The sequence below is a fragment of the Streptomyces sp. NPDC030991 genome, from assembly GCF_055571235.1.
Window position 1 is genome coordinate 350,144 of sequence record NZ_JBVIFR010000002.1, and the last position, 57,671, is coordinate 407,814.

The window sequence follows — 57,671 nt, forward strand, 5'->3', positions numbered from 1 at the left end:
GGCGCGGTCCGGACTGTTCTCCGGGCCACGTCCATAAAGCTATGACCCCGCTGTGACGTCGGCAATGACGTCTAACATGCAGATACCGACATGCCTGATGTCGGCGTACCCGTGGAGGGGGAGGTCCGTGCCGGACACCGTCGGACGACTCATCGTGATCGTGCTCTTCGAGGGCGTCGATCTGCTCGACGTCACCGGGCCGCCGGAGGTGTTCTCACTGGCCCTGCGCGAGACCGAGGAGGCCGCGGGCTACCGGGTGCTGCTCACCGCCGCGACCCTGGACCCGGTCACCACCGGTGCGGGGGTGCGCATCCTGCCGGACATCACCTTCGCGCAGGCCGCCGCGGGCACCATCGACACGCTCATCGTGCCGGGGGCGGTGGAGATCGACGAGGAGCACCGCGTCCACCCGGTCGTCGAGCCCGCACTGGTCGAGTGGGTGCGCAGGCTCGCCGGGCGGGCGCACCGGATCACCTCGGTGTGTGTCGGGGCGCATCTGCTCGCGGCCGCCGGGCTGCTCGACGGCAAGCGCGCCACGACGCACTGGTCCACCGCGCAGCAACTGGCCGCCGCCCACCCGGCCGTCGAGGTCGACGCCGACCCGATCTTCATCCGTGAGGGCAACGTGTGGACGGGGGCCGGGATCAGCGCCTGTCTCGACCTCTCGCTCGCGCTCATCGCCGACGACCTGGGCGAGGCGGTCGCCCTGCGGGTCGCGCGGCAGCTGGTGATGTACCTGAAGCGGCCCAGCGGCCAGAGCCAGTTCAGCGTCCCGCTGGAGCAGGTGTCGACGACGCGGCGCATCGAGGACCTGCGCCACCACATCCTGCGCCACATCGGCGGACCGCTCACCGTCGTGGACCTCGCCGAGTACGCCCATGTCAGCGACCGGCACCTGACCCGCCTGTTCAAGACCGAGCTCGGGACGACCCCGCACGCCTACATCGAATCGGTGCGCGTGGAGAAGGCCCGCCATGAACTGGAGTCGTCCGACGCCACCCTGGACCGCGTCGCGACGCTGTGCGGGTTCGGTACGACGGACACGCTGGTACGGGCCTTCCGCCGGCGCCTGAACACGACACCGACCGAGTACCGGCGCCGGTTCCGGGTGTCGGCGGGGCTGTGACGGGTCCGGGTGCGGTGCCCGGCCGGGCGCGGGTGCTGTGCCGGGCGGCGGGGCCGTGACGGCGTGGCTCTCAGGTCGTGGCGAACTCCCTGATCGCCTCCGCCAGGGCGCGTGGCCGGTCCAGGGGGATGAGTGTGCCGCACTCGTCCAGCTCCACCAGCCGTCCCTGCGGCAGCAGTTCGGCCAGCCGGCGGCCGTGGGCGGGCGGCATCATCCGGTCCTGCCTGCCCCAGACGACGAGGGCCGGGCGGTCGTACGTGCGCAGGGCGTCGGCCGCCTCCAGCAGCTCCGACCTCACCGTCGCGCGGAGGTAGTGCCGCAGGACGGCGCGGGCCGCCGGGTCCTTGCGCAGGGGTTCGACCCAGCGGTCGATCAGGTCGTGCGGGACGGGGCGGTGGGACATCACCGCGTACCCGGTGCCCGGCACCCGGCGCAGGGCGCGTACGGAGAGGACCCGCGCGAGGGCCGCGAGGCCGCCCGGGACGCGGGACGCCACGTCGAGGAGCTTGCCGGCCGGGCCCGGCGGGTAGTTGTCGAAGGCCTCGCAGCCCGCGATGACCAGGCGTCCCACCCGGTCGGGCCGCTCGGCGACGAGCTGCTGGAGGCGGCCCCCGTCGTTCTCCACGAACACGGTGTCGTCGCCCAGTTCCAGGGTGTCGGCGAACTCGCCGATGAGCAACGCCATGGTGCGGGGCGAGAGTTCGGCGCCGGGCCGCAGCGGGGTGCGGTGGCTGCCGTACGGGAGGGTCGGGACGACGCACCGTACGGATGTGCCCAGTTGGTCCACCACGTGCCGCCACACCGTGCCGTCCTGCGCGAGCCCGTGCAGCAGGACCACGGGCGGGCCGTCGCCGCCCGTGTCGTCGTACGCGATCGGCCCTACGGAGAGTTCCGCCTGTTGCGTCATGGGCCGAGACTATGCGGCCACTCCGGTCACGGCAGGACCGCTGTGCCGTCGAGTTCGACGAGGGCCTGTTCGTCCCAGAGGCGGACCACGCCGATCACCGCCATCGCCGGATAGTCGCGTCCGGCCAACTCGCGCCAGAGACGGCCGAGTTCACGGACGTGGGCGCGGTAGTCCGGCACGTCCGTCGTGTAGACGGTGACGCGCGCGAGGTCCGCCGGGCAGCCGCCCGCGTGCCGCAGGGCCGTCAGCAGATTGGTCAGGGCCCGCTCGAACTGCTCGGGCAGGGTCGTGCCGGTGATCTTGCCGTCGGCGTCCAGGGACGTCTGGCCGGCCAGCAGGACGAGGCGGCTGCCGGTGGCGACGACAGCGTGCGAGAAGCCGGTGGGCGGGGAGAGTTCGGGCGGATTCAACCGCTCGGGGCCCTGCCTCAGCTCGGAGCCCGCTCCCCCCACGGGGCCCTGCCCCACCTCGGAGCCCGCTCTCCCCTCGGGGCCAGGGGCGGCCCCCGCCCCGCGGCCCCCGCTCATCGGGAAGCCTCCCTCTCGCGCGACTGCTCCCGGTACAACTCCTTCGCGATGATGGCCCGTTGAACCTCCGACGCGCCCTCGTAGATGCGCGGCGCCCGCACCTCGCGGTACAGGTGCTCCAGGAGGTGGCCGCGGAGCAGCGCCCGCGCACCGTGCAACTGCACCGCTGTGTCGATGACTTGCTGGGCCGTCTCCGTCGCGAGGAGCTTGGCCATCGCCGACCGCCGGGGCACGCCGTCGGCGCCCTCGTCGTACGCCGCCGCGGCCGCGTAGACCATGAGGCGGGCCGACTCGACGCGCAGCGCCATGTCGGCGACCTGATGCGCGACGGTCTGGAGGTCCTTCAACGGGCCGCCGAAGGCGCGGCGTTGGGCCGTGTGGGCGAGGGTCGCGTCGAGGGCGGCCTGGGCCATGCCGACGGCGAACGCGCCGACGCTGGGCCGGAACAGGTCCAGGGTGCGCATGGCGACCCGGAACCCGCCGCCCACCTCGCCGAGCACATCGCCCTCCCCCACCGGTACGCCGTCGAAGGTGAGCGAGCCGATGGGGTGCGGGCAGAGCATGTCGAGGTGGTCGCCGGTCAGGCCCGGCCGGTCGGCGGGGACCAGGAACGCGGTGACGCCGCGGGCGCCCGTGTCCGGGCCCGTCCGGGCGAAGACGGTGTAGAGGTCGGCCTCGGGGGCGTTCGAGATCCAGTACTTCTCCCCGGTCAGGCGCCAGCCCGAGCCGCTCGCGCCCGCTCCTTCGGCGCGCAGGGCGAGCGCCGCCGCGTCGGACCCCGCGCCCGGCTCGCTCAGCGCGAACGCGGCGACCGCGCGCCCCGCGGCCACCTCGGGCAGCCAGCGCTCGCGCTGCTCCTTCGTGCCGTGGGCGTGCACGGGATGCGCCCCGAGCCCTTGCAGGGCGAGCGCCGTCTCGGCCTCGGAACAGACCTGGGCGAGGGATTCCCGCATCAGACACAGGTCGAGGGCGCCGGAGGTGAACAGGCGCTCCAGAAACCCGAGTTGGCCGAGCTCGGCGACGAGGGGACGGTTCACGGCGCCGGGTTCACCCTTCTCGGCGAGTGGGGCGAGGCGCCGCTCCGCCAGTTCGCGCAGCTCCGCGCACCAGGCGAGTTGGTCGGGTGCGAGCGAGAACGTGCCCATACGCGGGAGCTCCTCTCACGACGGCGGCCGGCCGGCCCCTCGATCCCGCACCGTATCGCGTGCCGTTGACTGTCGTCACCATCACGATACGCTCGATGCGCGACCACGCCACGGCAAGGGGGCGCCCCAGATGAGCCCGCAGTCCCTTCAGTCCCTGCACCCGTCCGCCCACACCGACACGTTCGCGCGCGACCACCTGCCCCCCGCGGAGCTGTGGCCCCGCCTCCTCCTCGACGGGCCGGGGCCGCGCTACCCGGAGCGGCTCAACTGCGGCGCCGAACTGCTGGACGCGACCGTGCGGCGGTACGGCGCGGACCGGCCCGCCTTCCTCTGCCCCGGCCGACCCCCGCTGTCGTACGGCGAGTTGCGGGAACAGGTCGACCGGATCGCGCGCGTGCTCACCGAGGACCTCGGGGTCGTGCCCGGCAACCGGGTGCTGCTGCGCGGCCCCACCACGCCCGACCTTGCGGCCTGCTGGCTCGCCGTGATGAAGGCGGGCGGCGTCGCGGTGACCGTGCTCGCGCAGGCGCGGCCCGCGGAGCTGGCCACGATGTGCGAGATGGCGCGGGTCCGGCACGCGCTGTGCGACGTACGGTCGGTGGACGATCTGACCAAGGCGGGCATACCGGGGCTGCGGGTCGTCACCTTCGGCGGCGCCGGGGCCGACGACCTGCGCCACCTGGCCGCGTCGAAACCGCCGGCCTACGAGGCCGTGCCGACCGCCGCCGACGATGTGGCCCTGATCGCCTTCACGTCGGGGACGACCGGGCGGCCCAAGGGGTGCATGCACTTCCACCGGGACGTGCTCGCCATCGCCGACACGTTCGCCCGGCACGTCCTGAAGGCGACGCCGGACGACGTGTTCGCGGGCAGCCCGCCGCTCGGCTTCACCTTCGGGCTCGGCGGGCTCGTCGTCTTCCCGCTGCGCGCCGGGGCCAGCGCGCTGCTGCTGGAACAGGCGGGCCCCCGGCAGCTGTTGCCCGCCATTGCCGCGCACCGGGTGTCGGTCCTGTTCACGGCGCCGACGGCGTACCGGGCGATCCTCGCCGAGCTGCCCTCGGAGGCGTACGACATCACCTCGCTGCGCCGTTGTGTCTCCGCCGGGGAGAACCTGCCCGCCGCCACCTGGCACGCCTGGCACGAGGCGACGGGGCTGCGTGTCATCAACGGCATCGGGGCGACCGAGCTGCTGCACATCTTCATCTCCGCCGCGGACGACGCGATACGGCCGGGCACCACCGGGCTCCCGGTACCGGGCTGGCAGGCGCGCGTCGTCGACGCCGACGGGTCCGAACTCCCGGACGGGGAACCGGGGTTGCTCGCCGTGCGCGGCCCGGTCGGCTGCCGCTACCTCGCCGGCGAACGGCAGACGACGTACGTGCGCCACGGCTGGAACATCACCGGGGACACCTACGTCCGCGACCCCGACGGCTACTTCCGGTACGTCGCCCGCGCCGACGACATGATCATCTCCGCCGGGTACAACATCGCAGGCCCGGAGGTCGAGGAGGCGCTCCTGCGGCACCCGGACGTGACCGAGGCCGCGGTCGTCGGCCACGCCGACGAGGCGCGCGGCCGGATCGTCGTCGCGTACGTGGTGCTGCGGCCCGGGGCGCGGCAGGCACCGGAGGCGCTGCGGGAGTTCGTGAGAGCGGAGCTGGTGCCGTACAAGTGCCCGCGCCGGATCGTCTTCCTGGACGCGCTGCCGCGCACCGCGACCGGGAAGCTCCAGCGGTTCCGGCTGCGCGAGCCCGGAACCGTACAGTGATCACGTGTCCGAGCAGCAGACCCCGCCCACCGGCCAGGCCCACACGCCGCGCTCCCTCATCGTCACGCTGTACGGCGCCTACGGGCGGGGTTTCCCCGGCCCCGTGCCGGTCGCCGAGCTGATCCGGCTGCTCGGTGCCGCCGGGGTCGACGCGCCCTCGGTCCGCTCGGCCGTGTCGCGGCTGAAGCGGCGCGGGCTGCTGGTGCCCGCGCGCAGCGCGTCGGGGGCCGCCGGGTACGCGCTGTCCGACGCCGCGCGCCAGCTCCTCGCCGACGGCGACCGCCGGGTCTACGGGACCTTCGCGCAGGACACGGAGCCGGAGGGCGGCTGGGTGCTCGCCGTGTTCTCCGTCCCGGAGTCGCAGCGGGCCAAGCGGCATGTGCTCCGCTCCACGCTGGCCGGTCTCGGCTTCGGCACCGCCGCGCCCGGCGTGTGGCTCGCCCCCGCGAAGCTGTACGACGAGGCGCGGCACACGCTGGAGCGCATCGGCTGCGCCGGGTACGTCGACCTGTTCCGCGGCGAGCACCTGGGGTTCGACGCGACGACCGACGCGGTGGCCCGCTGGTGGGACCTGGCCGCCCTGGCCAAGCTGCACGAGGCGTTCCTCGACGAGCACGCGCCGGTGCTGCGGGCCTGGGAGGCGCGCGCCGACACCCCGCCGCAGGCGGCCTACCGCGACCATCTGCTGGCCCTGGACTCGTGGCGGCACCTGCCCTACGCGGATCCGGGGCTGCCGGCTCGGCTGCTGCCGGACGGCTGGCCGGGACTGCGTTCCGCGCAGGTCTTCCGGGCGCTGCACGAGCGGCTGCACGAGGCGGGCGGCCGGTTCGTGCACGGTGCCTGAAGAGGTGCCTGAAGAGGTGCGTGAAGAGGTGCGTGCCAGGACCTGAGGGGCGCCCGCGCAGAACACCCGAGGGGACGACCACGGAGGGCCCACGGTGATCCCCGCCACACGCGGGGCCGTCATCAAGCCCCTGGGTAAAGCTGCCGAGTTGGCGGCGAACGATCTGGGCCGCGTGGAGCTGCGCACGGCCGAGCCGGTGGTCGTCGACGACTACGCGGAGATCCGGTGGACCGGCGCGTTCCTGCTGGTCGACCCGGAGGACGGGACGACGCTGACAGCGGGGATGGCGGAGCTGCCCCGGTGACGCGGCCCCGCCGGTGAGCCCGGTTGCCCGCAGGCGGTCGCGTCACCCCGGCAGGACGAGGCGCGGCTTCGGGGCGTCCGGGCGCCCGGCCCGGGGGCGGCGGCTTCCCGCCCGGTACGGTTCGGGCCACGTCACCCCGGGGCCCGCATAGCCCTGCTCGGCGGCGGCGTGCAGGGTCCAGTTCGGGTCGTACAGGTGCGGGCGGGCCAGTGCGCACAGGTCCGTACGGCCCGCCAGGACCAGGGAGTTGACGTCGTCCCAGGAGGAGATCGCGCCGACCGAGATCACCGGGACGCCGGTCTCGGCCCGGATCCGGTCGGCGTAGGGCGCCTGGTAGGAGCGCCCGTACACGGGCCGCTCCCCGGCCACGACCTGACCGGTGGAGACATCGATCGCGTCGGCCCCGTGCGCGGCGAACGCCCGTGCCGTCGCCACCGCGTCCTCGGCGCTCGTGCCCCCTTCGGCCCAGTCCGTGGCGGAGATCCGTACCGTCATGGGGCGGTCCTCGGGCCACACCTCACGCACGGCGTCGAAGACCTCCAGGGGGAACCGCAACCGCCCCTCCAGGTCTCCGCCGTACGCGTCCGTGCGCCGGTTCGTCAGCGGCGACAGGAACCCGGACAGCAGGTAACCGTGCGCACAGTGCAGCTCCAGCAGGTCGAACCCGGCCCGGGCCGCCCGCCGCGCCGCCGACACGAACTGCTCACGGAGGTCGGGGAGTTCACGGGTTGTCAGGGCGTGCGGGGTCTGGCTGCCCGGCTTGTAGGGGAGCGCGGACGCCGCCACCAGCGGCCAGTTGTCCTCCGGCACGGGCAGCGGTTCGTCGATCCCCTCCCACATGAGCCGGGTGGAGCCCTTGCGGCCCGCGTGCCCGAGCTGGACGCCGATCGCCGTACCGGGCGCCCGCGTGTGCACGAACTCGGTGATCCGGCGCCAGGCACCGGCCTGTTCAGCGGTGTAGAGACCGGCGCAGCCCGGGGTGATGCGGCCCTCGGGGCTGACACACACCATCTCCGTCATGACCAGGCCCGCCCCGCCGAGCGCCCGCGCGCCGAGGTGGACGAGGTGGAAGTCGCCCGGGACGCCCTCGGCCGCGGAGTACATGTCCATCGGGGAGACGACGACCCGGTTGCGCAGCCGCAGCCCCCGCAGCTCGAACGGCGTGAACATCGGGGGTGTGTCCGGCGGGCAGCCGAACTCCTCCTCGACCGCCGCCGTGAAGCCGGCGTCCCGCAGCCGCAGATTGTCGTGGGTGACCCGCCGGCTGCGGGTGAGCAGGTCGAACGCGAACTGCCGTGGTGGGCGGCCGAGATGGCGCGGCAGGTCCTCGAACCACTCCAGGCTGGCCCGCGCGGCGCGCTGCGTGGAGGCGACGACGGGCCTGCGCTCGGCCTCGTACGCCGCCAACGCCGCCTCGATCGTGGGCTGTTCGTGGAGGCTCGCGGTGAGCGCGAGCGCGTCCTCGACGGCGAGCTTGGTGCCGGAGCCGATGGAGAAGTGCGCGGTGTGCGCCGCGTCCCCGATCAGGACGCAGTTCCCGTGCGACCAGCGTTCGTTGACGACGGTGCGGAAGGTGAGCCAGGACGAGTTGTCGGACTTCAGGGCGCGTCCGCCGAGCGCGTCGGCGAAGACCTTGGCGACCTGCTCGACGCTCTCGCGCACGTCCAGGTCGGCGAGGCCCGCCGCCCGCCACACCTCCTCCCGCATCTCGACGATGACCGTGGACTCCTGGCCGCTGTACGGGTAGCCGTGCAGCTGCATCACGCCGTGCCCGGTCTCCGCGATCTCGAAGCGGAACGCGTCGAGGGCGAAGTCGGCGGCGAGCCAGATGTACCGGTTGCGATGCTCCTCGACGCGCGGGCGGAACACGTCGGCGTACGCCTCGCGGGTCCGGCTGCGCACCCCGTCCGCGGCGACGACCAGGTCGTACGTGGCGCGGAGCTCGGCGACCGGCGGCGCCTGCGTACCGAAGCGCAGGTCGACGCCGAGCCGGCGGCAGCGGTCCTGGAGTATGGCCAGGAGCCGGTGCCGGCCGAGGGCCGCGAACCCGTGGCCGCCCGACCTCTGGCGCACGCCGCGGTGCACCACGTCGATGTCGTCCCAGCGCACGAACGCGTCCCGCAGAGCCGCGTACACGACCGGGTCGGCGTGCTCGATGCCGCCGAGGGTCTCGTCGGACAGGACGACGCCGAAACCGAACGTGTCGTGCGGCGCGTTCCGCTCCCAGAGGGTGATCTCGCGGTCCGGGGCGAGACGCTTGAGGAGTGCGGCCGCGTACAGGCCGCCCGGGCCGCCGCCGATGACGGCGACGCGCTGCGCGCGGGAGGTCACGCCGCGATCACCTCCCCCGCCACTTGGGTGGCCGCTTCTCGGTGAAGGCGGCGTGGAACTCGGCGTAGTCCTCGCCGTTCATGAGCAGCGCCTGCGTCGCGGCGTCCATCTCGACGGCCGCGGACAGGGGCATGTCGAGTTCGGCGGTGAGCAGGGCCTTCGTCTGCGCGTGGGCGAGGGCGGGTCCATCGGCGAGGCGCTGGGCGAGCGTGAGCGCCGCCTCGTCGGCGCGGCCCTCCTCGGTCAACTCGCTGATGAGGCCGATGCGTTCGGCCTCGGGGGCGCGGACGGCGTCGCCGAGCATGAGCAGCCGGGTGGCGTGGCCGAGGCCGACCACGCGGGGCAGCAGATAGGCCGCGCCCATGTCGCCGCCGGAGAGACCGACCTTGGTGAACAGGAACGCGAAGCGGGCGCTCGGGTCGGCGACCCGGAAGTCCGCGGCCAGGGCGAGCACGGCGCCGGCGCCCGCCGCGACCCCGTGCACGGCCGCGATCACCGGGAACGGCGCCTCTCTGACCGCCCGCACCACCTGGCCCGTCATCCGGTTGAAGTCGAGCAGCTGGGCGGTGTCCATGGAGAGGGTGACACCGATGATCTCGTCGACATCGCCGCCGGAGCAGAAGCCGCGCCCCCGCCCGGCGAGGACGAGGGCGCGCACCGTCCTCTCGCGGGACAGCTCGGCGAGCAGGTCGCGCAGGTCGGCGTAGGCGCCGAAGGTGAGGGCGTTGAGCTTCTCCGGCCGGGCGAGCGTGACGGTGGCGACGCCGCGCGCGTCCACGGCGTAGGTCAGATGGCGCCAGGTCCCGGTGGGCGGAGTGGAGCCGGTGAAGGGACTCATTCGCGTGCGGCCTCCTACTGGGGCGGGCGTGCGCGGCGGCTGTCCCTCGAAGTTATCACCGGTTCGTGACTGCCGTCATCAGGACGCGATAGCCGTTCCGCGCGTGACCCTAAGGCCCCGCATAAGCCTCACGTCAGGCGATAAGGCCCAATGTCCCGAGGAACACCACCCGGAGCCTCTATCGGTGCACGCCGTACCATTCATAAGGTTGAAAGCAGGACGGCGGCCCCGGTCGTCCTGCCAGCCCGTCCCCGAGCCGCCCCACTCAGGACTCGCCTTGCCCCTTCCTTCCGGCCCCCCGACGCCCACCTCCTGGCGTCTGGCCCTGCCGCACACGGCTGCCGCCGTACCGGTCGCCCGCGCCCTCGTCCGCACCGCCCTGGCCGAGATCGAGTCGCCGGTGACCGACGCGTACACCGCCGAGCTGCTCACGGCGGAGCTGGTGGCGAACGCGGTGGAGCACACGACGGGCGAGACCCCGATCGAGCTGGTCGTGGAGGTGCTGGAGACCGGCTGCCAGGTCGAGGTGCACGACCCGGACCCGTCGCCGCCCGCGGATCTCACCAACCCGGACGACGCCGAGATGCCCGACCCCTGGCAGGAGCACGGCCGCGGCCTGCTGCTCATCCGCACGCTCAGTTCGTCGTGCGGGCACCGCCCCACCGCGTCCGGCAAGGCGGTCTGGTTCACCCTTCCCGCAGTGCCGTGCCAGCGTCCGCCGTCGGAGTAGCGGCGGCGACGGCGAGGACCGGGCCGAGCGGATACCGGGGCGGAGGGGGCGGCCGCCGTGAGCGGCTCGCTACTTCTGGCCGAGCGTGGCGACCATGATGGCCTTGATGGTGTGCATCCTGTTCTCGGCCTCGTCGAAGACGACGGAGTGCGCCGACTCGAAGACCTCGTCGGTGACCTCCAGCGAGTCCAGCCCGTACTTCGCGTGGATCTCGCGCCCGACCTTGGTGCCCAGGTCGTGGAAGGCGGGCAGGCAGTGCAGGAACTTCACGTCCGCGTTGCCCGTGGCGCGCAGCACGTCCATGGTGACCGCGTACGGGGCGAGCGACGTGATGCGCTCGTCCCACACCTCCTCGGGCTCGCCCATCGAGACCCAGACGTCGGTGACGACGAAGTCCGCGCCCGCCACGCCCTCCTCGACGGTCTCGGTCAGGGTGATGCGGGCCCCGCTGCCGGCGGCGAGCTCGCGCGCCTTGGCGATGACCTCGTCCGCGGGCCAGTAGGCACGGGGCGCGACGATCCGCACGTCCATGCCGAGGAGGGCGCCGGTGACGAGGTAGGAGTTGCCCATGTTGAAGCGGGCGTCACCGAGGTACGCGAAGACGATGTCGGTCAGCGGCTTGTCACTGTGCTCGGTCATCGTCAGCACGTCGGCGAGCATCTGGGTGGGGTGCCAGTCGTCGGTCAGCCCGTTGTAGACGGGGACGCCCGCGTACGCGGCGAGCGTCTCGACGGTCTCCTGCGCGTCGCCGCGGAACTCGATGGCGTCGAACATCCGGCCGAGCACCCGGGCGGTGTCCTTGCTCGACTCCTTCTTGCCGATGTGCGAACCGGCGGGGTCGATGTACGTCGTGGAGGCGCCCTGGTCGGCGGCGGCCACCTCGAACGAGCAGCGGGTGCGCGTGGAGGACTTCTCGAAGATCAGGGCGACGTTCTTCCCGCGCAGGTACTGCGTCTCGGCGCCCGCCTTCTTGGTGGCCTTCAGCTCCGCGGCCAGGTCGACCAGACCGCGGAACTCCTCGGCGGTGAAGTCCACCTCCTTGAGGAAGTGGCGGCCGGTGAGGCCGGGACGCTGGTCAGTCGCCATGGGGGCGCTCCTGGGGTACGACGGGGCAGAACAAGAGAACGATGGAAGTCTATACGACCATCCACATTTCTATACGTCCGGCCTCGGCGCACCGGACCGGCCCGGCCTCGCCCCGGGACGTGCCGGGACGGCTCAGGTCACCGGGTCGCGCTCGACCGGACAGCTCATGCAGCGAGGCCCGCCCCGCCCCCGGCCCAGCTCACTGCCGGGGATCTCGATCACCTCGATGCCCTGCTTGCGCAGATACGTGTTGGTGGTCGCGTTCCGCTCGTACGCGACCACGACGCCGGGCTCCACGGCCAGCACGTTGCAGCCGTCGTCCCACTGCTCGCGCTCGGCGGCGTGCACGTCCTGGCTGGCGCTCAGCACGCGGACCCCGCTCAGCCCGAGCGCCGCGGCGATGGCCCGGTGCATGTGCTCGGGCGGATGGTCGGTGACCTTCAGCTCCCGGGCCGAAGCGCCCGGTTCGATGGTGTACGAGCGCAGCATGCCGAGCCCCGCGTACTGCGTGAAGGTGGCGCCGTCGACCATCGTCATCACGGTGTCCAGGTGCATGAAGGCCCGCCGCTTCGGCAGGTCGAGCGCGACGATGGTCCGCGCCGAGCCCGCCGCGAACAGCTTGTGGGCGAGCATCTCCACGGCCTGGGGCGTGGTGCGCTCGCTCATCCCGATCAGCACGGCACCCTGCCCGATCACGAGCACGTCCCCGCCCTCGATCGTGGACGGGTAGTCGGCCTGCCCCTCGGACCAGACGCGGAAGTCCTCGTCGCGGAAGAGGGGGTGGTGCCGGTAGATCGCCTCGAAGTGGACGGTCTCGCGCCGGCGGGCGGGCCAGCGCATGGCGTTGATCGAGACGCCGTCGTAGATCCAGGCGGAGGTGTCGCGCGTGAACAGGTGGTTGGGCAGCGGTCCGAGCAGGAAGTCGTCGAGCTCCATGACGTGGAACCGGACCGACATCGGCTCCGCGTGCCGGTCGAGGAACTCCCGCTTCGTCATACCGCCGATGAGCGCCTCGGCCAGCTCCCGCGCCGGCAGCGTCTCGAAGGCGCCCCGCAGCGCGCCGGTGGCCAGCGGGCCGTACTCCTTCTCGTCGAAGACCCGGTCCAGGACGAGGGAGCGGGCGGCGTCGGACTCCAGCGTCTCCGCGAGCAGATCGCCGAAGAGGTGCACGGTGACGCCCCGGTCGCGCAGCACGTCGGCGAACCCGTCGTGCTCCTGCCGGGCGCGCCGCACCCACAGGACGTCGTCGAAGAGGAGCTGGTCCTTGTTGCTGGGCGTGAGCCGTTTCAGCTCCAGATCGGGCCGGTGCAGAATGACGCGGCGCAGCCGCCCTGACTCGGAGTCGACGTGAAATCCCATGGGTTCCATCCTTCCCCGCGCGGGCCGCTTTGCGCGGGCCGCTCGGCGCGGGGCGATCGGTGGGGGGCGATCGGTGGGGGGGTGAAGGGGGTGGTGGGCGAGTGCGGGTCCGGTGGGGGCTGGTCGCGCAGTTCCCCGCGCCCCTGCGAGGCGCACTGCGTGCGCGCTCTTGGTGCTGCGGCGAAGCCGCACGCTCCAGGGGCGCGGGGAACTGCGCGAGCAACCACGACGAAAGCCGCACCCGCACACCATCGTCATCCCGCAACGGCGCGAAGGCCGGCGCGTCACAGTCGAGGATCGACCGGCTCCGACTCGAGGGCCAGCACCGCGAACACCGCCTCATGCACCCGCCACAACGGCTCCCCGCCCCCGAGCCGCTCCAGCGCCTCGAGACCGAGCCCGTACTCCCGCACGGCGAGCGACCGCTTGTGCCCGAGGAACCGCTGCCGCAGCTTCGCCAGGTTCTCCGGCCGCGTGTACTCGGGCCCGTAGATGATCCGCAGGTACTCCCGCCCCCGGCACTTGACGCCGGGCTGCACGAGCCGCCCCTTCTCGTCCCGGACGAGCGCCCCGAACGGCTTGACGACCATGCCCTCACCGCCGCGCCCGGTCATCTCCAGCCACCAGTCGACGCCGGCCCGCACCGACTCCGGGTCCCCGGTGTCGACGTACAGCCGCCGCGTGGTCCTCAGCAGTCCGCTCCCGTCGTGCTCGACCATCCGGTCGATGAGCGCGAGCTGCTCGTCGTGCGGCAGCGCGGCGAGCGACCGGCCGCGCGCGGCGAGTATCTGGAACGGCGCGAGCAGCACCCCGTCGAGCCCGTCCGTGTTCCAGCAGTAACGCCGGTACGCGTCCGTGAACGCGGCGGCGTCCGCGGCCCGCCCGTGCTGGCGCGTGCGGAGCGCGGCCACGTCGACACCGCGCGCGGCCGCGGCCCCCAGTGCGCCGAGCACCCCGGGGAACACGGCGCCGGCCGCCGCGCCGACCGCCGCGTACTGTGAGCGCAGCAGCCCGGAAGCCTTCAGCGACCAGGGCATCAGCTCGGCGTCGAGCAGCAGCCAGTCCGTGTCGAGCTCGTCCCAGAGCCCGGCCGCCGTGGCGGCGTCCCTGACCCGGCCGAGCACGTCCTCGGTCGCCTGCGGGCTGTCGAAGAACGGGCGTCCGGTGCGGGTGTAGAGCGAGCCCGTCACCGTGCCGTCCTCGACGCCGAACCGCTCGCGCGCCGCCGCCGCGTCCTTGCAGACGAGGGCCACGGCCCGCGAGCCCATGTGCTTCTCCTCGCACACGACGCGGGCCACGCCGTCGGCGGCGTACTGGGCGAACGCCTCGGCCGGGTGCTCCAGATAGCCGGGGATCTCGGACGTCGCGGTCGGGGCCATCGTCGGCGGCAGGTACGGCACCAGGCGCGGGTCGACCGCGAACCGGCTCATGACCTCCAGCGCCGCCGCCGCGTTCTCCTCGCGGACGGTGACCCGGCCGGTGTGCCGGGTCTCCACGGTCCGGCGGCCGTGCACGTCGGCCAGGTCGAGCGGCCTGCCCTCGTGCCCGCCCGGCGCCTCGGACGCGAGCGGCCTGACCGGCTCGTACCAGACCTGCTCGGCAGGTACGTCGACGAGCTCGCGCTCCGGCCAGCGCAGCGCGGTCAGCTTGCCGCCGAAGACGACGCCGGTGTCGAGGCAGATGGTGTTGTTGAGCCAGGTCGCCGTGGGCACCGGGGTGTGGCCGTAGACCACGGCCGCCCGGCCCCGGTAGTCCTCGGCCCACGGGTAGCGCACGGGCAGGCCGAAGGCGTCGGTCTCCCCGGTCGTCTCCCCGTACAGCGCGTGCGAGCGCACCCGGCCCGAGGTCCGCCCGTGGTACTTCTCGGGCAGCCCCGCGTGGCACACGACGAGCCGGCCCCCGTCGAGGACGTAGTGGCTGACGAGGCCGTGGACGAACTCGCGCACCTCGGCGCGGAACTCCTCGCTCTCCTTCCCCAGCTGCTCGACGGTCTCGGCGAGTCCGTGCGTGTGCTGCACGTTGCGGCCCTTGAGCCAGCGCTCCAGCTTGTTCTCGTGGTTGCCGGGCACGCACAGCGCGGTACCGGCCTTCACCATCCCCATGACGCGGCGCAGCACGCCCGGGGTGTCGGGGCCGCGGTCGACGAGGTCGCCGACGAACACGGCGGTACGGCCCTCGGGGTGCACCCCGTCCTCGTACCCCAACTCGGTGAGCAGAGACTCCAGTTCGCTCGCGCAGCCGTGGATGTCGCCGACGATGTCGAACGGCCCGGTGAGGTGTGTCAGGTCGTTGAACCGCTTCTCGCGTACGACGCTCGCGCCCTCGACCTCCGCGACACCGCGCAGCACGTGCACCTTGCGGAAGCCCTCGCGCTCCAAGTACCGCAGCGAGCGGCGCAGTTCGCGGGTGTGCCGGGTGATGACGCGGCGCGGCATGTCGGCGCGGTCGGTGCGGGCCGCGTTCCGCGCGGCGCACACGTCCTCCGGGACGTCGAGGACGACGGCGATCGGCAGCACGTCGTACTTCCGGGCCAGCTCGACCAGCTGACGGCGGCCGTCCTGCTGGACGTTGGTCGCGTCGACGACGGTCAGCCGTCCGGCGGCGAGCCGCTTGCCCGCGATGTAGTGCAGCACGTCGAACGCGTCGCCGCTGGCGCTCTGGTCGTTCTCGTCGTCGGCGACCAGACCACGGCAGAAGTCGCTGGAGATGATCTCGGTGGGCGCGAAGTGGGCCCGGGCGAACGTGGACTTGCCCGAGCCGGACGCGCCGACCAGCACGACGAGGGAGAGGTCGGTGACGGGCAGCGTCCGCGCGCTCTTCTTCTCGGGGCTCTCGGGGTTCTCACTGCTCCCGGTGTCGACGCTCATGCGGCCTCCACCTCCTTCTTCTTCTCAGTCGTGTCGTTCGGGGTCGTGCTGTGCGGCTCGGTCAGGGTGAACACGGCCATCTGGGTGGGCGGCCCCACCTCGGGGTCGTCGGGCCCGACCGGCACGTACCGCACCTGGTACCCGTGCCGCCCGGCGACGCGCTCCGCCCACTCGCGGAACTCCGCCCGGGTCCACTCGAACCGGTGGTCGCCGTGCCGGACGTGCCCGGCGGGCAGCGTCTCCCAGCGCACGTTGTACTCGACGTTCGGCGTGGTCACGAGGACGGTGCGGGGCCGCGCGCTCCCGAACACCGCGTATTCGAGCGCGGGCAGGCGCGGCAGGTCGAGGTGCTCGACGACCTCGCTCAGCACCGCCGCGTCGTACCCCGTGAGCCGCTTGTCGGTGTAGGCGAGCGAGCCCTGGAACAGCTGCACGCGCGCCGCCTGCCGCTCCCCCATGCGGTCCAGCTTGAGCCGCCTGGCGGCGATGGTGAGCGCCCGCACGGACACGTCGACGCCCACGATCTCCGCGAACCGCACGTCCTTGAGCAGCTCCTGCACCAACTGGCCCTGCCCGCAGCCGAGATCGAGCACCCGCGCCGCGCCGGACGCGCGCAGCTCGGCGAGGATCGCCTCGCGCCGCCGCACGCCGAGCGGCGCACCCCGCTCCTCGGCCCCGCTCCCCTCCTCGACAGCTCCGACACCATCACCGGAATCACCGGAATCACCGGCATCACAGGCATCTCGGGCTTCCACGGCTTCCACGGCTTCCACGGCATTGTCGAGGTTCTCGACCTCCATGTCGTCGGCGTCCGCGAGCCGCACCAGTTCCAGCCGTTCCATCGCCTGCCGGGTCAGCGACCAGCGTCGCGAGAGGTACCGGCTGGTGATCAGCTTCTGCTCGGGGTGTGCGGCCAGCCATCCCTCGCCCGCACGGAGCAGCTTGTCGACCTCGTCGGCGGACACCCAGTAGTGCTTGGCGTCGTCGAGGACCGGCAGCAACACGTACAGGTGCCGCAGCGCCTCTGCCAGCCGCGACTCCCCCTCCAGCACGAGCCGCACATACCGCGACGCCCCCCACTCGGGAAACCGCTCGTCCAGCGGCACCGTCTCGACCTCGACGGCCCAGCCGAGCGGCTCGAACAGCTTCCGTACGAGATCGGGGCCGCCCCGCGCGGGCAGCGCGGGTATCTCGACGCGCAGCGGCAGCGTCTCCTCGGCGCGCCTTGCAGACCCCGCGCAGCGCACTGGAGAACACGCTGCTCAGCGCGACCGCGAGCAGCGACGACGCGGCGTAAGGACGGTCGTTCACGTACTGCGCGAGCGACGCGTCGGGGGCTCCGCCGCGGCCCTTGCCCTTGCCGCGCCGGACCAGCGCCACCGGATCGATCTCCAGGAGCAGCGCGGCCGTGCAGCGCTCCGCGCTCGCCTCGGGGTAGAAGACGTGCGCGGTGCCGTAGGAGGTGGCGAACTCCTGCGCGCTCTCCGGGTGCTTGTGCAGCAGGAACCCGAGGTCGGTCGCGGGGCGTTCCGGGGTGCCGGTGGTACTGATCGTCAAGAACACAAGGCCGAGTCTCCCGCGCCGCACAGCCTCTGGCCAGCGAGTTTCGCCGACCGTCCGGCCGGGGCGCGGGGCCCGGACCTCCGCCGCCCTACAGCTGCGACTGCACCTGGGAGGAGATCAGCTCCAAGTGGTCGAGGTCGTCGAGGTCGAGGACCTGGAGGTAGACGCGCCCCGAGCCGATCGCCGCGTACCGGCCCAGCTTGTCGACCACCTCGGCCGGTGAACCCGCGAGCCCGTTGGCCTTCAACTCCTCCACATCGCGGCCGATCGTCTCCGCCCTGCGCTTCACCTCCTCGTCGTCCTTGCCGACACACACCACCAGCGCGTTCGAGTACACCAGGTCGTCGCCCGCGCGCCCGGCCTGCTCGGCTGCCGCCCGCACCCGGCCGAACTGCCGCTCGCTGTCCTCGATCGACGCGAACGGAATGTTGAACTCGTCCGCGTACCGCGCGGCCAGCCGGGGCGTGCGCGTCGCCCCGTGCCCGCCGATCAGCACCGGCACCTTGCCCTGCGCCGGCTTGGGCAGCGCCGGGGAGTCGGTCAGCTGGTAGTACGTGCCGTCGTAGCTGAACGTGGAGCCGATCTCCGTGGACCACAGGCCGGTGACGATCGCCAGCTGCTCTTCGAGCCGGGCGAACTTCTCCTTCGGGAACGGGATCCCGTACGCCTTGTGCTCCTCCTCGAACCAGCCCGCGCCCAGGCCGAGTTCGACCCGGCCGCCCGACATCTGGTCGACCTGGGCCACCTGGATGGCGAGCACGCCGGGCAGCCGGAAGGTACCGGCGGTCATCAGCGTGCCGAGCCTGATCCGCTTCGTCTCCCGGGCGAGACCGGCCAGGGTGATCCAGGCGTCCGTCGGGCCGGGGAGCCCGTCGGACGTGCCCATGCGCACGTAGTGGTCCGAGCGGAAGAAGGCGTCGAAGCCCAGGTCCTCCGTCGCCTTGGCGACGGTCAGCAGCGTGTCGTAGGTGGCCCCTTGCTGAGGCTCCGTGAAGATTCGAAGATCCATACCTCCATCCTGCACGGTCATGGTCGGTCGTGCGGTGACCCCAGTGGTCCCGCCGCGCCTGACCTGCCCGTGCCTGGGCAACTCGCCCCCGCGCGACCCGCCCCCCAGCAGCACGGTGCGCCCACCGGGCTGTTGCGGCAGATGGAAGAGCTGGTGGCCGCGCTCAACGCGGATCTGTCGCAGCTCGGCGCCGACCTTCGGGAAGCACCCGGCGCCCCCGGTCCGGTCAGGGGGTGCCCGGCGATGTCTGACGCGCCCCGGTCAGGCCGCCGAGTCCGAGCCGGGCTCCGCGTCATGCCGGCGCGGGCGGCTGTCCCATTGCGGAAGGCGCCGCAGTATCTCCAGGACGCGGTCCCGGGACTCGTCCGCCGCGTCGATCGACTCCATGCACTGCCAATAGGCCCCCTCCTCGAACGACGCGCTCGCCACGGCGACGAGCGCGATACCGACATCGCCGAGCAGCGCGCCCAAGCTGCGCAACGCCTCGCGCGCATCGCCCAATTCGGTCATCTGCGCCGCCCGGATCCCGCCCGCTCCCACCACGGGTATCACCGAGCCGCCACTGCCGCGCGCCCCCGCCTCGGTCAGGGCGCGCGCCTCACCTCGTAACTCCAACGGCCCTTGCAGCGCGAGCCGACTGCCGATCGCCTGAGCCAATGCCTGTGCCTGCCACGCCTCCCTCATGATGTCCGGCGCGTCCTGGCTGTGTGCCAGGGCCCGTCGGCCGACCCCGATGAGCCGCACCGCATCCATTCGCGTCCCCGTCCGTCCCGCTCGAACTCCCTTGCTCACTACCCAGAGTGAGGGTCTCCGAGACGAAAAGCCAGAGGAAGTCCGAAATCTGTGCACGTCGAGTTCGATGTGGATATTTCTATGACTCCGGAGAGTGACAATCGGCGATGTCCGGAGCCATGGAATCCGGGCCGCGCGGACCTACGCGCCCGGGGCCGGGAAGCGGCTCTCGTTGCGGTCGATCTTCGCCGCCAGCGCGGCCAGCGCGTCGATGCCGAGGACTTCGCAGAGTTGCAGGAGGTACGCGAGGACATCGGCGACCTCGTCCTGGACGCGGTGCGCCGAGTCCGGATCGTCCATCACGTGGGCCGACTGCTCGGGGGTCAGCCACTGGAAGATCTCGAGCAGTTCGGACGCCTCAACGCTGAGCGCCGCGACCAGGTTCTTCGGGGTGTGGAAGGGCTCCCAGTCCCGGGCCGCGGCGAACCGCGCGAGCCGGGCCTGGAGGCCCGCCACATCCAGGGGGCGGTCTTCTTCGCGACCCGCCCCGGGCACCTCATCCACCCCGGCCGCCTCACCTGCCCCAAGCGCCTCGCTCACGCCGGTCACCTCACCCGCACCCAAGACCTCACCCGCACCCTCACCCGCCACGCCGCCCGCCTCACTCTTCTCGTCCGTCACGGTTTCAGGTCTACCACCGCCGCGCCCTGCGCCCGCGCCGCCTGTTCCGCGGCGCCTGACTCGGTCACCGAGGCGACGAGGCGGATATGGCCGCGGGCGCACATCCGGCCGGCCAGGGCGATGAGTTCGGTGCTCTGCCTCGGGTCGAGGCCCCGGTCGAGGCCGTCCGCGAGGATGGTGAGGCTCTGGTACGCCTCGGGCACCTCGGCCGCTGGGTCGACCTCCAGGACACGGGGCCCGGTGAGCAGGACGAGGGCGAGGGCCAGGTAGCGCAACTCCCCGTCCGCGAGCCGCTCGACCGGGGTGCGCGGACCGTCGCCGCGGTCGATGACGGCGCGTACGGCACCGTCCCGCTCCTGCTCGGCCAGCACGTCCGCCACCGGCCCGGCGAGGCCCGCCCGGGCGGCGGAGACCAGGAGGGAGTGCCGGATGCCGCATTCGGCGCGGGTGCGGCGCAGTACCGTCGCCAGGTTGTCGCAGCCGCCGGAGAGCCGGTCGGCGTGGGCCCGGCCCGGGGCCCGCATGCGGGTCGGGGCCGGATCGCAGGCGAACACCGAGCGCAGCCCGACCACGACCTGCTCGGCGGCGGCGAGGACCAGGCGCTGCCCTTCCGTCCGGCCGGCGACGCGCAGCGGGAGCAGGGCCGTGCCGAGCAGGTCGTCGGGGAGCGGCCCGCGGGTCACGGGCACCGACCCCGCGGTGTGCCAGGCGGCCTGGACGTCGCGGCGGTCGGGGTCGCGCAGCGCGGTCTCCAGGTAGGTGATGCCGGGGCCGGTCAGCCGCTCGCCCACGACGCGGAGTTCGGGTTCGGCCTGGACGGCGAGGTCGAGGCGGGCGGGTCCGGCCGGCCCCTCCACGGTGCAGCCGATGCGGAAGCCGCGGCGGTGCTGGGCGTCCGGCCTCGCGCGTTCGGGAACGTAGCGCGACGGGTCGGGGAACGCCTGCGCCAGGGTCGCTCCGCCACCGAGTCCTGCGAGCGCCTCCAGTGCCCGCAGCGCGCTGGACTTGCCGCTGCCGCTGGGGCCGGTCAGTACGGTGAACGGGCCGAGCGGGACGGTGACTCCGCGGTGGCGGCCGAAGGCCGAGAGCCGCAGTTCGGTCACGCGCGGGCGGTCCGGGGACACGGCCGGGGTCGGCGGGGGCGTGCCCCGGTGGAGCACTGTCATGCGGTGAACGTAGGCGGAGGGGCGCCAGCAGAACCGTTCATCCCCCAGACCTTCCTACGATCGGGGGACTATGCCCTGCGGGCTTGCCATGAACCGCGCCCGTCTTCCCCTGCGGAAGCCGCCACCGGGAACCTCCTCCGGAAGCCGCCGCTGGGGGCCGTCGCCGGAAGCCCCCGCCCGGAGCCACCGCCGAAAGCCCTACCCGAAGCCGCCCCCGCCGGGGGCCAGGTCAGGAAAGGGCGTTCGCCCCCGCCACCAGCCCCTGGACCTCGGTCCCGGGCGGCGCCAGCAGGAAGACGTTGCGGTCGACGCGGTGCATGCCGCAGCCGAGGCCGAGGACGACGCCGCTGCTGAAGTCCAGGACGCGCTTGGCCACTTCGGTCTCGGCGCCCGACAGGTCGAGCAGGACCGGGATGCCCGTCATGACGGTCTCGGCGACCTCGCGCGCGTCGCCGAAGACGTTGACCCGCAGGACGACGAAGCGGCGGCGCGGCTCCGTCTCGGGTTCGGGGATCGCCCGGTGGCCGACCGCCGACGGCCACTCGTTGCGGCTGCGCAACGGTACGACCTGGGCGAGCCCTTCCCACTGTTCGTCGGTGACGTCGTGGCCGTTCACTGCCCCCACCCCGTCCGGGCTCGCACTGATGTCTGCACCCGACCAATTCTTACGCCATGTCACCCGTTCAGCCCAACACCGACACGGACCGAAGCCTCACGCCGCCAGGGTGACGGCCTCCACCGCGGGCACCCTGACACCGCGTCGCGCGGTGGCCAGGCTGGTGACCGAAGTGGCTGCGGCGGCTATGGCCACCACCGCGATCCAGATGCCGGGGCCCCGGTCGGGCAGCAGCCCGTCGGAGCGTACGGCGGTGAAGGGGACGATGCCCGCGAGCGCCGCGAGTGTGCCGAAGAACACTCCGGTGACGGTCAGGACGACCCCTTCGACGGCGACGGTCGTCAGCACCTGGGCGGGGGTCGCGCCGGCCAGGCGCTGCTGCCCGAACTCGCGCACGCGGTAGGCCGTGGCGGCGTACAGGGAGTTGATCAGCATGATGCAGGCGAAGACGACGATGATGCCGACCACGGTGAGGTTGAGCGTCTCCAGGCTCTTGTCCTCCACCGACCTGGTCAGCCCGGACGCCTTGATCGCGTCGTTCTCGACGCCCTGCATGTACAGCGTCGCGGTGGCCACGCCGGTGAAGAGGATCAGCGGCATGAGGACACCGGCGAGTTCGGGGGCGCGTCGGCGCATGGTGCGTACGGTCAGGTAGCCGCTCGCGCCGGCCAGGGCCGTGAGGAGGGGCTCGATCCGGCCGAGGACGGCGCGCAGCAGGGACGTCGAGACGAGGGCGAAGCCGACGGACAGGAGGATCGCCCCGTAGGCGGGGGCCGCCATCAGGGCGGCGTCGGTGGTGTTCATGGCGAAGGTGCTGCTCACGGCGAGCGCGCCGACGAGCAGGGCCGCCCAGGACGCGAACTTCCGCCCGCGGCCCGCCCCCTGGCGGATTCCCGCGGCCGCCCTCGTGGCGCGGCGCACCGCGAGGAAGGCCGCTCCGGCCGCCGCGAGGAGCGTCACGCCGGTGCCGGACAGCAGGGCGATCGGGCCGAAGGAGTAGTCGACGGAGTCGGCGACCTGGCCACTGTCCTTGAAGACGTCGAGCAGGATGCCGCCGCCGAGCATGGCGGGGCCGATCGCGAGGAGCACGCCCACCAGGGCGACGGCCACGGATTCGCCGACGACCATGCGTTTGATCTGGGCGGGCGTGGCGCCTGTGGTGCGCAACAGGCCAATTTCCTCGGTGCGTTGACGGACATTGACCGTCAGTGTCGAGGCGATCGCGAAGAAGACCAGGAGGGTGCCGTAGCCGCCGACGACGCTCGCCGCCGTGGTGAGCGTGTCCGCGCTGACCTTGTCGACGCCGTCCGCGCCCGCCGTGTCGTGCATGGAGTTGAACGTCATGATGATCGCCGCGCCGAGGAACGCGGAGAGGAGGGTCGCCAGGAAGCGTCCGGGGCGCCCGCGTACCGAGCGCGCCGCGAGGCCGAGCATCGTGAACATGGTTCACGCCCCTGTCATCGTCGTGGCGGAGGTGCCGTCGACGTCGTCGACGTCGTCGCCGAGGTGGGCGAGGCGTTCGGCGATCTGGTCGACCGTCGGGGCGCTCATCTGCCCGGCCAGGCGCCCGTCGGCGAGGAACTGCACGGTGTCGGCGTACGAGGCCGCCACCGGGTCGTGCGTCACCATCACCACGGTCCTGCCGTGCAGCCGCACCGTCTCCTGGAGCAGCCGCAGCACGTCGCGGGCGCTGCGGGTGTCGAGGGCGCCGGTGGGCTCGTCCGCGAAGATCACGGCGGGTTCGGTGACCAGGGCGCGGGCGATCGCGACGCGCTGGCGCTGGCCGCCGGAGAGCTGGTCGGGGGTGTGCCCGAGCCGGTCGCCGAGGCCGACGTCGGCGAGGATCTGCTCGGCTTTCGCCCGGTTCACGCGCCGCCCCGCGAGCCGCAGCGGCAGGACCGTGTTCTGCGCGACGGTGAGCGTGGGCAGCAGGTTGTACTGCTGGAAGACGAAGCCGACGCGGGTGCGGCGGAACCTGGTGAGCGCGGCCTCGCCGCGGGCCGGTCCCGGGCCGCCCGTCATCTCTTCGCCGTCGACCACGACGAGGCCGTTGTCGGGGCGGTCGAGTCCGGCCGCGCAGTGCAGCAGCGTCGACTTGCCGGAGCCGGACGGGCCCATCACGGCGGTGAAGCTGCCGGTGGGGAGGGTGAGTGTGATGTCGTCGAGGGCCCTGACCAGGGTGCCGGTGGCGCCCGTCGTCTTCGCGCCGGAGTCCGCGGCGCCGTACGTCTTGGTGACCCTGACCAGGCGGAGCGCCTCGTCGCGGCCGTACTCGGAAGTTGGTGCCTGGCCCTGCCGATGGTGCTTTCGCATGTCGCCGATCCCCTCGTCCGGCGCCCTGTGCGCCTCGCCTACGACGCTAGGGACGACGGGCGCGCGGGGCATTGGGTGTACGGCCCGGACCGGGGTGTCGCTACGTACACCCCGCCGTGGGGGCCCTACGGGTGTCCGCCCGAGCGGGCCAGCCAGCGGCCGGCGTGCCGCGTGACCTCGATGGGGCGGCCGAAGCACGCCGTCATGCGGTCGGCCGTCAGGACCTCCTCGACAGGGCCGCGGGCGAGGACGCGGCCCTCGCGCAGGAGCAGCGCGTGGCTGATCGCCGGGGAGAGTTCCTCCAGGTGGTGGGTGACGGTGATGGTCGCCAGCTCCGGGCGGTTCGCGGCCAGTTGGCGCATGGTGTCGATGAGGTCCTCGCGCGAGGGCAGGTCGAGCGCGTTGAACGGCTCGTCGAGCAGGAGCAGCGACGGGTCGGCCATGAGGGCGCGGGCGATGAGGATGCGGGCGCGCTGGCCGCCCGAGCAGACGCCGTACGGGCGGTCGGCGAGGTCCTTGATCTGGAGTTCGGCGAGCAACTCGTGGGCGCGGCCGCGCACTTCGTCGTCGTAGGACTTCCAGAGCGGCTGGACCGTGCCGGTGTGGCCGGTCAGAACGACGGTGTGGCCTGCGAGGTCCTGCGGGACGCGCTGGGACGTGGAGACGTGCCCGAGGTGCGCGCGCAGTTCGCGGACGTCGACGCGGCCGAGCCGGTGGCCGAGGACCTCGACGGTGCCGGTGGTGGGGAACGTGGTGGCGCCGACGAGCCGCAGGACGCTGGTCTTGCCCGCGCCGTTGGGTCCGAGCAGCGCCCAGTGCTCGCCGGGGCGGACGGCCCAGTCGATGCCGTCGAGAATGACCTGGCCGGTGGTGAGGCGGCGCATGCTCACGCCGTCGAGGGCGGCGACGACGCGCCCGCCCCGTGCGCTGCCGGCCCGCTCGTCCGTCCCGTTCATGGCGCCTCCCGCTTCGTCGCGTACGGGACGGAGAGTAGCTGTAGGTCGCATTTATCCGTCGCCGCGTCCGAGTCGTGGACGTCCCGCTCCGGGCCCGGTCCTGGGGCGGCGAACGTAGGCTGATCACCATGGACCTGAGCCGGCAGTCCGTCGTCGACGCCCCGTTACCGCCCGTGTCCGCCGTCCCCGCAGCGCACCGCTGGAACGCGGTGGTGTGGGTGCTGTGCGGACTGGTGCCCCCGGCCATCGCGGTGTCGGACGCCGCCGGTGGGACGAAGTACACGACGTACGCCCTGCTGGCGGTCCTCACCGCCTCCTACGCGGCGGTCGCGATGTTCCCCGGGAACGCGGCCCTGCGGCCCGCCGGGTACCTGACGGTCCTGGCCGCGGGGGTCGGCGCGGTCGCGTACGTGATGGGCAGCGGCGCCGCCCTGTTCATCGTGGCGCTGCCGCACTTCTGGATCTACGCGTCCGGCCCCCGGGCCGCCCTCTCCTTCAGCGGCGCCGCGGCGCTGCTGACCGCGCTCGGCAGCGCGCTCGGCCGCGACCAAGGGGCCGCGCTCCTCACCGGCGACGAGGGGTTCGTCGTCGCCGGGTACGTCGTGGGCGCGGGGGTCGGTCTTCTCGTGCACCGGGTCAGCGAGCAGGGCGAGGCGCGCGCCAGGCGGCTGTCCGACCAACTCGGCGACGTACAGGCCGCGTTGGCCCGGGCGCACCGGAAGCAGGGTGCGGCGGACGAGCGGGAGCGGCTGGCCCGCGAGATCCATGACACGCTCGCGCAGGGCTTCGCCTCCATCATCGTGCTCGCGGAGGCCGCACGCGCGGGCCTGGAGTCCGAACCGGGGCGCTCCGCCCAGCAGTTGACGTCCATCGAGCAGACCGCGCGGGAGAACCTGGCGGAGGCACGCGCCCTGGTCGGGGCGACGCCGCCGCCGGGCGGTGCGGTCCAGGGCTCGGTGCCGGCGATGTTGCGCCGGACCCTCGACCGGTTCACCGAGGACACCGGTGTCGCGGTGGAGGCGGATCTCGCGGACACCGGCTGCGACCAGCAGACCCGGATCGCGCTGCTCCGCTGCGTCCAGGAGTCCCTGGCCAACGTCCGCAAGCACGCCGGGGCCTCCACGGTCCACGTGGTGCTCGCGTCCGGCCCGTACGGCGTCGAGCTTGAGATCACCGATGACGGGCGGGGCTTCGATGTCGGCGCGGCCCGCGGCTTCGGGCTCGACGGCATGCGCAGGCGGCTCGCCGAGCTCGGCGGCGAGCTGACCGTGACCAGTTCGCTCGGCGACGGCACCCGTCTCCTCGCCTCCCTGCCCGCCTTCGCCCCCGGCCACGAGGAGCTCGTATGACCGTCAAGGACCAGCCCGGGCTGCGGGTCGTCGTGGTCGACGACCACACCGTGATGCGGGCCGGTGTCGTCGCGCTGCTCGCGCCCGAGCCCGGGATCGAGGTCGTCGGGGAGGCGGACGACGGCCGCACCGGGATCGAGGTCGTCGAGGAACTCAGCCCCGACGTGGTCCTGTTGGACCTGCGAATGCCGGTGCTCGACGGTGTCGCGGCGACGCAGCGGATCGTCGCGGGGCCGAGCGGTACCCGGGTGCTGATCCTGACGACGTACGACACGGACACGGAGATCGAGCGGGCGGTGGAGGCCGGCGCGATCGGCTATCTCCTCAAGGACACCTCGCGCGAGCGGCTCGTCGACGCGATCCGCTCGGCGGCCCGCGGCGAGACGGTACTGGCCCCGCGCGTCGCGCAGAAGCTCGTCGCGAAGATGCGCCGGCCGGTCCAGGCCGCGCTCACCGCGCGCGAGGTGGACGTGCTGGCGGCGGTGGCCGACGGCCTCTCCAACGCCGAGATCGGCAGGCGCCTGGTGATCGGGGAGGCGACCGTGAAGACGCATCTGCTGCGGGTCTTCGCCAAGCTGGACGTCAGCGACCGGACGCGGGCGGTCGTGGTGGCGCTGGAGCGCGGACTGCTGGAGCGCGCCGACCGGGACTGAACGCCCGGCCGGCGCCCCGCCGATTTCAGCTGCGGCCGGTCAACTCCCGCAGCGCGATGTTGAGTTCGAGCACGTTGACGCCGGGCTCGCCCATGAAGCCGAGGACGCGGCCGTCCGTGTGGTCGTCGACGAGTTGGCGCACCCGCGCGACGGACAGGTGGTTGCGCTCCGCGACGCGGTGGATCTGCAGGGCGGCGTAGTCCGGGGAGATGTGCGGGTCGAGGCCCGAGCCCGAGGAGGTGACGGCGTCGGCCGGAACGTCCGACGGCCGCACCGTGTACGTGGCCGTGGAGTTGTCCGCGACGACGGCGGCCCTGGCCTCCTTCACCTGCTTGATCAGGCCCTGGTCGGCGCCGGAGAGGTTGGTGGCGCCGGACAGGATCAGCTTGTACTGCGTGTTGACGCTGTTGGTGCCCAGGCCGTTGGAGGGCCGCGGCTGGAACCAGTGCGGGTCGGGTTCGCCGTCCTTGGTGAGGTAGGTCTGTCCGATGAGCGCCGAACCGACCACTTCCTTACCGGACGTGAGCTCCGAGCCGTTGGCCTTGTCGTGGAAGAGGACCTGGGCGACGCCGGTCACCGCGAGCGGGTAGAGCACGCCGCACACGACGGTGAGGAGGATCAGGGCGCGCAGTCCCGCCCCGAGCAACCGGACTGTGTTCGCTACCGAGTTGTTCATCGTCATTGACCGATTCCGGGGATGAGGGAGATGAGTACGTCGATGACCTTGATGCCGGCGAAGGGCGCGACGAGGCCGCCGAGCCCGTAGATCCCGAGGTTGCGGCGGAGCATCCGGTCGGCGCTCACCGGCCGGTACCGGACGCCCTTCAGGGCGAGCGGGACCAGCGCGACGATGATGAGCGCGTTGAAGACGACCGCGGACAGGATCGCGGAGTCGGGGCTGGACAGGCGCATGATGTTGAGCTTGTCCAGGCCGGGGTAGACCGCCGCGAAGAGCGCCGGGATGATCGCGAAGTACTTCGCGACGTCGTTGGCTATGGAGAACGTCGTCAACGCACCGCGAGTGATGAGGAGTTGCTTGCCGATCTCGACGATCTCGATGAGCTTGGTCGGGTCCGAGTCGAGGTCGACCATGTTGCCGGCCTCCTTCGCGGCGGACGTGCCGGTGTTCATCGCGACACCGACGTCCGCCTGGGCCAGGGCCGGTGCGTCGTTGGTGCCGTCCCCGGTCATCGCGACGAGCTTGCCGCCCGCCTGCTCCCGCTTGATGAGGGCCATCTTGTCCTCGGGCGTGGCCTCCGCGAGGAAGTCGTCGACGCCCGCCTCGGCCGCGATCGCCTTCGCCGTCAGCGGGTTGTCCCCGGTGATCATGACGGTTCTGATGCCCATGCGGCGCAGCTCGTCGAAACGCTCCCGCATGCCCTCCTTGACGACGTCCTTGAGGTGGACGACGCCGAGCACGCGGGCACCGTCGGCGTCCTCGACGGCCACGAGCAGTGGCGTACCGCCGGCCTCGGAGATCTCGTCCGCGAGCCTCCCGGCGTCCCCGGCGACCCGGCCGCCCCGCTCCCCGACCCAGGAGACGACCGAACCGGCCGCGCCCTTGCGGATCCTGCGCCCGTCGAGGTCCACGCCCGACATGCGGGTCTGTGCGGTGAACTCGATCCAGTCGGCGCCGGCCAGCTCGCCCCCGGGGGACCCTTCGAGGCCGTACTTCTCCTTGGCGAGGGCCACGACCGAGCGGCCCTCGGGGGTCTCGTCGGACAGCGAAGAGAGGCGCGCGGCGTCGGCGAGGTCGGCCTCGGTGACGCCCTTGACCGGGATGAACCCGGCGGCGCGGCGGTTGCCGAGGGTGATGGTGCCGGTCTTGTCGAGCAGCAGGGTGGACACGTCTCCTGCGGCTTCGACGGCGCGCCCGGACAGGGCGAGCACGTTGCGCTGCACCAGGCGGTCCATGCCCGCGATGCCGATGGCCGAGAGCAGCGCGCCGATGGTGGTCGGGATGAGGCAGACGAGCAGTGCGACCAGGACGACCAGGCTGAGGTCCTTGCCCGCGTAGTGCGCGAACGGCGGCAGCGTGGCGACGGCCAGCAGGAAGACGACGGTCAGGGACGCGAGCAGGATGTTGAGGGCGATCTCGTTCGGCGTCTTCTGCCGGGCCGCGCCCTCGACCAGGTTGATCATGCGGTCGATGAACGTCTCGCCGGGCCTGGTCGTGATCTTGATGACGACGCGGTCGGAGAGCACCTTCGTGCCGCCGGTGACGGCCGAGCGGTCGCCGCCGGACTCCCGGATGACCGGGGCCGACTCGCCGGTGATGGCGGACTCGTCGACGGAGGCCACGCCCTCGACGACGTCACCGTCGCCGGGGACGGTGTCACCGGCCTCGCAGACCACGAGGTCGCCGACGCCCAGCCGCGTACCCGGTACCAGCTCCTCGGCCCCGCCCACGACCCTGCGGGCCACGGTGTCGGTCCTGGCCTTGCGCAGCGTGTCGGCCTGGGCCTTGCCGCGGCCCTCGGCGACGGCCTCCGCGAGGTTGGCGAAGATCACGGTCAGCCAGAGCCAGCCGCTGATGGTCCAGCCGAACCAGTCGGCGGGGTCCTTGAAGGAGAACACCGTGGTCAGCACGGAGCCGACCAGCACCACGAACATGACCGGCGATCTGACCATCACTCGCGGATCGAGCTTGCGGCAGGCGTCGGGGAGCGACCTGAGCAGTTGCTTCGGGTCGAAGAGACCCGCGCCGACCTTGCCCTTCGTGGGCGTGGGGCCGGTCGGCGCGGTTCCCCGCGGCGCCCGGGTGGGGGTGGCTGTGGACATCGCGTCCTCGGTGGTGTCGGTCGTTGCGGTCATGAGGCGAGCCCCTCGGCGAGCGGTCCGAGCGCGAGCGCCGGGAAGTAGGTCAGTCCGGCGACTATCAGGACCGTGCCGACCAGAAGACCGCTGAAGAGCGGCTTCTCGGTGCGCAGCGTGCCCGCGGTGGCCGGGACAGGCCGCTGTTCGCCCAGCGAGCCGGCGAGTGCGAGCACGAACACCATCGGCAGGAAGCGGCCGAGCAGCATCGCGAGCCCGATCGTGGTGTTGAACCAGTTGGTGTCGGCGCTCAGACCGGCGAAGGCGGAACCGTTGTTGTTGGCGCCGGACGTGAACGCGTAGAGGATCTCGGAGAATCCGTGCGCGCCCCCGTTGAGCATGGAGTCCTTCGGGGTCGGCAGGGTCATCGAGAGGGCCGTGAGGACGAGGACGAGCGCGGGCGTGATCAGGAGGTAGCAGGCGGCGAGCTTGATCTCGCGGGTGCCGATCTTCTTGCCCAGGTACTCGGGGGTGCGGCCCACCATCAGTCCGGCGAGGAAGACGGCGATGACCGCCATGATCAGCATGCCGTAGAGGCCGGAGCCGGTGCCGCCGGGCGCGATCTCGCCGAGCTGCATGCCCAGCATGGTGAGGCCGCCGCCGAGGCCGGTGAAGGAGGAGTGGAAGGAGTCCACCGCGCCGGTCGAGGTGAGCGTCGTGGCGACCGCGAAGATCGAGGAGCCGCCGATGCCGAAGCGGTTCTCCTTGCCTTCCATGGCGCCGCCCGCGAGGTCGAACGCGGGGCCGTGGTGGGCGAACTCGGTCCACATCATGAGGCCGGTGAAGGCGATCCAGATCGTCGCCATCGTGGCGAGGATCGCGTAGCCCTGCCGCAGTGAGCCGACCATGCGGCCGAACGTGCGGGTCAGCGCGAACGGGATCACCAGGATCAGGAAGACCTCGAAGAGGTTGGTGAAGCCGTTCGGGTTCTCGAAGGGGTGGGCGGAGTTGGCGTTGAAGTAGCCGCCGCCGTTGGTGCCGAGTTCCTTGATGGCCTCCTGGGAGGCGACGGCGCCGCCGTTCCACTGCTGCGAGCCGCCCATGAACTGGCCGACCGCGTGGATGCCGGCGACGTTCTGGATGGCGCCGCAGGCGACGAGGACGAGCGCGCCGAGCACCGAGATCGGCAGGAGGATGCGGACGACGCCGCGCACCAGGTCGGACCAGAAGTTGCCCAGTTCACCGGTGCGGGAGCGGGCGAAGCCCCGGACGAGGGCGACGGCCACGGCCATGCCCACGGCCGCCGAGACGAAGTTCTGCACCGCGAGGCCGCCGGTCTGCACGACGTGGCCCACGGCCTGTTCGCCGTAGTACGACTGCCAGTTGGTGTTGGCGACGAAGGACGCGGCCGTGTTGAACGCCTGGTCCGGGTCGATCGACCGGAAGCCGAGCGAGCCTGGCAGCGAACCCTGGAGCCGTTGCAGCAGGTAGAGGAAGAGGACGCTCACGGCCGAGAAGGCGAGGACGCCGCGCAGATAGGCGGTCCAGCGCATCTCGGTGTGCGGGTCGGCGCCGATGCCCCGGTAGATCCACTTCTCCACCCGGAGGTGTTTCCCGGAGGAGTAGACCCGGGCCATGTGGTCGCCGAGGGGACGGTAGGCCAGTGCCAGCGCCACGCACAGGGCGAGGAACTGAAGTGCTCCGGCGAGTACGGGGCTCATGTCGGCGCTCAGAACCTCTCCGGGTGGAGGAGGGCGAGGACGAGATAGCCCAGCAGGGCGACGGCCACGACGAGGCCGACGATGTTCTCGGCGGTCACAGCTTGGTCACCCCCTTGGCGACAAGGGCCACCAGCGCGAAAACCGCGATCGTGGTGACGACGAAGGCCACATCGGCCATCGTGAGCTCCCGGATGAGGTGCGACAGGGGACAGGGACGGGGACGGACCCCGGGCGCCCGAACCGCTGAAATGTTCGGACGACTAGAGGAAACCCCCGGTCATGACCGCTTCCGCACCTCGTTGACGCCTCCCTTACGGAGGCGCCCCCGCCCTTGACGCCTCTCTTACGTCGCCGCCCACGCCCGCAGCACCGGTGACCTGTCCTCGACGGCCTGCGCGGCGTCCAGGACCAGGTCCTCCGTGAAGCGCCCGCCGACGAGCTGCACCCCGAGCGGCAGCCCCTCGTGCAGCGCGACCGGCACGGTGACGGCCGGGAAACCGAGTACGGGCACGGCCGTCATCGGCCACATCGCGGGGAAGAGCTCCGCTGAGCGCCGCTCGCCCGCGAGGTCGGCGTCCTGCTCGAAGGGCGGCTCGGCACAGACCGGGGTGAGCAACAGCCGCCCGGCGCCCAGGAGTTGCTGGAGCCTGGTGATCAGGGTGGCGCGCCGCCCCCAGCCGTTGATGTACGTCTCCAGGTCCGGGCGCTCGCCCCAGACGGTGGCCGCCGCCGCGAAGTGCCCGGCGAGGGCGGTACGGATCGCGTCGTCGCCGATCCGCTCCACGACGCGCAGCAGCGGCCGGGTGTCCTCGGTGATCAGCAGCAGCCACAGCCGGGCCGCCTCCGCGAGCAGCGATCGGGCCGCCGCCTCGTCGGTCTCGTCGACCTCGTACCCGGCGTCGGCGAGCCGGGCCGCGGCGTCGGCCACGGCCGCGTCGACGGCGGGATGGTTCTTCACGCCCTCGTTGCCGCGCACGACGGTGACCCGTACAGGACCCGCGCCCGGCGCCCGCTCCGCCGCACCGGGGACGCCCGGCACGCCCGCGGGGTCGCGCAGGTCGGGCGTGGTCATGGCGTGCAGGGCGAGCCGCGCGTCGGCCACGGTCCTGGCGAGCGGGCCCTGCACGGCGCACGCGTGCACGGTCGGCGGGAAGTCCAGCGGGACGGGCCCGTCGGGGGTCTCCGCGAACGCGGGCGGTCCCCAGCCGGAGACCCGGCCGACGGTCGGCCGCACCCCGACCACCCCGCAACAGGCCGCGGGGAAGCGGATGGAGCCGCCGATGTCGTTGCCCTGGGCGAGCGGCGTCAGTCCGTCGGCGATCCCTGCGGCGGCGCCGCCGCTGGAGCCGCCCGGCGTCCTGCCGTGGTCCCAGGGGTTGAGGGTCCTGCCGTGCAGGTCGTTGCCGGAGAACCAGCGCAGCGAGAACGCGGGGACGTTGCTGCGCCCGAGCGGGATCGCGCCCGCTTCGCGCAGGGCCGTGACGCAGGCGGCGTCCTCGTCGGCGACGTTGCCGGCGAGCGCGGTCAGGCCGTTCGTGGTGGCGTACCCCCGCTGTTCGGTGTTGACCTTGATGGAGACCGGCACGCCGTGCAGCGGGCCGAGCTCCTCCCCCGCGGCGACGGCGGCGTCTGCCCGGTGCGCCGCGGCGAGGATGTCACCGGGGCGGACCTCGACGAGCGCGTTCGTCGTCGGGTTGGACTCCTCGACGCGGGCGAGGCAGGAGGCGGCGACCTCGACGGCGGAGACCTCCCGGTCCCGTACGGCGGCGGCGAGTTCGGTGGCGGTCCACTGCCACAGCTCTCCGGGCTGACCTGGACTTCCCATGGGGCACCTCTTCGGGGCGGGTGGCGGGGGTGCGGATCGGGTCACGTGCGGCGCCGGGCAGGGCAGGTGCGGCGGCGTCCGGCACGGCGGCGGGTGGGCCGCTCGGCGCGGGTGGGCACGGACCCTGTCATACAACGGCGTTTTATTTCGCGCACAGACTGCGTCCCGGCGCCGGGCGCTGTCAACCCCCGCCCGACAACCCGGCCGGCCCTTTCAGCTTCCCCTACAGCCGACCTCTCAACCGGTCGGCCCTTTCAGCAGATCGACCACGGCGAGGATCGCCCGCTCGCCCCGCTCGGCGGTCCAGCTCTCGGGGTCCTCCAGCGTGGACAGCCAGTAACCGCGCAGCAGGAGATGGAGCACGTCGCCGCTCAACCCGCCGTCGGCCAGGCCGCCTTCGCCGGCGAGCGCGCTCAACTCCTCCTGACTGTGGCGCGATGCGGCCCGGCGCGCCTCCTCGACCTCGTCGCCGGCGCCGGAACCCGCGCCGGCGATCTCCATCATGAGGCGGCGCAGCACCTCGTCGTCGCGCTCGGTGGTGCACATCCAGCGGACGGCCGCGCGCAGCCGCTCCTCGCCCTCGGCGCCTTCCAGCGCCCGGGCCATCTCACGGCCCCAGTCGGCCTCGGCGCGGCGCATCGCGTTGGTCATCAGGGCGGCGCGGCTCGGGACGTAGTTGGTCACCATCGCCGTCGATCCACCGAGCTGGCCGGCGACGGCCCGGATGGTCACGGAGCGGACGCCGCGCTCGCGGGCGACCTGGATGGTGGCGTCCGCGATCTCGTCGAGCCGCCTGTCCTCGTCTACCTCGATCGGCATGTCGCCGACCTTAACCCAATGGGTTGACCCCGTTCACACGGAGCTGCAATGTTGTCATACAACGTTGTTACATCACGGCGTTGTTCATCCCTGCTCACGGGAGATCACCCTCATGACCTTTGCTTTCGAGCGCGTCGGCCCGGCTCCCGTGCCCGCTCGGGCCCACGAGTTCCGGGTACGGATGCGGGACGGCGTCCGCCTCGCCACCGATGTCTACCTCCCCGGCCCCGCGGAGCCCGGCGCCCCCGGCACCGCCGCCTCCGCCGCCCCCGCCGTCCTCGTGCGGCTGCCGTACGACAAGAACAGCCGCTACGTGTACTTCGAGGAGATCGCCGCCCGCTTCACCGCCCGCGGCTACGCCGTCGTCGTGCAGGACGTGCGCGGCAAGTTCCGCTCCGAGGGCCCGACCGTGCCGTTCCTGCGCGAGCCCGAGGACGGCTACGACACGATCGACTGGATCGTCCACCAGCCCTGGTCGGACGGGCTGGTGGGCATGTTCGGCGACTCGTACTACGGCTTCACGCAGTGGGCCGCGGTCGCCTCCCAGCACCCGGCGCTGCGCGCGATCGTGCCCCGGGTGACCACGGTCGACTTCAACGCGACCACGCAGAGCGGCGCCCCGGTCGGCCGGCCCGTGTGGCTGGAGGGCATCGAGTACTACGCGCACTACTGGATCGACCAGGGCGTGTACGAGTACGAGCCGGACCGCGCCGTCCGCCCGGTCATCGACCAGTACGAGCAGGCGTTCCGCGCCATCGGCGCCCGCTCCACCTGGTTCGATCTGCTCGCGCCGCGCTTCACCGACCTGTTCCCGGCCCGCGGCAGGCACCCGTTCGACGCGCGCCCGGTGCCGGTGCTGCACTGCGTGGGCTGGTTCGACAACATCGTCACCCCGCACATGCGGGACTACACGGAGCTCGCCGCGCGCCCCGGCTGGGACGCCGTGCAGTACCTGTGGGCGGGCGCCGTCGACCACGAGAACTACCGGCTCGCCGACGCCCCCGCGACCGGCGAGAGCGACCACGCGACGAGCGCCGCCGCCCTCGACCGGATGCTGCCGGGCTATGTCGATCCGGCACTGGAGTTCTTCGACGTGTTCCTCAAGGGCGTACGCCGGGCCGACGAACTGGCCAAGGTGCGCTGGGAGTTGGGCCACGGCGGATGGCGGACATCGACCTCGTGGCCACCGCCGGGGGCCGTGGAGCACACCTGGTGGCTCGACGCGGCGGCGGACGCCCTCGGAGCGGCGGCGCCGACCGCGGCCGAGCAGGCGCAGTGGGCGTACGACCCGGAGGAGCTCGTCCCCTCGCTCGTCGCCAACTCCTTCGCCGTGCTGCACAGTTACCCCGACTTCGCGCCGGTGGCCGCCCGCGAGGACGTGCTCCGCCTCTCCGGTCCCGTACTGGACGAGGCGCTCGACCTCGCGGGCCCCGTCCGCCTCGATCTCCATGTCACCAGTACGGCAGCTGAGTTCGACGTCTTCGCCAAGCTCGTCGATGTCTTCCCGGACGGCCGGCTGCGGCCGGTCGCACGCGGCGAGGTCCATGTCCGCACGGACGAGGCACCGGACGAGGTACGCGTCGACCTCGGGCACACCGGCTACCGGATGCGCGCGGGGCACCGGCTCGCCCTGCTGCTGGCGAGCAGCGACTACCCGCTCTACCTGCCCGCGTCGGGCAGTGGCGAGAACCCGTGGACCACGCTCGCCCCGAAGCCGAGCACCCAGACGCTGCGCACCGGCGGCGCCCACCCCTCACGCCTCGTAGTCACCGTTCTGCCCGAGCAGCCCTGAACGCCTCCCCCACGCGCTCGCTCCCCCACCCCGAAGGACCCGGCACCACTCGGAACTCTCCGATCAGGAGCACCTCATGCACGCTCCCCGACGCACCGCCCTGCCGCTCGCGGCGCTGGCAACGGTGGTCACGCTCACGTCCTGTTCCTCCGGCGGCTCCCCCGCCGCGGGCTCCTCTCCCGGCGCGGTGCGGCTCACCGCCACGACGCCCGCCGCGCACGGCACCGTCGACCAGGTCACCTGGAACCTGCCACTGGGCGAGCCGACCACCCTCGACCCCGCGAAGGTCGGCGACTACTCGCCCAGCACCGTCGCCTCCAACCTCTGCGACCCGCTGGTGCGCCTGAAGCCCGACTACTCCACCGCGCCGGGGCTGGCGACCTCCTGGCAGCGGCCCGATCCGAGGACGCTCGTGCTGAACCTGCGCCGCGGCGTCACGTTCTGGGACGGCAGCCCGATGACCGCAGGCGACGTCGTCGCGAGCCTGGAGCGCCAGCGCGTACCGGCCACGCAGAGCGTCAACATCCAGGTCCTGGCCAAGGTCACCACCATCAGGGCGACCACGTCCCACCAGGTCACCGTCCGTTTCCGCACCCCGGACCCGCTGTTCCTCAAGTACCTCGTGAACGGGTTCGGGGCGGTGAGCAAGGCCGCGTACCTGAAGAAGGCGGGCGCCTCCTACGGCACTGCCAAGGGCGGCCTGATGTGCACCGGCCCGTTCGAGCTGACCGGCTGGCGCTCGGGCGAGTCGATCACCGCCGTGCGCAACACCGCGTACTGGGACCCGGCGCTGCGGCCGAAGGTCAAGAAGCTCACGTTCCGGTTCGTCACCGACAACGGGACGCTGACCAGCGCCCTCATGTCCGGTCAGATCGACGGCAGTTACGAGATCCCGTCGACCGCCGCCAAGGCCCTGCGCACGTCCGACGAGGGGCACCTCTACTACGGGCCGTCCGCGCAGACCGTGTTCCTCACCCCGACGGCCCCCACGTCACCGCTCGCCGACCGCCGGATCGCCGACGCGCTCTCTCTCGTCCTCGACCGCGACGCACTCGTACGGAACGTGTACGACGGTGCCGCCCAGCGGCAGAAGACCTTCATCCCCTCCCTCGTCTGGAAGAACAGCGAGGCGAAGGACGTCTACGCGAAGGGGTACGCCGCGCTGCCCGAGTTGCCAGGACCGGACGTCGCCAGGGCGAAGAAGCTGGTCGACGCGGCCGATCCGAAGCAGCGCACCCTCACCGTCGCCATGGGCGCGGGCGACCAGCAGTCCCTGCAGACCCTGACGTTCCTCCAGGCGGGCGCCAAGAAGATCGGGCTCAAGGTCGTGATCCGGCAGCTCCAGCCGACCCAGATGTCCGGCATGTTCTACAACCCGGCGCTGCGCGAGGGGCTCGACGCCACCATGGTCCTCGGCTACGTCGAGATCGCCGACCCACTCTCCTACGCGGACATGCTGACCGACCCGAAGTCCCCTTTGAACTGGACCAACTACCGCAACCGTCAGGTGACTTCGCACATCCGGGCCGCCAAGTCCACGGCCGACGAGCGGGCCGCCGCCACCGAGTTCACCGAGGCGCAGGCGCGCTACGCCAAGGACCTGCCGGTGGTGCCGATCGTCTGCCCGTACGAGCGGCTCTTCCTCAACAAGCGGCTCAGCGGCGCCCCCGCCTCGTTCGCCTACATCAACATGCCGTGGGCGGCGCGCCTCGGCGGCACCGGGCAGGGAAACTCATGATCTGGCGCTTCATGGCCCGGCGCGCCGCGACGCTCGCCGTGACCGCGCTGGTGGCGAGCGTCGCCGTGTACGGGGCGCTGTTCGTCTCACCGGGCGATCCCGCGACCCTGCTGGTGGGCGGCGGCAGACCGCCGAGCGCGCGGCTGCTCGCCGAGATCCATCACCAGTACCACCTCGACGACCCGTTCCTTCGGGGCTACTGGCGCTGGCTGACCGCCCTGTTCCACGGTGATCTGGGGCAGTCCCTCAGCTACCGGGACTCGGTCACGCACCTGGTCGGCGACCGCATCGGCAACACCCTGTTCCTCGTGGCGTTCGCGGCCGTCCTCATCATCGTGGGAGGTGTCGCGCTCGGCGCGTTCGCGGCGCTGCGCGGCGGCTGGGGCGACACCGTGGTGACCGTGGTGACGACGACGCTGATGGCGGTGCCGACGTTCGTGATGTCGGTCCTGCTGATCTGGTGGCTGTCGGTCCGCTGGGACCTGTTCCCCGCCTACGGCACCGGCGAGGGGTTCACCGGCCGCCTCGAACACCTCACCCTGCCGGCGCTCGCGCTCGCCGCGACCTGGCTCGCGTACGTCGCCCAGGTGACGCGCTCGGCGGTCCGCTCCGAACTCGCCTCGGAGCATGTGCAGACCACGCGCGGCCGGGGCCTGCCCGAGCGCCTCGTGGTGCGCAAGCACGTCCTGCGCAACGCGTCCGCGCCGATCTTCTCGGTGTCCGGGGTGGCTGTCGCGGGGCTGATCGCCGGCTGCGCGATCGTCGAGCAGGCCTTCGGTATCAACGGCATCGGGGCGCTGCTCGTGCAGAGCGCCGCCAAACAGGACCTGGCGGTGGTGCAGGCGCTCGCGCTGATCAGCGTCGTCCTCTTCGTCGGCGTGAACACCGTGGTGGACATGGTCACGGCGCTGCTCGACCGCCGCACGCCGCTGGAGGCCACCGGATGACCACCTATCAACTACCGGTACAGGTACGCCTGTTCAGCAAGGGCAACGGGGTGCTGCTCGTCTCCGGGACCGTGGTCGCGTTCGTCGTCCTGCTCGCCGTCTGCGCCCCGCTCGTCGCCCCGTACGACCCCGAGGCCGTCGACCCGATGGCCGTGTACCAGGGCAGTTCGGCGGCGCACTGGTTCGGCACCGACGACACCGGCCGCGACATCCTCTCCCGGATCCTGTACGGGGCGCGGCTCAGCCTGTTCGCGCCCGCCGTGGTGACCGTCGCCGCGAGCGTCGTCGGCACGGCGCTCGCGATCGCGGCGGCGTGGCTCGGCGGCTGGTACGACCGGGTCGTCTCCGGCCTGCTGAACGTCGTGTTCGGCTTCCCCGGCCTGATCCTCGCCGTGGTCGGCGCGGCCGTCTTCGGGGCGGGCCTGCACGTGGCGGTGGTGACGCTCTCCGTCGCCTATCTGCCCTATGTCGCCCGCACGGTGCGCGGCGCCGCGCTGCGGGAGGTGCAACTGCCGTACATCGCGGCCCTGCGCATGCTCGGCATGCCCGGGTGGCGGATCTGTCTGCGGCATCTGACGCCCGCGCTGCTGCCGCTGGTCCTGGTGCAGGTGACGGTCTCGTTCGGGTACACGCTGCTCGATGTGGCGGCGTTCTCCTTCATCGGCCTCGGCGCCCAGCCGCCCACGGCCGAGTGGGGGCTGATGGTCGCGCAAGGAGCCTCGGGCGTCCTGGCCGGCCGGGCCGAACAGTCGCTCTACGCGGGCCTGGTGATCGTCGTCTTCGTCATCGCCTGCACCCTGCTCGGCAACAGCCTGTCCCGACGGCTCCTGGGGGACGAGCGATGACGCTCCTCGACATCCGCGGCCTGCGCGTCACCCTGCCCCTCGACAGGGCCGAGCGCACGGTCATCCACCGGGTCGACCTCTGCGTACCGGAGGGTTCGGCGGTGGGCCTGGTCGGCGAGTCCGGCTCGGGCAAGTCCCTCACCGCCCGGTCCGTGCTGCGGCTGCTGCCGCCCGGCGCCCGCGTCGAGGGCGACATCCGCGTCGACGGTGTCTCCGTGCCCGCCATGGGCCCCGCCGCACTGCGGGCGCTGCGGGCCCGGGACCTCGCCATGGTCTTCCAGGACCCGCGCGCCCACATCAACCCGGTACGCACGGTCGGCGACTTCCTCACCGAGGGCCTGATCGCGGGCGGCGCCCGGCCGCGCTCCGCCACCGCCACGGTCACCGCGCTCCTGCGCGACGTGGGCATCCCCGACGCGGAGCGGCGGCTGCGGCAGCGCCCGCCCGAGCTGTCCGGGGGGCTGCTCCAGCGGGTGATGATCGCCGCCGCCCTCGCCGGCGGGCCGCGTCTGCTCCTCGCCGACGAGCCCACGACCGCGCTCGACGTCACGACGCAGGCCGAGGTCATGGCGATCATCGACGAGGCCCGCGCCGCCCGGGGCCTGGCCATGCTGTTCATCACGCACGACCTGGCCCTGGCCGCCGCCGTGTGCGACCGGGTCGCCGTGATGTACGCGGGCACGCTGGTGGAGGAGCTCCCCGCCGAGCAGCTGCACAAGGCCGCCCGGCACCCCTACACCCGGGCGCTGCTCGCCTCCCGGCCCGCGCCGGATGCGGCCGAGCAGCGGCTGCGGGCGATCCCCGGCCGGCCGCTGTCGGCGTTCGAGGCCGGGCCCGGCTGCGCGTTCGCGCCGCGCTGCCCGGCGGCCCGGGACCTGTGCCGCGCCGAACGGCCCGAGCTGCGGCCCGCCGGCGACGGACTCGCCGCCTGCCACTACCCCGCGGAGCCGACCGATGACTGAGCCGACCGACCCGTACGTGCTCCACGTGAGCGGGCTGCGCAAGGAGTTCGGGGCGGTCGTCGCCGTCGACGACGTCGATCTGACGCTGGCCCCCGGCGACTCCCTGGCCGTCGTCGGCGAGTCGGGCTCGGGCAAGACGACCACCGCCCGGATGATCGCGGGCCTGGAGCGCCCGACGGCCGGCACCGTACGGCTCGCCGGACGCGACAGGACCCGCCCGCCCCGGCGGACCGCCGAACGGCGCCGCGCCGCCCGTGAGATCCAGCTGGTCTTCCAGGACCCGTACGCCTCTCTGGACCGCCGCCAGCGCGTCCGTGACTGTCTCGGCGAGGTCGTCGCGCTCCACACGGAGCTGCGCGGCTCCGCCCTCGACCGGCGCGTCGCCGACCACCTCGACCAGGTGGGCCTGGACGAACGCCAGGGCGACGCGCTGCCCCGCGCCCTCTCCGGCGGCCAGCGCCAGCGCGTCGCCATCGCACGGGCGCTGGCGGTCCGGCCGCAGGTGCTGGTGCTCGACGAGGCCGTCGCGGCGCTCGACGTGTCCGTGCAGGCACAGATCCTCACGCTGCTGCGCGACATCCGCGAACGGACCCCGGTGGCCTACCTGTTCATCACGCACGACCTCGGCGTCGTCCGGCACGTCTGCGAGGACGTCGTGGTCATGCGCGGCGGCCGGATCGTCGAACGCGGGCCCGTGCGCCGGGTACTGACCGAGCCCTCCCACCCGTACACCCGGACCCTGCTCGACTCGGTGCCACGCCCCGGCTGGAAACCGGTCCGCAGGGCCTCGACCCCCACCGTCTGAAAGGCAGCACACCATGACCGACGCGGTTCCCACCCTGACCTACGCCTTCGAGATCCGGGCCGAGATCGACCCGCCGCTGCACATCGGGCACGGCAGCGGCGAGATCACCGATTTCACCCCCATCACCGGCGGCACCGTGCGCGGCCCCCGGCTGACCGGCACCGTCCTGGCCGGCGGCGGCGACTGGTCCAGTACCCGCGGTGACGTCTGCCAGCTGGAGGCCCGCTATCTGCTGCGCGCCGACGACGGCGCCGTGATCGACATCGTCAACCGGGGCTACTACACGGAGTCCGACGCGGGCGTCTACTTCCGCACCGCCCCGGTCTTCCGCACCGACGCCGCCGCCCATCTCTGGCTCACCTCGACCGTCTTCGTCGGCCTGGCGCACGACGACGGGGGCGCCATCGTCATCCGCTGCTACAGCCTGGACTGAGCCGCCCCGGTCCTCAGGCCCCGACGTACCGCGCCAGGTGCTCCCCTGTGAGGGTCTTCCGCTGGGCGACGAGCTCGGCGGGGGTGCCCTCGAAGACGACCTCGCCGCCGTCGTGGCCCGCGCCGGGGCCGAGGTCGATGATCCAGTCGGCGTGCGCCATGACGGCCTGGTGGTGCTCGACCACAATGACCGACTTGCCGGCGTCGACGAGCCGGTCGAGGAGGCCGAGCAGCTGCTCGACGTCGGCGAGGTGCAGCCCCGCCGTCGGCTCGTCGAGGACGTAGACGCCGCCCTTCTCGCCCAGGTGCGTGGCCAGCTTGAGACGCTGCCGCTCGCCGCCGGAGAGCGTGGTGAGCGGCTGGCCGAGGGTGAGGTAGCCGAGCCCGACGTCCTTCAGCCGTACGAGGATCTTGTGCGCGGCGGGCGTCCGCGCCTCGCCCGCGCTGAAGAACGCCTCGGCCTCGGCCACCGGCATCGCGAGCACCTCGCTGATGTCACGTCCCCCGAAGCGGTAGTCGAGGACGGAGGCGTCGAACCGCTTCCCTTCGCAGTCCTCGCACGTCGTGGAGGTACCGGCCATCATCGCCAGGTCGGTGTAGACGACGCCGACGCCCTTGCAGGTGGGGCAGGCGCCCTCGGAGTTGGCGCTGAACAGCGCGGGCTTCACACCGTTGGCCTTCGCGAACGCCTTGCGGATCGGTTCGAGCAGGCCGGTGTAGGTCGCCGGGTTGCTGCGCCGCGAACCGCGGATCGCGCTCTGGTCGACCGGGACGACGCCCTCGCCTGCCGGGATCGAGCCGTGCACCAGCGAGCTCTTGCCGGACCCGGCGACACCGGTCACGACGGTCAGCACCCCCAGCGGGATGTCGACGTCGACGTCCTTGAGGTTGTGCGCCGAGGCGCCGCGGATCTTCAGCGCGCCGGTCGGCTCGCGGACCGCGTCCTTGACCGCGGCCCGGTCGTCGAAGTGGCGCCCGGTGACGGTGCCGGAGGCCCGCAGCCCGTCGACGGTGCCCTCGAAGCAGACGGCGCCGCCGCCCGCGCCCGCGCCGGGGCCGAGGTCGACGACGTGGTCGGCGATCGCGATCATCTCCGGCTTGTGCTCCACGACGAGCACGGTGTTGCCCTTGTCCCTGAGCCTCAGCAGCAGCTCGTTCATCCGCTGGATGTCGTGCGGGTGCAGCCCGGTGGTCGGCTCGTCGAAGACGTACGTCGTGTCGGTGAGCGACGACCCGAGGTGGCGGATCATCTTGACGCGCTGCGCCTCGCCACCGGAGAGGGTGCCGGCGGGCCGGTCGAGCGAGAGATAGCCGAGGCCGATCTCCACGAACGACTCCAGGGTCTGTTGCAGTGTCTCCAGGAGCGGGGCCACCGACGGCTCCTTCAGCTCCCGCACCCAGGTGACCAGGTCCCGGATCTCCATGGCGCAGGCGTCGGCGATGTTGATGCGCCCGATCTTCGACGACCGGGCCCCTTCGCTGAGCCGTGTGCCCGCGCAGTCGGGGCAGACGGTGAAGGTGACGGCGCGCTCGACGAACGCCCGGATGTGCGGCTGCAACGAGTCGACGTCCTTGGAGAGCATCGACTTCTGGATCCTCGGGATCAGCCCCTCGTACGTCAGGTTGACGCCGTCGACCTTGATCTTGGTCGGCTCCTTGTGGAGCAGGTCGTGCAACTGCCGCTTGGTGAACCGGCTGATCGGCTTGTCCGGGGGGAAGAACCCGCAGCCGGTGAAGATGCGGCCGTACCAGCCGTCCATGCTGTAGCCGGGGACGGTGAGCGCGCCCTCGTTCAGCGACTTGCTGTCGTCGTACAGCGCGGTGAGGTCGATGTCGGTGACCGCGCCGCGGCCCTCGCAGCGCGGACACATGCCGCCGGTGATGCTGAAGCTGCGCCGCTCCTTCACGTCCTGTCCGCCGCGCTTCACGGTGACCGCGCCCGCGCCGCTGATCGAGGCGACGTTGAAGGAGAACGCCTTGGGCGAGCCGATGTGCGGCTCGCCGAGCCGGCTGAAGAGGATCCGCAGCATCGCGTTGGCGTCGGTCGCCGTACCGACCGTGGAGCGCGGATCGGCGCCCAGCCGCTGCTGGTCGACGGTGATCACGGTCGTCAGCCCGTCGAGCACGTCGACCTCGGGGCGTGCGAGCGCCGGCATGAAGCCCTGCACGAACGCGCTGTACGTCTCGTTGATCAGCCGCTGCGACTCCGCGGCGATCGTATGGAAGACCAGGGAGCTCTTGCCCGAACCGGAGACACCGGTGAACACCGTGAGCCGCCGCTTGGGCAGCTCGACGCTGATGTCCTTCAGGTTGTTCTCCCGCGCGCCGTGGACCCGGATCAGATCGTGGCTGTCGGCGGCGTGCCGCCCCGACGGCGGTGTACCGGTCCCACTGGCCTTGGTCATTCACGTCTCCATACGTCGGGCACCCGGATGCGAGCAGCAGTATCGCCGCCCGGCCGGGCTCGGGTCAGCTCGTCCGAGCGGATCATTCTGCCCGCGGGGCCCCGCCGACGCTTCTCCGTTCCTGACGGAAGGGGGGCGTGGTGGGCGGCCTACTTCTCCGGGTCGTGGCCCCAGTTCATGAGGGAGTACCGCCACCGGGTGTCCGTGACGTCGCCGGAGGGCCGCTGACGGAGGTGCCGGTGCACGTAGCCGACGACCTTCCGCATGTGGGCGAGGTCGTCGTCGGTGAGGTCGGCCTTCTTCTTCTCCAGGAGGCCGACGATGCGGCGCCCGGACGCGTGGCCCACGCTCTCGTCGCCGCCGTCCGACTGGCCCACGCTCTTGGAGTCGTCCGTGGCCAGCCACTTCTTGAGGGCGGCGGGCGTCATGTTCACGGCCTCGCCGAACTCGTCGATCGTTTCCTGCCGGCTCGCGTCGCTCTTCCCGCTCATGAGCCGCCGTTCCTCTTGCGCAGCGACTCCGGCTTGTGGACGGCGTTGCGGCCGGACTTGTCGCTCGTGACCTCGTACTGCGGCTCGTCCTTCGAGGCGTCGACGGTACGTCCCGCCACCTCGGCACGGCCCGTGATCTTCTTCTTCACCTTCCCCGGAACGGTCTGCCCGTGGCTGCTCCAGGAGACCTTGTCGCCTTTGCCGAGCTTCTTTCCCTTTGCCATGACGCGCACGCTCCTTCGGTCCGGTGACCCCCCGAGGGACGACGCCTTTCACTTTCCCGCCGTTCAGGGCGCGGCGCACTCCGGCGGGCCCCGGTGGCGGGCGCACTCGCCTGTCCGATCAAGCCATTCCCGCCGGGGCCGCCGGCGGAAAAACTGCGAGGCTACGCGCGTTCCCGCCATCTGACGGAGGGCGAGTCCCGGGAGAGCGCGGTCCGCCGTCCCGCGCGTCGCCCCACGGCCGGCGCGGTGACGCCCGACGCGGTACTGACGGCCGTACGGGACTCGCCGACGCCTCTTTCGGCAGGTCAGGTCGGTGCGCTCAGCGGAGTCTCGCGGGCGGCGGTCCAGCGCTGTCCCGCCTTGCGCGTCTCCTTCGGCCTGCTCCGCATGAGCCCGTGCCACGGGACGACGGGGCGCCCGGAACAGGAGTACCGGATGCCCTGACCCGCGCGGGGTCGCCGAGGGCGCTCACCGGTCTATCGAGCCAGTCTCAAAGGTTGAACACAAATTACATACATCCCCTCTTCATACCGGCTCCGATGGTCTAGATTGACCGTGCTTCACATGTGGACACGAGGCGACAAATGATGATCTATAAGTCGGGCGTCACGGACCGCGCGCAATCGCGTCCCTGACGCCGGCGTAGGGGGGATCGATTCCAGGAGCCCGAGAGGGCGCCTTGGGTGTGGGGAGCACCCGAGATGCCGCCGGGCTTCCGTGCACCTCGAGATCCGGGCAGGCCGTACGAGACCGCTGCCGCCCGGACGGGGTGTTCACGCAGCGCTGCCACAGCCGAGACGTCATGCGTGGGAGGCGGGGGCCTCCCGGGGGAGGAACAGCGCGGCACGACGGGGGGCGGGGGCCTCCCGAGGGGCGGAACAGTGCGGGGGGCGGGGGCGCCTTCCGGGGGGAGGAACCGTGTGGAGTAACCACGTCGAGCCCGCTGGTGACCTGGGGGGGTCCGTGCAACAGGGGGAATTGGTCAGACCGTTGCCATCGACGCGCGGGCGTCCGGGGCACGGGTCGATGCGCCAGCCCGCGACCGACTGGGAGCAGCGGTACAGGCGTGCCGTGATCACCAGTGACAGCGTCGCCACCGCCCTGGTGGTGGCGGGCATAGGCAACTTCTTCGGGGCCCGGGACGCGGCCAACTGGCACGAGAAGTGGGGCATTCTCGCCTTCGGCACCGAACTGCTGGTGCTCGGAGCGCTCGCGGTGAGCCGGGCCTGGGCACCGGCCGTGCTCGGGCAGGGCGCCGAGGAGTTCCGCCGGTTCGGCCGGTCGCTGTTCGCGGCGACCGTCGTCCTGGCGCTCGGCGGGATCGCTCTCACCTCCCGCAACATCAAACTCTGGATATTCGTCGCGATCCCCGCGATCGCTCTCGTCACCATGACCGCGCGCTATCTGCTCCGCCTCTCGCTGCACAAACAGCGGAAGGAAGGACGGTGCCTGCGCCCGGTGCTCGCGGCCGGGAGCCCGGCCACCGTGCGCGACCTGATCAGCCGCACCCGCAAGTTCCCGCACCTCGGCTGGCGCGTGGAGGCGGTGTGCACATCGGACGGGCGCGGCCTCGACGGTGACCATCTGGACGGCGTGCCGGTCGTCGGCCCGCTGGCGGACGTCGCGGGGCACGTCCGCCGCGACGGCTACCGGGTCGTCGCGGTCACCCCGGACCCGCACTGGTCCCCGGACCGGCTGCAACGGCTGGCGTGGAACCTGGAGGGCAGCGACGCCGAGATGGTCGTCGCCCCCGTGCTGATGGAGGTGGCCGGCCCTCGGCTGCACGTCGACGCGGTGCTCGGGATACCGCTGCTGCGGGTCAGCATGCCGACCTTCACCGGAGGCCGCCGGGTGGTCAAGGGCTTCGTCGACCGGACGGGCGCGGCGGCCCTGCTGCTGCTGTTCGCACCGCTGCTGGTGCTCGTCGCCCTGCTCGTGATGGTGGACAGCCGGGGCGGGGCGGTCTACCGCCAGCGCCGGGTCGGCAAGGACGGACACGAGTTCACCATCTTCAAGTTCCGCACCATGGTCGCCGACGCCCACCGGGCACGGGCCGAGCTGGCCGAGCAGAACGAGGGCGCGGGCCTGCTCTTCAAGCTGCGCCGGGATCCTCGGGTGACCCGGGTGGGGACGGTGCTGCGCCGGTACTCGATCGACGAGCTCCCGCAGCTCTTCAACGTACTCACGGGTTCGATGTCGCTCGTCGGCCCGCGGCCCCCGTTGCCGGAGGAGTCCGCCGCCTACGGCCCGGACATCCGGCGCCGGCTGCTGGTCAAGCCCGGGCTCACCGGCCTGTGGCAGATCAGCGGACGCAGCGACCTGCCGTGGGACGAGGCGGTCCGCCTCGACCTGCGGTACGTGGAGGACTGGTCGCTCGCCCTGGACACGGTGATCTTGTGGAAGACGCTGCGTGCCGTGCTCCACGGCCAAGGGGCTTACTGATGCGCGGGGGTCGCCGTCCGGCGAGCGCGCGGACCGCAGGCCCGAAGGGCCTGCCTGGGGGGAGGGACGGGTCATGAGAGTCAGCGTTTTCGGGCTCGGCTACGTGGGCTGTGTGTCAGCCGCGTGCCTGGCCGGCATGGGCCACGAGGTCATCGGGGTGGACGTCAACCAGGTCAAGGTCGACCTGGTCAACGACGGCAAGGCCCCGGTGGTCGAGGAGCGGATCGGCGAGCTGATCGCCGAGGGGGTGGGGAGCGGGGCGTTACGCGCCACCGATGACGTCCGTGAGGCGATCATGGGCAGCGAGATATCCCTGATCTGCGTGGGCACGCCCTCGGAGCCCAACGGCAGCCTGTGCACCACGTATCTGGAGCGGGTCACCGAGGAGATCGGCGCGGCGCTGGCCGAGCGGGGCGGGCGGCACACCGTCGTCTTCCGCAGCACCATGCTCCCGGGTACCTGCCTGGACCTTCTGGTACCGATCCTGGAGAAGCACGTCGGCACCGCCGGGGTGGACTTCGGGGTCGCGGTCAACCCGGAGTTCCTGCGCGAGGGCACGAGCGTGCGGGACTTCTTCGACCCGCCCAAGACCGTCGTCGGCGAGCTCGACCCGGCCAGCGGCGACGCGGTGGCGGCGCTCTACGAGAGCCTGCCCGGTGAGGTGTTCCGGGTACCGGTGCCGACGGCCGAGGCGATCAAGTACGCGGACAACGCGTTCCACGGCCTCAAGATCGGCTTCGCCAACGAGCTGGGCGCGGTGTGCCAGGCGCTCGGGGTGGACTCGCACCAGGTGATGGATGTCTTCCTCGCCGACCGCAAGCTGAACATCAGCCCCGCCTACCTGCGTCCCGGCTTCGCCTTCGGCGGCTCCTGCCTCCCCAAGGACCTGCGCAGCCTGGTCTACGCGGCGCAGCGGGCCGACGTCTCGGTGCCCATCCTCTCCCACGTGCTGCCCTCCAACTCCGCGCATCTGCAACGCGCGGTGGAGCTGGTCGAGCGCACCGGCAGACGCCGCGCGGGCCTGTTCGGGCTCTCCTTCAAACCCGGCACCGACGACCTGCGCGAGAGCCCGCTGGTGGAGTTGGCGGAGCGGCTCTTCGGCAAGGGGTACGACCTCAAGATCTACGACGCCAACGTGAGCCTGTCCCGGCTGCTCGGCGCGAACCGCGAGTACATCGAGACCCGGCTGCCGCACCTGGCCCAGCTGTTGGCGGACTCCGTCGACGAAGTACTGGACCACGCCGACGTGTTGCTGGTCGGGACCAGAGACCCGGCCGTGCTGTCGGCGCTGCCGCACGGCGACGACGGCCCGATCCTCATCGACCTGGTCCATCTTCCCGACGCCGACGAGCGCCGGACCGAATCGGGGTACGTCGGCCTTGCTTGGTAACACATCGTCCGAAGACACAGCCAGCGGCGACCGGCCCGGAGGGCGGGCGCTGATCCTGGTGGAGAACCTGTCGGTGCCCTTCGACCGGCGGGTGTGGCAGGAGTGCACGACGCTGCGCGACGCGGGCTGGAAGGTGCACGTCATCTGCCCCCAGGGCAGCAAGCGGGACACGGAGGCGGAGACCGAGATCGACGGGGTGCGGATCCACCGCTACCCGCTGCGCGCGGCCACCGGCGGGCCTGGCGGCTATCTGCGGGAGTACGGATCGGCGTTGTGGCACACGGCCCGGCTGGCCCGCAAGGTCGGCCCGGTCCACGTGGTCCACGCCTGCAACCCGCCGGACCTGCTGTTCCTGCCGGCCATGTGGCTGAAGCGGCGCGGCGCGCGGTTCGTCTTCGACCAGCACGACCTGGTGCCCGAGCTGTACCTCTCCCGGTTCGACCGCGGCGAGGACCTGCTCTACCGCGCCGTGTGCGCGCTGGAACGGCTGACCTACCGGGCCGCGGACATCGTGCTCGCCACGAACGAGAGCTACCGGGACGTCGCGGTGCGCCGCGGCGGTCAGCGGCCCGCGGACGTGTTCGTGGTGCGCAGCGCGCCCCAGACCGACCGGTTCCAACCGGTGCCGCCCGAGCCGGAGTTGAAGCGCGGCAAGGCGCATCTGCTCTGCTACCTCGGGGTGATGGGCCCTCAGGACGGTGTGGACTACGCCTTGCGGGCTCTGGCGAAGCTGCGTGACGAGCTCGGCCGGACGGACTGGCACGCCGTGTTCGTCGGCTCCGGTGACGCCTTCGACGCGATGGTGGAGCTGTCGCGGGAGCTCGACCTCTGCGATCAGGTGGAGTTCACCGGGCGCATCCCGGACGCCGATCTGGTGCGGCACCTGTCCACCGCCGACGTGTGCCTCTCCCCCGACCCGCGCAATCCGCTCAACGACGTGTCGACCATGAACAAGGTCCTGGAGTACATGGCGATGGGCCGGCCGATCGTCTCGTTCGACCTCCGGGAGGCGCGGGTCTCCGCCGGTGAGGCCGCCGTCTACGCGCCCGCCAACGACGAGTCCGCGTTCGCGGGGCTCGTCGCGGAGCTCATGGACGACCCGGAGAAGCGGGCCCGGATGGGCAAGATCGGCCAGGAGCGGATCGGCGGTGAGCTCTCCTGGGGGAACTCGCAGGCGTCGCTGCTCGCCGCCTACGCCGCTGCCTGCCGCGGCCGCACTCCGGTGTCGCCGGGCGGGTCGCCGCCGGCACGGAGGAGGAAGCGTCGTTGAGCGAAGACCCGATACGCCTGGTCACGATCGGGCGGATCCTCCGTAGGCGCTGGCGGCTGCTCGCCGCCCTCGCCGTGGTGGGCGCACTCATGGGCTACGGCACCTCCCTGCTCTTCCCGCCGAACTACACGACATCGACCTCGGTGCTCCTGGCGGGACAGTGGGAGGAGCGCGAGCTGCTGACCCAGGCGGAGATCGCGGCGAGTTCGGCGGTGGTCGACCGCGTGGCGACCACGCTCGACTGGAGCGGCGTCAACGGCAGCGAGCTGCGCAAGCAGGTGACCGCCAAGACCGCGGACGGGAACATCATCAAGATCTCCGGCACGGCCGAGACCCCGGAGCGCGCGCAACGGCTCTCCGACGAGGTGGCCCGGCAGTTCGTCACCTTCGCCGCGCGGATCGCGGGCGACACCACCGACACCACCGGCGCCGACGAGGCGACGGGGCCCGAGGCGCTGCGCAAGAAGGTCGCGGAGACCAACCGCCGCATCACCGAGCTGGCCGACGCGGCCGATCCGGGGCAGACCGTGGAGGGCGTACAGGCCCGCACCGAGCTGGAGAAGCTGCGTACCGCGCTGCAAGAGGCCATGAAGAAGCTGGACGAGGCCGACCCGGCGAGCAACAAGGCGGGCATGGTCGTCATGGGTCCCGCGGCCCTGCCGACGAGCGAGGCACCGCCGACGAGGACGCAGTTCGTCGTCGCCGGGGCGCTGCTGTTCTTCCTGTTCTCGGTCGTCGGCCACCTCGCCGCCGCCCGGACGAACCGCCGGCTGCGCACCGAAGCCGAGATCACCGCGGCGCTGGGCTCGGCGCTGCTCGGCGCCGTCGACGTACCCGGTGAACTGGGAGCGCGGCAGCCGGAGAAGGGCGCCCGGGCCATGGCACGCCGGCTCCTCGGCCTCGACACGCGGTGGGACGTACCGGCCCCGCGGGTCTCCGGCGACGAGGCCGACGTACTGCTCCGCTACCGGCGCGTGTGCGCCCGTCTCCGGGACCGGCTGCCCGCTCCCCGGCGGCTGCTGGTCGTCGTGCCGGACGGGGACGAGACCGCTCGCCGCGCCGCCGGGCAGCTCGTCGCCGAGGCCGGCAGCGATCCGCTGCTGCGGGTCGTGGACGTCTCGGTGACCCAGCCGTTGGTGCCGGACCGCGACACCGAGGCGGGCGCCCTGGTCGTGCTCAGCGCCGGCAGCTGGAGCGCGGAGGAGCTCGGCGGCCTCGCCCGGGCGTGCGCCGACGGCAGACACGAGGTCGTGGGCGTCGTCGTCGCCGGCACGGTGCGCGCCCGTCGTCCGGCGCGGCCCACCGTGCCCCCGGCCCGTCGGGCCACCCCGGCGATGGCGGCCGGCGGCGACGCGCGGGGAGGTGCGGGGTGACGACGAGCAAGTACGCCGAGTCGTCGGGCGCCTCGCCGCTCCTCGACCTCCAGTCGCTGGTGGTGGCGGTGCGCAGGCGCCGTCGTCTCTGGTGCGCCATGGCCCTGCTCGGGCTGCTGGCCGGTGCGGCGATGGCGGTCCTGATGCCGTCTCCGCCGTCCGCGGTGACGAAGGTGCTGGTCGCTCACAAGGAGGACCAGCCGAACGACACCGGGACGCTGATCCGCACCGACGTCGAGCTGCTGGGGACCACGCGGATCGCCGACAAGGCCCTGCGGGCCCTCAAGTCCCCGGAGAAGCCGGAAGACTTCATGAAGGAGTACCGGGGCACCGGCCTGACCAACAACCTGCTCCAGATCGATGTGACGGGCGACAGCGACGCGGACGCGGTGGCCCGGGCCCGGGCGCTGGCCGACGCGTTCGTCGCGGACCACGTCCGGCGGATGCGGGTGAGCGCGAAGGCCGAGGCCAAGGCGCTGATGGACCAGCGTGACCGGATGCAGGACGAGCTCACCGAGGTCAACAAGACGATCGGCGGCCGGTCCCCGGAGAGCGACCCGGAGTCGTCGGCGAGCAACGAGTCGCTCTTCGCCCGCCGCGCCGAACTCACCTCGCGCATCGCCGACTTCAACCAGCGGGCCGAGGACGCGCGCGTCGGCACGCCGCAGGTCGTCGCCGGTACGCAGATCGTGGACGCCCCGCGCGCGATCGAGCGCTCCGTGCCCAGGGCCCTCGCCACCAACGCCGCGATCGGGCTCGTCCTCGGGCTCGTCCTCGGCCTCGTGCTGGCCTCGGTCGGCGCGGTGGTGGCCGACCGCCCCGTGCTGCGCCGGGAGATCGCGGCGAACCTGGGCGCCTCCGTCATCGCGGAGCTGCCCCTGCGGTGGGGCAGGCCCTGGCACCGCGGACGGACCCGAAGGGCGCGCGAGCGGCTCACCGGAACGCTGGCCCGCACCGTGCACGGCTCCGCCGAACCGGTGTCACTGCTGGAACTGGGCTGCGCGCGCACCACGGGCGAGATCGCCCTGGACGTCGCCCGGGCGCTGTCGGTGGAGGGGCCCGCGGTCGTCGTCGACGGTCTGCCCGGCTCGGAGCTCTCCGGCAGGCGGCAGCAGCCGGGCGATCCGGCGGTGGTCGGCGTCGACCGGGCCGCGGCCGTGCCGCCCCAGGAGCGCCGGATCGGCGTCGGCTCGATCGCGCCCGGCACCCCGTGGACGGACCTGCACCACCTCGGCGGCCAGACCGTGCTCGTCGTACGCGCCGGGCGCGGCAGCGCCGCGTGGCTGCACACCGTGGCACGACAACTCGCGGAACAGGGCATCCCGGTGGTCGGTGTGGTGCTGATCGACCCCGATCCGCGGGACAGGACCGACGGCACGTTGTGGGACGGGCTGCACACCGCGCTGCGCGGCCCTTTTGACCGGCCGACCGCCCGCCAGAACCCGAAGGCGCCCGGACGGCGGCGGACGGAGCGGGCTCCGATGTGGGCCGCACGGGTCCCGGACAGCAACCAGGAAGCGCGGTAGGACATGTGTGGTATCGCAGGCACGTACCGATGGCCGGACGGCAAGATCGTCACCGACCGGCTCACCGACACCCTCGCCCACCGCGGCCCGGACGGGGCGGGCCGGTACAGCCACCCGCTCGGCGACGGCGACGTGCAGCTCGGGCACCGTCGCCTCGCCATCATCGACCTGTCCGAGACCGGCGCCCAGCCGATGGTCTCGGACGGCCTCGCCCTCACCTACAACGGGGAGCTGTACAACGCGCCCGAACTGCGCGCCGAGCTGACCGCCGCCGGGGTGCGCTTTCGCGGGACCTCCGACAGCGAGGTGCTCCTGGAGGCCTGGCGGCGCTGGGGCACGGAGTGTCTGCCCCGGCTGCGCGGCATGTTCGCGTTCGGCGTCTTCGACGAGCGCACCGGTGAACTGGTGCTGGCCCGCGATCAGTTGGGCATCAAGCCGCTGTTCCTTCTGCGGCGCGGCGCGGGCCTGGTGTTCGCCTCCGAGCTCAAGGCGCTGGCCGCCGCGACCGGCGGGACCCTGGAGGTGGACCACGCGGCGCTGGTGGCCTCCCTCCTCTACTACTGGGTACCGGACTCACGCTGCGCGCTGCGCGAGGCGGAGAAGCTGCCGCCGGGGAGCTGGCTGCGCTGCCGGCCCGACGGCCGGGTGGACCGCGGCCGGTTCTGGAACCTGCGGGACGTCGCCGCCGAGGGCCGGGACCGGGCCCTGGCCGGCGAGGTGCCGGACATCGCCGCCGTCGTCGAGGAGTCGACCCGGCGCCACCTGCTCTCCGACGTGCCCGTGGCGACGTTCCTCTCCGGCGGCCTCGACTCCAGCTATCTGACCGCGCTGGCCGCCCGCGACCGGCCCGGGATCTCCGCGTACACGATCGGGTTCCGCGCCGAGGACGCCAAGTTCGAGGCGATGCCGGACGATCTGCGCTACGCCCGGCAGGTGGCCGCGCAGTTCGGTGTCGACCTGCACGAGATCGAGATCGCCCCGAACGTGCTCGACCTGCTGCCGCAGATGACGTACCACCTGGACGAGCCGATCGGCGACCCCGCCGCGATCAACACGTACCTGATCTGCATGGCCGCCCGGGAGGCCGGGGTCAAGGTGATGCTCTCGGGGATGGGCGCCGACGAGCTGTTCGCCGGGTACCGCAAGCATCTGGCCAACCTGCTCGCGCTGCGCTACCAGCGCGTCCCGCGGCCGCTGCGGCGCGGCGTGTCCGCGGCCGTGGACCGGCTGCCGGTGGCGACGGCCCGCCGCGGGTACCGGTCGGTGCGGTTCGCGAAGCGGTTCCTCTCCTTCGCCGATCTGCCGGAGGAGACCGCCTTCCGGCGCAGCTACACCATGTACGACCAGGACGAGTTGCTCGGCCTGATCGATCCGGACCTGGCCGGGACGGTGGACGACGTGCTGACCGAGCACGCGGACATCTACCAGGACAACGACCTGGACGACTTCGTCAACCGGATGTGCCTGGGCGACGCCCGGATGTTCCTGCCGGGGCTCAACCTCGCCTACACGGACCGCTCCAGCATGGCCGCGTCGACCGAGGTGCGGGTGCCGTACGTGGACGTCGAGGTGGTCAAGGCGGCGTTCGCCGTGCCCGGCGACCGAAAGATCGCCGGGCGGCAGGGCAAGGCGGTGCTCAAGGAGGCGGCCACCTCGGTCCTCCCCCGGGAGATCGTGTACCGGCCCAAGGGCCTGTTCAGCGCGCCGCTGCGCGCGTGGATGAGCCGGGACCTGGCACCGCTGGTGCGCGAGGTGGTGAACGACGGGGTGCTGGTCAACTCCGGGTTCCTGCGCCGCGACGCGCTGGCGCGGATGGTCGCGGAGGACGCCGCGGGACAGCGGGACTTCTCCAAGCACCTGTGGCATGTGCTGACGCTCGAGTACTGGTATCGCGGCGCGACCTCCGGCTCCGGCCAGGGGCCGGCGGCCTGACGGCATGGAAAACAAGAGGAGCTCCGGTGAGACAGGTTGTGCAGAACTACAAGAGCGGCGAGTTGGCGCTGCTCGACGTACCGGCGCCGGGGTGCAAGCCGGACGGTGTGCTGGTCCGCAGCGCCTTCTCGCTGATATCCACCGGGACCGAGCTCATGAAGGTCTCCGAGGCCGGCATGTCGATGCTGGGCAAGGCCCGCTCGCGCCCCGACCAGGTGGCCAAGGTCATGCAGAGCATGGCCACCAACGGGGTGCCCGCCACGTACCGCAAGGTGATGGGCAAGCTGGACTCCTACACGCCGCTGGGCTATTCGCTGTGCGGGGTGGTCGAGCAGGTCGGCGCCGGCATCGACGATGTGGCGGTCGGCGACCTCGTGGCCTGCGCGGGCAACGAGCACGCGCTGCACGCCGAGTTGAACTGGGTGCCGAAGAACCTCTACGCCCGGGTGCCGGACGGCCTCGAACCCCGGCACGCGGCGTTCGGCACGGTCGGGGCGATCGCCATGCAGGGCGTCCGCCGCGGTGAACCCCAGCTCGGCGAGGTGGCGCTCGTCATCGGCCTGGGCCTGATCGGGCAGCTGGTGGCGCAGCTCCTCACCGCCGCGGGGGTCCGCGTCGTCGGCGCCGACCCCGACCCGGCGCGCTGCGAGCTCGCCGAGCGCCTGGGCGCCGCGGCCTGCGGCGACCCCGCGTCCGCGGCCGTGGAGAGCGCTGTCGCCGAACTCACCGGCGGCCACGGCGTGGACCAGGTGTACCTGGCCGCCGGTGGCGGCAGCAACCAGCCCGTCGAGGTGGCCGCCCGGCTGAGCCGGGACCGCGGCCGGGTCGTCGACATCGGCAAGTGCAGCCTGGACCTGCCGTGGAACGCGTACTACGAGAAGGAGCTCGACGTCCGCTTCTCCCGCTCCTACGGCCCCGGGCGCTACGACCCGGAGTACGAACTGGAGGGGCGGGACTACCCGATCGGCTACGTGCGCTGGACCGAGCGCCGCAACCTCGCGTGCTTCCTCGATCTCGTGGCCCGGGACCGCGTCGACGTGGAGCCCCTGATCTCCCACATCGCCGACTTCGACGACGCCGTCGACACCTACCAACGCCTCAAGGACGGTGAACTCAAAGCCGTGGCGGTGCTGTTCCGCTACCCCGGCACCGAAGAGGCGCCGCAGGCGGAGCCCCCGGCGGTGGCCGTGCCCGCGGTGCGCCGCGGCGACGCGGCGTCCGCCCCGGCCCGGACCGCCGGGGCGCCGGTGCGGCTGGCGTTCGTCGGCGCGGGGAACTACGCGACGTCGATGCTGCTGCCGCATCTGGCGCGGCGCGACGGCGTCGAGCTGTCGACCGTCGTCACGACGACGGCGCTGTCCGCGGCCAACGCGCAGCGCAAGTTCGGCTTCGCCGAGGCGACGACCGACCTCGACGCCGTGCTGGGCGACAAGTCGATCGACGCGGTCTTCGTGGTCACCCGGCACAGTTCGCACGCCGAGCTGACCCGCAAAGCGCTGCTCGCCGGCAAGGCGGTGTTCGTGGAGAAGCCCCTGGCTCTCTCCGAGGACGAGCTGGCGGGCGTGCTCGCGGCGGTCGAGGAGTCCGGCAACGACCGGTTGCAGGTCGGCTTCAACCGCCGGTTCGCGCCGCTGCTGCACGAGGCCAGGGACCGGTTCGGCGTCCGGACCGGTCCTGCGAGCCTGCGCTACCTGGTCAACGCGGGCCCGCTGGCGCACGGCAGCTGGTACCTGCAACAGGGCACCGAGGGCTCGCGTTTCGCGGGCGAGGGCGGGCACTTCATCGACACGGTGAGCTGGCTGCTCGGGTCCGACCCGGTCTCGGTGTACGCCGTCGCCACGTCCGGCAACGAGGACCTCCAGGTCGTGCTGCGCCACCCGGACGGATCCACCGCCACCATCAGTTACGTCACCACCGGCGCGGCCGGGTTCCCCAAGGAGACGCTGGACCTGGTCGCGGACGGCAAGGTGCTGCGGCTCGACGACTTCGTGCGCGCCTCCGTGTACGACGGCGGCCGCAGGCGGTGGGTCAGTTCGCGGCTGCCCAAGGCCCGGGACAAGGGGCAGAACGCCGAACTGGCCGCGTTCGTGCGGGCCGTGCGGACCGGCGGGCCGATGCCCGTGCCGCTGGAGTCGCTGGTCGCCACCACGGCGGCCACGCTCGCCGTACGCACCGGCCTGGCCGGCGGGGCGCCGGTGACGTTGGCGAGGACCCGATGACAGTGCCTTCAGGGGGGCCGGGCTGGTACCTGCGGCGGTTGTCCCGGATGGGGCCGCGGGAGATCGGCGGCCGGGCGGGCGACACCGTGCGCAGGCGCCGGTGGCGCACGACGCCGCCCGACTGCCCGGACGTGACCGGTACCCGGTTCACGGCGGTCCTGCCCGCCGGGACGATCGCCGCGGTACCGCCGGACGCCGCGAAACGCCTCGTCGCCGAGGCGGACCGGCTGCTGGCCGGGCACGCCGAGTTCTTCGGGGTGGCCCGTGACGACCTGACCGACCCGGACTGGTGGTACGACCCGAGGACCGGGCGCCGGGCCCCGGCGGGTCACGCCTTCGACGTGCCGTACCGCAGCGAGGACGCGGTCGGGGACATCAAGCAGATCTGGGAGCTCTCCCGGCACCAGTACCTCACCGTGCTCGCCGCCGCCTACGCGGTCACCGGGGACGAGCGGTACGCCGAGCGCGTGGCGGCGCACCTGCGGTCGTGGTGGGCGGCCAACCCGCCGCTGCGCGGCGTGCACTGGATCAGCGGCATCGAGCTGGGCATCCGGCTGCTGTCCTGGGTGTGGGTGCGCCGGCTGCTCGACGGGTGGCCGGGCGCGGCCGCCCTCTTCGAGGAGAACCCGGTGGCGCGGAGCCAGATCTGGCACCACCAGCGCTGGCTCGCCGCGTTCCCCAGCCGGGGTTCTTCGGCCAACAACCACGTCGTCGCCGAGGCCGCGGGGCAGTTCGCGGCGGCTTGCGCGTTCGACTGGTTCCCCTCATCGGCGCGCTGGCGGACCGACGCGCTGCGCTCACTCGACCGGCACCTGCGGAGCAACACCTTCCTCTCCGGCCTCAACCGGGAGCTGGCCACCGAGTACCACGGCCTGGTCCTCGAACTCGG

46 protein-coding genes and 2 pseudogenes (1 of these 48 cut by a window edge) are annotated in these 57,671 nt (G+C 72.4%); 22 read left to right on the forward strand and 26 right to left on the reverse strand.

Features of this window, described 5'->3' with window-relative positions; genetic code table 11:
• Positions 1-97 precede the first annotated feature (97 nt).
• On the forward strand, positions 98-1,126 hold the full coding sequence (locus ACZ45E_RS05120) for a GlxA family transcriptional regulator (protein ID WP_468217141.1): 1,029 nt from the start codon (positions 98-100) through the stop codon (positions 1,124-1,126).
• 70 nt (positions 1,127-1,196) lie between these two features.
• On the opposite strand, the gene ACZ45E_RS05125 is transcribed toward ACZ45E_RS05120, so the two are convergent.
• Genes ACZ45E_RS05125 through ACZ45E_RS05135 form a run of 3 tightly spaced genes read right to left on the reverse strand, consistent with a single transcriptional unit; the run spans position 1,197 to position 3,705 of the window.
• Positions 1,197-2,033: an alpha/beta fold hydrolase gene (locus ACZ45E_RS05125; protein ID WP_468216689.1), complete on the reverse strand. Its 837-nt coding sequence runs from the start codon at positions 2,031-2,033 to the stop codon at positions 1,197-1,199.
• A gap of 26 nt (positions 2,034-2,059) precedes the next feature.
• Positions 2,060-2,560: a RidA family protein gene (locus ACZ45E_RS05130; protein ID WP_468216692.1), complete on the reverse strand. Its 501-nt coding sequence runs from the start codon at positions 2,558-2,560 to the stop codon at positions 2,060-2,062.
• Positions 2,557-3,705 carry an acyl-CoA dehydrogenase family protein gene (locus ACZ45E_RS05135; RefSeq protein WP_468216695.1) on the reverse strand — a complete coding sequence of 383 codons (1,149 nt, stop codon included), beginning with the start codon at positions 3,703-3,705 and terminating at the stop codon, positions 2,557-2,559. Before ACZ45E_RS05135 ends, ACZ45E_RS05130 begins: the two co-directional genes overlap by 4 nt.
• 130 nt (positions 3,706-3,835) lie before the next feature.
• Here ACZ45E_RS05135 and ACZ45E_RS05140 point away from each other — a divergent pair, with 130 nt between their 5' ends.
• The 3 genes and pseudogenes from ACZ45E_RS05140 to ACZ45E_RS05150 all read left to right on the forward strand — a co-directional run.
• Positions 3,836-5,473, forward strand: a complete 1,638-nt coding sequence (locus ACZ45E_RS05140; RefSeq protein WP_468216697.1) for an AMP-binding protein — start codon at positions 3,836-3,838, stop codon at positions 5,471-5,473.
• A gap of 4 nt (positions 5,474-5,477) precedes the next feature.
• The gene (locus ACZ45E_RS05145; RefSeq protein WP_468216698.1) at positions 5,478-6,317 is read left to right on the forward strand and encodes a PaaX family transcriptional regulator; all 840 of its coding nucleotides are present in this window, start codon (positions 5,478-5,480) and stop codon (positions 6,315-6,317) included.
• Between the two features lie 130 nt (positions 6,318-6,447).
• A pseudogene (locus tag ACZ45E_RS05150) lies at positions 6,448-6,621 on the forward strand (elongation factor 1-alpha C-terminal domain-related protein); the annotation flags it as partial.
• 42 nt (positions 6,622-6,663) lie between these two features.
• Here ACZ45E_RS05150 and ACZ45E_RS05155 read toward each other — a convergent pair.
• Together ACZ45E_RS05155 and ACZ45E_RS05160 are read right to left on the reverse strand one after the other, a co-directional pair.
• Positions 6,664-8,952 (reverse strand): bifunctional salicylyl-CoA 5-hydroxylase/oxidoreductase, encoded by a 2,289-nt coding sequence (locus ACZ45E_RS05155; protein ID WP_468216701.1) that lies wholly within the window; start codon positions 8,950-8,952, stop codon positions 6,664-6,666.
• 7 nt (positions 8,953-8,959) lie between these two features.
• Complete coding sequence (locus ACZ45E_RS05160) at positions 8,960-9,790, reverse strand: enoyl-CoA hydratase family protein (RefSeq protein WP_468216702.1); 831 nt, start codon at positions 9,788-9,790, stop codon at positions 8,960-8,962.
• Between the two features lie 277 nt (positions 9,791-10,067).
• Between ACZ45E_RS05160 and ACZ45E_RS05165 the strand changes: the two genes are divergently transcribed.
• A complete protein-coding gene (locus ACZ45E_RS05165) occupies positions 10,068-10,520 on the forward strand; it encodes an ATP-binding protein (RefSeq protein ID WP_468216704.1) in 453 nt (150 codons plus the stop codon).
• A gap of 69 nt (positions 10,521-10,589) precedes the next feature.
• On the opposite strand, the gene argF is transcribed toward ACZ45E_RS05165, so the two are convergent.
• From argF to ACZ45E_RS05225, 12 genes and pseudogenes are all read right to left on the reverse strand, one after another.
• Positions 10,590-11,606, reverse strand: coding sequence for an ornithine carbamoyltransferase (argF, locus tag ACZ45E_RS05170; RefSeq protein WP_468216707.1), 1,017 nt, complete (start codon positions 11,604-11,606; stop codon positions 10,590-10,592).
• 132 nt (positions 11,607-11,738) lie between these two features.
• The gene (locus ACZ45E_RS05175; protein ID WP_468216709.1) at positions 11,739-12,965 is read right to left on the reverse strand and encodes an arginine deiminase; all 1,227 of its coding nucleotides are present in this window, start codon (positions 12,963-12,965) and stop codon (positions 11,739-11,741) included.
• Positions 12,966-13,249: 284 nt separating this feature from the next.
• Positions 13,250-15,832 carry a polynucleotide kinase-phosphatase gene (locus ACZ45E_RS05180; protein WP_468216711.1) on the reverse strand — a complete coding sequence of 861 codons (2,583 nt, stop codon included), beginning with the start codon at positions 15,830-15,832 and terminating at the stop codon, positions 13,250-13,252.
• Positions 15,829-17,395, reverse strand: a pseudogene (locus tag ACZ45E_RS05185) (3' terminal RNA ribose 2'-O-methyltransferase Hen1). Before ACZ45E_RS05185 ends, ACZ45E_RS05180 begins: the two are co-directional and overlap by 4 nt.
• A gap of 88 nt (positions 17,396-17,483) precedes the next feature.
• Positions 17,484-18,404 (reverse strand): LLM class F420-dependent oxidoreductase, encoded by a 921-nt coding sequence (locus ACZ45E_RS05190; protein WP_468216714.1) that lies wholly within the window; start codon positions 18,402-18,404, stop codon positions 17,484-17,486.
• Between the two features lie 261 nt (positions 18,405-18,665).
• Positions 18,666-19,157, reverse strand: a complete 492-nt coding sequence (locus tag ACZ45E_RS05195) for a DUF6099 family protein (protein WP_468216717.1) — start codon at positions 19,155-19,157, stop codon at positions 18,666-18,668.
• 180 nt (positions 19,158-19,337) lie between these two features.
• The gene (locus ACZ45E_RS05200; protein WP_468217144.1) at positions 19,338-19,691 is read right to left on the reverse strand and encodes a nucleotide pyrophosphohydrolase; all 354 of its coding nucleotides are present in this window, start codon (positions 19,689-19,691) and stop codon (positions 19,338-19,340) included.
• Positions 19,692-19,813: 122 nt separating this feature from the next.
• Entirely contained in the window at positions 19,814-20,983 is a 1,170-nt protein-coding gene (locus ACZ45E_RS05205) for an AAA family ATPase (RefSeq protein ID WP_468216719.1), read from the reverse strand.
• A 229-nt stretch (positions 20,984-21,212) separates the two neighbouring features.
• Positions 21,213-21,599 carry a cell division protein SepF gene (locus ACZ45E_RS05210; RefSeq protein WP_468216722.1) on the reverse strand — a complete coding sequence of 129 codons (387 nt, stop codon included), beginning with the start codon at positions 21,597-21,599 and terminating at the stop codon, positions 21,213-21,215.
• Positions 21,600-21,695: 96 nt separating this feature from the next.
• Positions 21,696-23,033: an FtsX-like permease family protein gene (locus ACZ45E_RS05215; RefSeq protein WP_468217146.1), complete on the reverse strand. Its 1,338-nt coding sequence runs from the start codon at positions 23,031-23,033 to the stop codon at positions 21,696-21,698.
• Between the two features lie 12 nt (positions 23,034-23,045).
• Positions 23,046-23,912: an ABC transporter ATP-binding protein gene (locus ACZ45E_RS05220; RefSeq protein ID WP_468216725.1), complete on the reverse strand. Its 867-nt coding sequence runs from the start codon at positions 23,910-23,912 to the stop codon at positions 23,046-23,048.
• A gap of 125 nt (positions 23,913-24,037) precedes the next feature.
• Positions 24,038-24,868, reverse strand: coding sequence for an ABC transporter ATP-binding protein (locus ACZ45E_RS05225; RefSeq protein WP_468216728.1), 831 nt, complete (start codon positions 24,866-24,868; stop codon positions 24,038-24,040).
• Positions 24,869-24,996: 128 nt separating this feature from the next.
• Between ACZ45E_RS05225 and ACZ45E_RS05230 the strand changes: the two genes are divergently transcribed.
• Both ACZ45E_RS05230 and ACZ45E_RS05235 read left to right on the forward strand, forming a co-directional pair.
• On the forward strand, positions 24,997-26,217 hold the full coding sequence (locus ACZ45E_RS05230) for a sensor histidine kinase (RefSeq protein WP_468216731.1): 1,221 nt from the start codon (positions 24,997-24,999) through the stop codon (positions 26,215-26,217).
• Complete coding sequence (locus ACZ45E_RS05235; protein ID WP_468216733.1) at positions 26,214-26,870, forward strand: response regulator; 657 nt, start codon at positions 26,214-26,216, stop codon at positions 26,868-26,870. The genes ACZ45E_RS05230 and ACZ45E_RS05235 overlap by 4 nt, the downstream gene beginning before the upstream one ends.
• A 25-nt stretch (positions 26,871-26,895) precedes the next feature.
• Here ACZ45E_RS05235 and ACZ45E_RS05240 read toward each other — a convergent pair whose 3' ends face one another.
• The 6 genes from ACZ45E_RS05240 to ACZ45E_RS05265 all read right to left on the reverse strand — a co-directional run bounded on the left by ACZ45E_RS05240 (position 26,896) and on the right by ACZ45E_RS05265 (position 33,989).
• Entirely contained in the window at positions 26,896-27,546 is a 651-nt protein-coding gene (locus ACZ45E_RS05240) for a potassium-transporting ATPase subunit C (protein WP_468217148.1), read from the reverse strand.
• A gap of 2 nt (positions 27,547-27,548) precedes the next feature.
• A complete protein-coding gene (gene kdpB, locus ACZ45E_RS05245; protein WP_468216735.1) occupies positions 27,549-29,684 on the reverse strand; it encodes a potassium-transporting ATPase subunit KdpB in 2,136 nt (711 codons plus the stop codon).
• Complete coding sequence (gene kdpA / locus ACZ45E_RS05250) at positions 29,681-31,345, reverse strand: potassium-transporting ATPase subunit KdpA (RefSeq protein WP_468216738.1); 1,665 nt, start codon at positions 31,343-31,345, stop codon at positions 29,681-29,683. The genes kdpB and kdpA overlap by 4 nt, the downstream gene beginning before the upstream one ends.
• 8 nt (positions 31,346-31,353) lie before the next feature.
• A complete protein-coding gene (gene kdpF, locus ACZ45E_RS05255; protein WP_468216740.1) occupies positions 31,354-31,443 on the reverse strand; it encodes a K(+)-transporting ATPase subunit F in 90 nt (29 codons plus the stop codon).
• Positions 31,444-31,688: 245 nt separating this feature from the next.
• Entirely contained in the window at positions 31,689-33,170 is a 1,482-nt protein-coding gene (locus ACZ45E_RS05260) for an amidase (RefSeq protein ID WP_468216742.1), read from the reverse strand.
• A 237-nt stretch (positions 33,171-33,407) separates the two neighbouring features.
• Complete coding sequence (locus tag ACZ45E_RS05265; protein ID WP_468216743.1) at positions 33,408-33,989, reverse strand: TetR/AcrR family transcriptional regulator; 582 nt, start codon at positions 33,987-33,989, stop codon at positions 33,408-33,410.
• Positions 33,990-34,101: 112 nt separating this feature from the next.
• On the opposite strand from ACZ45E_RS05265, the gene ACZ45E_RS05270 reads away from it, so the two are divergent.
• From ACZ45E_RS05270 to ACZ45E_RS05300, 7 genes are all read left to right on the forward strand, one after another.
• On the forward strand, positions 34,102-35,781 hold the full coding sequence (locus tag ACZ45E_RS05270) for a CocE/NonD family hydrolase (protein WP_468216746.1): 1,680 nt from the start codon (positions 34,102-34,104) through the stop codon (positions 35,779-35,781).
• A gap of 76 nt (positions 35,782-35,857) precedes the next feature.
• Complete coding sequence (locus ACZ45E_RS05275) at positions 35,858-37,519, forward strand: ABC transporter substrate-binding protein (RefSeq protein ID WP_468216749.1); 1,662 nt, start codon at positions 35,858-35,860, stop codon at positions 37,517-37,519.
• Positions 37,516-38,466, forward strand: coding sequence for an ABC transporter permease (locus tag ACZ45E_RS05280; RefSeq protein WP_468216751.1), 951 nt, complete (start codon positions 37,516-37,518; stop codon positions 38,464-38,466). Before ACZ45E_RS05275 ends, ACZ45E_RS05280 begins: the two co-directional genes overlap by 4 nt.
• Positions 38,463-39,311: an ABC transporter permease gene (locus ACZ45E_RS05285; protein ID WP_468216754.1), complete on the forward strand. Its 849-nt coding sequence runs from the start codon at positions 38,463-38,465 to the stop codon at positions 39,309-39,311. Before ACZ45E_RS05280 ends, ACZ45E_RS05285 begins: the two co-directional genes overlap by 4 nt.
• Positions 39,308-40,273: an ABC transporter ATP-binding protein gene (locus tag ACZ45E_RS05290; protein WP_468216756.1), complete on the forward strand. Its 966-nt coding sequence runs from the start codon at positions 39,308-39,310 to the stop codon at positions 40,271-40,273. Before ACZ45E_RS05285 ends, ACZ45E_RS05290 begins: the two co-directional genes overlap by 4 nt.
• Positions 40,266-41,078 (forward strand): ABC transporter ATP-binding protein, encoded by an 813-nt coding sequence (locus ACZ45E_RS05295; protein ID WP_468216758.1) that lies wholly within the window; start codon positions 40,266-40,268, stop codon positions 41,076-41,078. The genes ACZ45E_RS05290 and ACZ45E_RS05295 overlap by 8 nt, the downstream gene beginning before the upstream one ends.
• Positions 41,079-41,091: 13 nt before the next feature.
• Positions 41,092-41,511: a DUF3237 domain-containing protein gene (locus tag ACZ45E_RS05300; RefSeq protein WP_468216761.1), complete on the forward strand. Its 420-nt coding sequence runs from the start codon at positions 41,092-41,094 to the stop codon at positions 41,509-41,511.
• Between the two features lie 13 nt (positions 41,512-41,524).
• Here ACZ45E_RS05300 and ACZ45E_RS05305 read toward each other — a convergent pair whose 3' ends face one another.
• From ACZ45E_RS05305 to ACZ45E_RS05315, 3 genes are all read right to left on the reverse strand, one after another.
• The gene (locus ACZ45E_RS05305) at positions 41,525-43,915 is read right to left on the reverse strand and encodes an ATP-binding cassette domain-containing protein (RefSeq protein ID WP_468216763.1); all 2,391 of its coding nucleotides are present in this window, start codon (positions 43,913-43,915) and stop codon (positions 41,525-41,527) included.
• 149 nt (positions 43,916-44,064) lie between these two features.
• Positions 44,065-44,406 (reverse strand): DUF3140 domain-containing protein, encoded by a 342-nt coding sequence (locus ACZ45E_RS05310; RefSeq protein WP_468216764.1) that lies wholly within the window; start codon positions 44,404-44,406, stop codon positions 44,065-44,067.
• A complete protein-coding gene (locus ACZ45E_RS05315) occupies positions 44,403-44,630 on the reverse strand; it encodes a hypervirulence associated TUDOR domain-containing protein (RefSeq protein WP_468216766.1) in 228 nt (75 codons plus the stop codon). Before ACZ45E_RS05315 ends, ACZ45E_RS05310 begins: the two co-directional genes overlap by 4 nt.
• A 963-nt stretch (positions 44,631-45,593) precedes the next feature.
• On the opposite strand from ACZ45E_RS05315, the gene ACZ45E_RS05320 reads away from it, so the two are divergent.
• The 8 genes from ACZ45E_RS05320 to ACZ45E_RS05355 form a co-directional block, all read left to right on the forward strand.
• Positions 45,594-47,072: a sugar transferase gene (locus tag ACZ45E_RS05320; protein WP_468216768.1), complete on the forward strand. Its 1,479-nt coding sequence runs from the start codon at positions 45,594-45,596 to the stop codon at positions 47,070-47,072.
• Positions 47,073-47,145: 73 nt separating this feature from the next.
• A complete protein-coding gene (locus ACZ45E_RS05325; protein WP_468216770.1) occupies positions 47,146-48,462 on the forward strand; it encodes a nucleotide sugar dehydrogenase in 1,317 nt (438 codons plus the stop codon).
• The gene (locus ACZ45E_RS05330; RefSeq protein ID WP_468216772.1) at positions 48,452-49,732 is read left to right on the forward strand and encodes a glycosyltransferase family 4 protein; all 1,281 of its coding nucleotides are present in this window, start codon (positions 48,452-48,454) and stop codon (positions 49,730-49,732) included. The genes ACZ45E_RS05325 and ACZ45E_RS05330 overlap by 11 nt, the downstream gene beginning before the upstream one ends.
• Positions 49,729-51,105, forward strand: a complete 1,377-nt coding sequence (locus ACZ45E_RS05335) for a Wzz/FepE/Etk N-terminal domain-containing protein (RefSeq protein WP_468216775.1) — start codon at positions 49,729-49,731, stop codon at positions 51,103-51,105. The genes ACZ45E_RS05330 and ACZ45E_RS05335 overlap by 4 nt, the downstream gene beginning before the upstream one ends.
• Complete coding sequence (locus ACZ45E_RS05340; RefSeq protein ID WP_468216778.1) at positions 51,102-52,631, forward strand: Wzz/FepE/Etk N-terminal domain-containing protein; 1,530 nt, start codon at positions 51,102-51,104, stop codon at positions 52,629-52,631. The genes ACZ45E_RS05335 and ACZ45E_RS05340 overlap by 4 nt, the downstream gene beginning before the upstream one ends.
• A 3-nt stretch (positions 52,632-52,634) precedes the next feature.
• Positions 52,635-54,563: an asparagine synthase (glutamine-hydrolyzing) gene (asnB, locus tag ACZ45E_RS05345; protein WP_468216781.1), complete on the forward strand. Its 1,929-nt coding sequence runs from the start codon at positions 52,635-52,637 to the stop codon at positions 54,561-54,563.
• Between the two features lie 26 nt (positions 54,564-54,589).
• Positions 54,590-56,782: a bi-domain-containing oxidoreductase gene (locus tag ACZ45E_RS05350; protein ID WP_468216783.1), complete on the forward strand. Its 2,193-nt coding sequence runs from the start codon at positions 54,590-54,592 to the stop codon at positions 56,780-56,782.
• Positions 56,779-57,671, forward strand: the beginning of a protein-coding gene (locus ACZ45E_RS05355) for a heparinase II/III family protein (RefSeq protein ID WP_468216786.1). Its footprint extends 1,108 nt past the window's final position; only the first 893 of its 2,001 coding nucleotides appear in the window; it begins with the start codon at positions 56,779-56,781; its stop codon lies off the right edge, out of view. Before ACZ45E_RS05350 ends, ACZ45E_RS05355 begins: the two co-directional genes overlap by 4 nt.

Bases quoted from the DNA above. Each gene is read 5' to 3' on its own strand.
- ACZ45E_RS05120 (WP_468217141.1), top strand. From the start codon at position 98: ATGTCGGCGTACCCGTGGAGGGGGAGGTCCGTGCCGGACACCGTCGGA.
- ACZ45E_RS05125 (WP_468216689.1), bottom strand. From the start codon at position 2,033: ATGACGCAACAGGCGGAACTCTCCGTAGGGCCGATCGCGTACGACGAC.
- ACZ45E_RS05130 (WP_468216692.1), bottom strand. From the start codon at position 2,560: ATGAGCGGGGGCCGCGGGGCGGGGGCCGCCCCTGGCCCCGAGGGGAGA.
- ACZ45E_RS05135 (WP_468216695.1), bottom strand. From the start codon at position 3,705: ATGGGCACGTTCTCGCTCGCACCCGACCAACTCGCCTGGTGCGCGGAG.
- ACZ45E_RS05140 (WP_468216697.1), top strand. From the start codon at position 3,836: ATGAGCCCGCAGTCCCTTCAGTCCCTGCACCCGTCCGCCCACACCGAC.
- ACZ45E_RS05160 (WP_468216702.1), bottom strand. From the start codon at position 9,790: ATGAGTCCCTTCACCGGCTCCACTCCGCCCACCGGGACCTGGCGCCAT.
- argF (WP_468216707.1), bottom strand. From the start codon at position 11,606: ATGGCGACTGACCAGCGTCCCGGCCTCACCGGCCGCCACTTCCTCAAG.
- ACZ45E_RS05175 (WP_468216709.1), bottom strand. From the start codon at position 12,965: ATGGGATTTCACGTCGACTCCGAGTCAGGGCGGCTGCGCCGCGTCATT.
- ACZ45E_RS05180 (WP_468216711.1), bottom strand. From the start codon at position 15,832: ATGAGCGTCGACACCGGGAGCAGTGAGAACCCCGAGAGCCCCGAGAAG.
- ACZ45E_RS05190 (WP_468216714.1), bottom strand. From the start codon at position 18,404: ATGGATCTTCGAATCTTCACGGAGCCTCAGCAAGGGGCCACCTACGAC.
- ACZ45E_RS05195 (WP_468216717.1), bottom strand. From the start codon at position 19,157: ATGGATGCGGTGCGGCTCATCGGGGTCGGCCGACGGGCCCTGGCACAC.
- ACZ45E_RS05205 (WP_468216719.1), bottom strand. From the start codon at position 20,983: ATGACAGTGCTCCACCGGGGCACGCCCCCGCCGACCCCGGCCGTGTCC.
- ACZ45E_RS05215 (WP_468217146.1), bottom strand. From the start codon at position 23,033: ATGCTCGGCCTCGCGGCGCGCTCGGTACGCGGGCGCCCCGGACGCTTC.
- ACZ45E_RS05220 (WP_468216725.1), bottom strand. From the start codon at position 23,912: ATGCGAAAGCACCATCGGCAGGGCCAGGCACCAACTTCCGAGTACGGC.
- ACZ45E_RS05225 (WP_468216728.1), bottom strand. From the start codon at position 24,868: ATGAACGGGACGGACGAGCGGGCCGGCAGCGCACGGGGCGGGCGCGTC.
- ACZ45E_RS05230 (WP_468216731.1), top strand. From the start codon at position 24,997: ATGGACCTGAGCCGGCAGTCCGTCGTCGACGCCCCGTTACCGCCCGTG.
- ACZ45E_RS05235 (WP_468216733.1), top strand. From the start codon at position 26,214: ATGACCGTCAAGGACCAGCCCGGGCTGCGGGTCGTCGTGGTCGACGAC.
- ACZ45E_RS05240 (WP_468217148.1), bottom strand. From the start codon at position 27,546: ATGAACAACTCGGTAGCGAACACAGTCCGGTTGCTCGGGGCGGGACTG.
- kdpB (WP_468216735.1), bottom strand. From the start codon at position 29,684: ATGACCGCAACGACCGACACCACCGAGGACGCGATGTCCACAGCCACC.
- kdpA (WP_468216738.1), bottom strand. From the start codon at position 31,345: ATGAGCCCCGTACTCGCCGGAGCACTTCAGTTCCTCGCCCTGTGCGTG.
- ACZ45E_RS05260 (WP_468216742.1), bottom strand. From the start codon at position 33,170: ATGGGAAGTCCAGGTCAGCCCGGAGAGCTGTGGCAGTGGACCGCCACC.
- ACZ45E_RS05265 (WP_468216743.1), bottom strand. From the start codon at position 33,989: ATGCCGATCGAGGTAGACGAGGACAGGCGGCTCGACGAGATCGCGGAC.
- ACZ45E_RS05270 (WP_468216746.1), top strand. From the start codon at position 34,102: ATGACCTTTGCTTTCGAGCGCGTCGGCCCGGCTCCCGTGCCCGCTCGG.
- ACZ45E_RS05275 (WP_468216749.1), top strand. From the start codon at position 35,858: ATGCACGCTCCCCGACGCACCGCCCTGCCGCTCGCGGCGCTGGCAACG.
- ACZ45E_RS05280 (WP_468216751.1), top strand. From the start codon at position 37,516: ATGATCTGGCGCTTCATGGCCCGGCGCGCCGCGACGCTCGCCGTGACC.
- ACZ45E_RS05285 (WP_468216754.1), top strand. From the start codon at position 38,463: ATGACCACCTATCAACTACCGGTACAGGTACGCCTGTTCAGCAAGGGC.
- ACZ45E_RS05290 (WP_468216756.1), top strand. From the start codon at position 39,308: ATGACGCTCCTCGACATCCGCGGCCTGCGCGTCACCCTGCCCCTCGAC.
- ACZ45E_RS05295 (WP_468216758.1), top strand. From the start codon at position 40,266: ATGACTGAGCCGACCGACCCGTACGTGCTCCACGTGAGCGGGCTGCGC.
- ACZ45E_RS05300 (WP_468216761.1), top strand. From the start codon at position 41,092: ATGACCGACGCGGTTCCCACCCTGACCTACGCCTTCGAGATCCGGGCC.
- ACZ45E_RS05305 (WP_468216763.1), bottom strand. From the start codon at position 43,915: ATGACCAAGGCCAGTGGGACCGGTACACCGCCGTCGGGGCGGCACGCC.
- ACZ45E_RS05310 (WP_468216764.1), bottom strand. From the start codon at position 44,406: ATGAGCGGGAAGAGCGACGCGAGCCGGCAGGAAACGATCGACGAGTTC.
- ACZ45E_RS05315 (WP_468216766.1), bottom strand. From the start codon at position 44,630: ATGGCAAAGGGAAAGAAGCTCGGCAAAGGCGACAAGGTCTCCTGGAGC.
- ACZ45E_RS05325 (WP_468216770.1), top strand. From the start codon at position 47,146: ATGAGAGTCAGCGTTTTCGGGCTCGGCTACGTGGGCTGTGTGTCAGCC.
- asnB (WP_468216781.1), top strand. From the start codon at position 52,635: ATGTGTGGTATCGCAGGCACGTACCGATGGCCGGACGGCAAGATCGTC.